Origin of the sequence: Azospirillum sp. TSH20 (assembly GCF_003115935.1) — a bacterium.
In the GTDB taxonomy this organism is placed as follows: Bacteria; Pseudomonadota; Alphaproteobacteria; order Azospirillales; family Azospirillaceae; genus Azospirillum.
The window spans coordinates 1-56748 of record NZ_LGQU01000016.1 but is presented as its reverse complement, the minus strand read 5'-3'; the positions used below and the strand labels follow the sequence as shown (position 1 = coordinate 56748).

Genomic DNA, 56748 nt, shown 5'->3' with positions numbered 1-56748 from the left:
AGGTGCGCGAGGCCATCGACTTCCTGCGCTATTACGGCGCCCGCGTCCGCGACGGCTTCGCCAACGACACCCACCTGCCGCTCGGTCCGGTGGTCTGCATCAGCCCGTGGAACTTCCCGCTCGCCATCTTCTCGGGCCAAGTCGCCGCGGCGCTGGCCGCCGGCAACCCGGTGCTCGCCAAGCCGGCGGAGGAAACCCCGCTGATCGCGGCGGAGGCCGTGCGTATCCTCCACGCCGCCGGCGTTCCCGCCGGTGCGGTCCAGCTTCTGCCCGGCGCGGGCGAGGTCGGCGCCGCCCTGGTCGGCCATGCCGGCACCCGCGCGGTGATGTTCACCGGTTCCACCGATGTCGCCCGCCTGATCCAGCGCCAGCTGGCCGGGCGCCTGTCGCCGGACGGCGCGCCGATCCCGCTGATCGCCGAAACCGGCGGCCAGAACGCCATGATCGTCGACAGCTCCGCCCTGGCGGAGCAGGTGGTCGGCGACGTCATCGCCTCGGCCTTCGACAGCGCTGGGCAGCGCTGCTCGGCCCTGCGCATCCTCTGCCTGCAGGAAGATGTGGCCGACCGCACCCTCACCATGCTGAAGGGCGCGATGCGCGAACTCCGCCTCGGCAGTCCCGACCGGCTCGCCATCGATGTCGGCCCGGTCATCACCGCCGAGGCGCGCGATGGCATCACCCGCCACATCGAGGCGATGCGGGCGAAGGGCCGCCGGGTGGAGTCGCTGCCGCTGCCGGCGGAGACCGCCAACGGCACCTTCGTCGCCCCGACGATCATCGAGATCGACGGCATCGCCGACCTGGAGCGCGAGGTCTTCGGCCCGATCCTGCATGTGCTGCGCTTCCGCCGCGATGATCTGGACCGGCTGGTCGATGCCATCAACGGCACCGGCTACGGCCTGACTTTCGGCCTGCACACCCGCATCGACGCCACCATCGACCGGGTGACCAGCCGGATCGAGGCCGGCAACCTGTACGTCAACCGCAATACCATCGGCGCGGTTGTCGGCGTACAGCCCTTCGGCGGCCATGGCCTGTCCGGCACCGGCCCGAAGGCCGGCGGCCCGCTGTACCTGTCCCGCCTGCTGTCCGTACGTCCGTCCCTGGAGCTGGGCATGCGCGGCAGCGACGCCGTACGTGCGCCGGCCCACGCCCTTGCCGACTGGCTGGCCGACCAGGGCAAGGCGGAGATCGCCACGAACGTCCGGACGCTGGCGAAGCGCTCCCCCGTCGGCGGCAGCTTCGAACTGGCTGGCCCGGTCGGTGAGCAGAACATCTACAGCCTGATTCCGCGCGGCCGCATCCTGCTGCTGCCGCAGACGGAGGAGGGCCTGTACCGCCTGCTGGGCGCGGCACTCGCCACCGGCAATGAGATAGTGGTGGATAGCGACGGGGGCGTCACCGCCGGCCTGAAGACCCTGCCGGCGGAGCTTGCCGCCCGTGTCCGCGTGAGCGCGAACTGGACCGGTTTCGGCCCGCTGGCCGGCGCGCTGGTGGAGGGTGACTCCGCCCGCCTGCTGGCCGCCAACCGCCGCATCGCCGAACTGCCCGGCCCCATCGTCCTGACCCAGGGCGTGCCCATGGGCGGCGAGGGGGTGGAGATCGCCTGGCTGATGAACGAGCGCTCCGTCAGCACCAACACCACCGCCGCCGGCGGCAACGCCAGCCTCGTGGCGATGAGCTGAGAGGGGGAACTTTAATGCCCTCTCCCGCCCCGGGAGAGGGAGGGACCCGCCGAAGGCGGGAGGGTGAGGGGTTATCCGGACATGGATTTCAATCCTTGGATCACCCCTCACCCTTCCCATGCTCCGCATGGGCCCCTTCCCTCTCCCGGGGCGGGAGAGGGAGTTGCATGCGCAGCCGCTCCGCCGTTTCGGCATCGGCCGGAAAGAACGCCTCGATCGCCAGTTCCGACAGCGTGACATCCACCGCCGTCCCGAAGACGGTGGTCGTGCTGAACAGGCACAGCAAACCAACGGACGTGTGCAGCCGCAGCGGCACCACCACGTCCGGATGATGCCCAGCCTCGCCACCGCCATCATCCAGAAACGAGGCCGGCGCCGGATACCCCTGCAACTCGCTGCGCAGAGCCACCAGCACCGGATCGGCGCTCGTCTCGATCTGGCGGGTCAGGCGTGACAGCACATGCTCCCGCCACTGCGCCCAGTTGCCGATGCGGCCGGCCAGCCCGTCGGGATGCAGGCTGAGGCGCAGCACATTGACCGGCCCCGCCAGCAGCTCCGCCGACACCCCCTCCAGCAGCGGCGCCACCGCCCGGTTCGCCGCCAGCAGATGCCAATGCCGGTCCACCGCCAGCGCCGGAAACGGTTCGTGCCCGGTCAGCACCAGATCCACCGCCTTGCGCGCCGCCTCCATCGCCGGGTTGTCCAGGCTGTGTTCGCTATAGACCGGGGCGAAGCCGGCGGCGACCAGCAGGGCGTTGCGGTCCCGCAGCGGCACGTCCAGCCGTTCCGCCAGATGGATCAGCATGCCGCGGCTCGGCTGCGACCGCCCGGTCTCCAGAAAACTGACATGCCGGGTGGAGATGTCCGCCTCGCAGGCGAGATCGAGCTGGCTGAGGCCGCGCCGCTGCCGCCAGGAGCGCAGCAGGGCGCCGACCGGCGGCCCGGCCGGTGCCCTGCCGTTGCGGCCGGTGGTCTGAGAGGTGCCATGGGGCATGGTGAGTGCTCCGAACCCTTACGGACTCAATATTTACGGCGGCCATGGTTGCCGTCATCCGCGGGCGAAGGCCAGCAGTTCCGCGTTGAACCGGTCGCGGTGGGTGATGAACAGGCCGTGTGGCGCCCCCTCATAGAAGGACAGCGTGGCGTTCGGCATCAGCGCCACCGTGCGTTCGGCGAGGGTCAGCGGCGTCGTCACGTCGCGGTCGCCATGCACCACCAGCGTCGGCACGGTGATGGCCGGCAGTTCCTTGCGAAAATCGGCCGAGGTGATGGCGCGGTTGCACTCCAGCAGGGCCAACAGCGAGGATTGCAGCGCCATCCCGGTGATCCAGCCCTTCATCTCCGCCGAGGTCTCCCCGTTCACGAAGGGGCCGATGTTGTCGCCGAGCCATTTCGGAAAGTCTCGCAGCAGCTGTTCCGTCCGGAACGCCTCGAACAGCGCCGGATCGACGCCATCGGGGTTGTCGTCGGTGCGCGCCATCAGCGGCGTGATGGTTCCCACCATCACCACGCCCGCCACCCGCCCGGAGCCATGCCGGGTCAGATAGCGCACGATCTCCCCCGTCGCTATCGAATGGCCGACCAGCGTCACGTCGCGCAGATCCAGCCCGTCGATCAGGGCGGCGATGTCGTCCGCCAGCCGGTCGAAGCCGTAGCCTGACGGCGACTCGTCCGATTTCCCATGGCCGCGGCGGTCGAAGGCGATGCAGCGGCAGCCCTGCTCGGACAGCGGCGCCATCTGATAAGCCCAGGCGTCGGAGGTCAGCGACCAGCTCGACACGAACAGGATCGGCCGGCTGCCCTCCTTCTTTCCCCAATCGCGGTAGAACAGGCGCACGCCGTCGTCGGTGTGGATGAAGCCCATGATCGATCTCCCTGCGAAAGAATTGCGGTTCAGGCCGTGGGCATCTGGTCGAGGAAGCCGGTCACGCTGCGCAGCCGTCCGTCCGCCGCCAGCAGGGCGAAATCGGTGCCGCGGGCGAGCGGCTCGCCGCCCTCCGGCCCCAGCGCCCAGGAGAAGCGCAGCCGGTCATTGTGCCCGTCCACAGCCCCGATCAGGCTGAAGCGCAGGCCCGGGAACTGCCGCTGCACGGCGTCGATCAGGGCGTCCAGCCCGTCATGGCCGCTGACCCCCGCCAGCGGGTCGAGATAGCTGGCATCCTCGCTCCAGCCTTCAGCGATCAGGGCGCGGCGCCGCTGCGGGTCGGTCTCGTTCCAGGCGGCGATGTAGAGGTCGGCGATTGCGGCGGGGGTGTGGGTTGCGTCGGTCATCGTCAGGTCCCTTTCTCGGTCCGTTGTCCTGGTCGCCGGATTGTCCCGGCGAAGCCAGAATTGCCCGATGGCGGGAGCTGAATCGATTACGTGCCAGGTAATGCCGTACACGAACGATCCCGCGGCGCGCGCATGCCTGCCATCACCGTCGCACTGCGGTACGCATGCCCGCGATCCGGCTAAGGTCCACAACCATCACCTTTGCCGTCACCGCCGCCGTTCGGATTCTCTATGCGCCTCATCTTCCTGCTCGGCCTCGCCGGGTTTGCCAGCGCCTTTTCCCTACGCACCACCGATCCGATGCTGACGCTGATCGCCGACGATCTCGGCGTGACGGTGCGGCAGGCGGCGCTTCTGGCCTCCGCCTACACGCTGCCTTATGCCCTGATGCAGATCGTGCTGGGGCCGGTCGGCGACGCCATCGGCAAGTCGCGGCTGGTCCGGCTGGCCCTGTCGGTCCTGACCGTCGGTCTGGTGCTGTCCACGATGGCGCCGAGCTACGGCACGGTGATGGCCGGGCGCATCCTTGCCGGCGCCTTCGCCGGCGGCATCATCCCGGCGTCCATGGCGCTGATCGGCGACCGAGTGCCCTATGAGGAGCGTCAGATCGCCATCAGTCGTTTCCTGCTGGCGGTGATCCTCGGGCAGATGTCCGGTTCCGCCGTGTCGGGCGCCCTGGCCGAGGCCTTCGGCTGGCGCATGGTGTTCGGCCTGTCTGCCGGGCTGACCGCGCTGATCTGCGTCGCCGCCCTGATCGGTCTGGCGCGGGAGGTGGAAACCCGCTCCCCCCTGTCGGTGGCGGACGCGCAGCGGCGCTATGCCACCGTGCTGACCAACCCGGCCTCGCTGTTCGTCTTCGCCACGGTGGCGGCGGAAGGGCTGCTGATCTTCGGCGTCTTCCCCTTCGTGGCGCCGGTGCTGATCGAACATGGCGCGGCCGGCGCCTTCCAGGCCGGGCTGACCATCGCCGCCTTCGCCATCGGCGGCGTCGCCTACAGCGCCGTGGTGCGGCGGCTGATCGCCTCGCTCGGCCAATGGGGCATGATGAAGGCCGGTGGTCTGGCGGCCGGTCTCGCCTATCTGGTCATAGCCTTCCCGGTGCCCTGGCCGGTGGTGAGCCTGTGTTTCCTGGTCGCCGGCTTCGGCTTCTACATGCTGCACAACACCATGCAGACCCAGGCGACGGAGCTGGCGCCGACCGCCCGCGGGTCGGCGCTGGCCCTGTTCGCGTCGAGCTTCTTCATCGGCCAGGGGATCGGCCCGGTTCTGTACGGAGCCATCTCCACCCACACCGGCTTCGGCCCGCTGTTCCTCGGCGTCGGCGCGCTGACCGCCGGGCTGGGCTTCGCCTCGGCCCGGCTGATCCGGCGGGGGCGTGCTTAAAGAGGGGGGATCTGCGTCACACCCTTTCCCATTCCCGGGCAACGCGATTAAAGTGCGGGCGTCCACAACCGGGGGCCACTGCCCGTGTTAGAAGCGTGCCTGCCGCCTTACGAGTTCCGGCTGCTTGAAGAGCCGCCCTATGCCATCTGCTTGACCGACATCACCATGGACTTCGAGCAGGAGCAGGTCATCTCGGCAGCGGCTGCTCTGAAGCATCTGGGCGGCGGCAGGTACGAGCTTCTGCATGGCATCCACGTTTACGACGCGGTGCTCGACAGGGGATGGATGCATTACAGGCGCGATGAGGCCAGGGGGGTCTATCACCCGGATGTGAAGCACCATGTGCTCGACCTCCTGCACGAGGGCACCCGGATTCTCCTCGACCGATATCGCCCGGCCGTTGTCGTCTGCCGTACCGAAGAGCAACTCCCGCTCGGCGAGTTTCCCCTGCGCTTCCGGAAGACCGTCGATTTCCTGACCAAGCTTGGCTACAGGACAGGGCCGATCCTACAGGATATTGATCGCCGCTGGAGTTGGGAGCACCGTACCGAGTGACCAACTATGAAATTTCGTAGTTGTGCATGTTACATTGTGTATGATCGCCATCAGACCGGTGCGAGGAGCGCGGGAGGATACGAGTATGGGCATTCCGAAGCGTAAGCCACAGGAGAACGGCAGCGGCGTCGATGGCGAAAGCCTGATGGCTCATCTGGATGCCAACGGTGGTCGCTTGCCCGAACCGATCGCCACTGCGGTGAACAAGTCCTGCCGTGACGCATTTCTTCGCGCCCGCGCTCTTCGTGCAGAGCCGAAGCAGTAACCGCTGGCCCATCTTCCCCGCCGAATGGCCGGTGAGCGACAGCGCTCCCGGCCGTTTTCATATCGGATCGGCCGACAGGCTCCTTACAAACACGCCCGGATATAGGGCCGGTTCGCCTCCCACAGCTCGTCCAGGATGGCGACGGCTGCCGTGCTGGAGTTGATGACGGGGTCGATCAGCAGGGCCTGCAGCGCCAGTTCCTTCGACCCGTGCAGCGCCGCCTCCACCGACAATTGCTGAACGTTGGCCTGGACCGACAGCAGCTTGACGATGCCGTCGGGCAGGCGGCCGAGCGAGATCGGATGGATGCCGGCGGCGTCCGCCACCAGCGGCACCTCCACCGCCAGCTCGTCGGGCAGGCCGGGGATGACGCCGCGGTTGATGACGATGCCCGATTCGATGAAGCGCTTCTGGTTGTGCAGTTGCCCGGCGATCACCGCCACCGCCCGCTCGCCCCAGGACGGCTTGGTCCAGTCGTCGGGGATCGGCTTGCTGCCGTCGATGACGCCGTCCATCAGGTCGCGCAGGATGACGCGGCCCTCTTCGTCATGCTTGAAGTCGAAGCCATGCTCCCCGGCCTCCCAGCCATAGGGCAGGAACTCGCCGGTGTGGTCGTCGCTGGGCGTCACCCACAGGCCGAAGGCGTGGAACAGGCGGCGCGCCAGCGGGGTGAAGGACGGGTCGTGCGTCGCCTCCTTCTCCCGCAACAGCGGGTAGAGGTCGCGCCCCGTCGCCTTCTCGCGGATCGCGGTCAGCCATTGGAAATGGTTCAGCCCGGCGCCCCAGACATCGACCTCCTTCTCCGCCATGCCCAGGATCTGGCAGATGAACCAGCGCGCCAGGAAGATGCCGTGGCAAAGCCCCAGCGTCCGCACGGAGGTGCAGCGCGACAGGCCCAGGACGATCCGGCTTTCCGGGTTCGACAGGTTGATGAACAGCGCGTCCGGGCAGATCGCCTCGACGTCGCGGACGATGTCGACGATCAGCGGCAGGGTGCGCAGGGTGAAGAACAGCCCGCCGGGACCGCCGTTCTCGCCCAGCGTGTGGCGGATGCCGTGCTTCTTCGGCACCTCGAAATCCAGCCGCCACAGCCGGTTGCGGTCGATGGCGATGGCGCACAGCACGAAGCCGGCGCCCTGCAGGGCCGCCTTGCGGTCGGTGGTCTTCTCGATGGTGATGCCGGCGTCGCCGTGGCGGTTCATCACCTCGGCCAGCGCCGCCATGCGGTCGAGCGCTTCCGCGTTGGTGTCGACCAGCGTCAGGGTGCTGCCGGCAAGCTCGGTGGTGGAAAACAAATCCTGGAACAGGCTGAGCCCGAAGGCGGCGCTGCCGGCGCCGATGAAGACGATCTTCGTGGTGTTGGGCATGTGGGGTTTCCTCCGTGGTCGGAGCGGCTGACCGCCGTCTTATCGGAACAGGCTACGCCTTTCGGAGGGGTCCGCACAGTCCCCGCGTGCAATCGTCCCAATCTGCGCCACCGCGTCGCGCCCGCGCAGGCCGCATGCTTGTCCCATGGCGAAGACGGTCCGGCTGCGGCATGCTGGGAAAAACGAACGTCCCCGTGGGAGGATAGCAATGGACAGCTTCAGCCAGCCCGTGTCCCAGGCCGCCGATGCCAGACCGCTGAGTTTCCCGCCCGATTTCCGCTGGGGCGCGTCCACCGCCTCCTACCAGATCGAAGGCGCGGTGGAGGCCGACGGGCGTGGGCCTTGCGTGTGGGACACCTTCACCGCGCAAGGCCGCATCATGGACGGCAGCAGCGCCGCCGTCGCCTGCGACCATTACCACCGCTATCCGGAAGACATCGCGCTGATGAAGGCGGCGGGCTTCGACAGCTACCGCTTCTCCATCGCCTGGCCGCGCATCCTGCCGACGGGGACGGGGGCGGTGGAGACCCGCGGCCTCGATTTCTACGACCGGCTGGTCGACGGGCTGCTGGAGGCCGGGATCACGCCGATGGCCTGCCTCTATCATTGGGACCTGCCGCAGCCGCTGGAGGATGCCGGCGGCTGGCAGGGGCGGGAGATCATCGGCCCCTTCGCCGACTACGCCCGCATCGTCACCGCCCGGCTTGCCGACCGGGTCAAGACCTGGATGATGCTGAACGAGCCGAACGTGGTCGCCATCTTCGGCTATGGCGTGGGGGAGCATGCGCCCGGCCACAAGCTGGGCGAACAGGGCATCCTGCGGGCTCTGCACCACCAGAATCTGGCGCAGGGCGCGGCGTTGCGCGCCATCGCAGCGGAGCATTCCGACCTGACGCTGGGCACCGTCCTGAACCTGCAGCCGAGCGTTCCCGACAGCGACCGGCCGGAGGATGTGGCCGCCGCCGCCCGCTGGGACGCGGTGTGGAACCGGGTGACGCTGGACGGGCTGATGCGCGGGCAAATTCCGGCGCTGCTGGCCGACAGGATGGCGGACTTCGTGCTGCCCGGCGACGAGGAGGCGATCCGCTATCCCATCGACCTGCTGGGCATCAACTACTACTCCCGCATGACGATGAAGCATGAGGAGGGCCGGCCCTTCGATGTCGGCTGGGGCGAGGCGCAGTGCCGGCGCTGGACCGGCATGGCCTGGCCGGTGCAGCCGGAGGGGCTTTACGACCTGCTGACCGAATTCCGCACCGACTACGGCAACCCCGCCGTCTTCATCGCGGAAAACGGCTGCGCCTATGACGACGTGGTGACGCCGGACGGCCAGATCCACGATGCCGAGCGGGTGCTGTACTACCGCGAGCATCTGGAATCGGTGGCGAAGGCGCTGGCCGACGGCTGCAACGTCAAAGGCTATCTGTGCTGGAGCCTGCTGGACAACTTCGAGTGGGCTTTCGGCCTGTCGAAGCGGTTCGGCATCGTGCGGGTCGATTATGATACGCTGGAACGCACCCCGAAGGACAGCTATCGCTTCCTTGCCGAGGTTGTGAGAACGGGGAGGCTTTAACCCTTCTTTCGCCCCTGACCCTGTACTTTTGGCGATAGGCGTCCTATTCGTTAGCCATACGGACGTTAAGGATTGAGGGCGGGAGCCCGGGATGGGCGACATGACCGACGACACAGACGGCAAGACGGGCGGCGGCAAAACCGGCGATGACCAATCCGCCGCCAGCAGGCCGGATAATGGCGCACCGGGCTTCACCCGCCGCTTCCTGATGCTGGCGGGCGGCTATTGGTTCGGACGGACCCGGGTGACCGTCTGGGCGATGACCGTGGCGCTGGTCGTGCTGACGATCGGGCAGGTGTCGATCCCGGTGCTGATCAATCTGTGGAGCGAGCGGCTGTTCGACGCGCTCGAACAGCGCTCCATGGACCGGTTGATGACCATGATCGGCCTGGTCGGGCTGATCATCGTCTACAACATCGTCATCGTCGTGCTGCATCTGCGGGTGAAGCGCCGGTTGCAGATGGGCTGGCGCGACTGGCTGACGCGCAAGCTGCTGGAGGACTGGCTGCGCCGCGGCCGCCACCACCAGATCGCCTATCTGCCGGGCGAGCACGACAACCCCGACGGCCGCATCGCCGAGGACATCCGCATCACGGCGGAGGTCGCCATCGACCTCGGCCATTCGCTGACCTACTGCGCGCTGCTGCTGGTCAGCTTCACCAACATCCTGTGGATGCTGTCCGGCACCCTGACCGTCACGGTTTTCGGGTCCGAGCTGTCGGTGCCGGGCCATCTGCTGTTTGTGGCGTTGATCTATGCCGTGGTGGGCACCAGCATCGCCATGCTGATCGGCCAGCCGCTGGTCAACGCCGTCAACCGCCGCCAGGGCTACGAGGCCGATTTCCGCTTCGCCCTGGCCCGCATCCGCGAGAACGGCCAGACCATCGCGCTGCTGCACGGGGAATCGGCCGAGCGCGGGCATCTCGCCGGCCTCTTCGCCGGGGTGACGCGGGGCTGGAACGGCCAGACCGGGGCGCTCGCCAATATGATGGTGTTCAGCGCCAGCTATTCCGTGCTATCGGCGGCCTTTCCGATCCTGGTCGCCGCCCCCCGCTACATCACCGGCGCCATCACGTTGGGCGTTCTGATGCAGACGGCGCAGGCCTTCCAGCAGACGGTGGGCGCCCTGTCCTGGCCGATCGACAACCTTCCGCGCGCCGCCGAATGGCGCGCGTCGGTGGAGCGCGTGCTGAACCTGCACGACGCGCTGGTGCGGCTCGACCGCGAAGTCTGCGACGTGCCGGACGGCCATATCCAGGTCGTGCGCGCGGACGAGCACAAGTCCCTGACCTTCGCCGGCGTCGCCATCGACGAGCCGAACGGCACGGCCGTGGTCCATTCCTTCGATCTGGAGGTGCGGCCGGGCGACCGCGTGCTGATCGGCGGCGACGCGACGGCGACCATCCGCCTGTTCCGCGCGGTGGCCGGCGTCTGGCCCTGGGGCCGCGGGCTGATCACCCTGCCGGCCCACACCCGCGTCTTCTTCATGCCCGAGCGTCCCTATCTGCCGCATGCCACCCTGCGCGCGGTGCTGGCCTATCCCGGCACGGCCTCGTCGTTGGCCGACGACAAGGCGGCCGACGCGCTGGTCAGCGTCGGGCTGCCCGACCTCGTCGACCGGCTCGACAGCCTCGACCGCTGGGACGAGGTGCTGTCGGTGCCCGAACGCCAACGCCTGGGCTTCGCCCGGCTGCTGATCCGCCGCCCCGACTGGATCTTCCTGGAGGACGCCACCGACAGCCTCGATCCCCCGGCGGAGGAAGAGCTGCTGACGCTGATGGAGCGGGAACTGCCGAACGCCACCCTGCTGACCATCGGTCACCACGCCGGGCTGGACGCCCACCACGGCCGCAAGCTGGTGCTGGAGCGCACCAACGGCGCCGTCACCCTGCGCGAGGAGGTGCGGGAGGTCCTGCCGGCGACGGAAAGCGCCGCCTGACTCTCCCCGCTCCCGAACCTTGGAACCGATCCAAAAAGCTGCCACACTGCGCGGCGGACACCGTTCGCACCCACAGCATCGCCGCCCCGCACAACCATGGACATGAGCGTGAAGAAGACCAGCATCAACGCGGCATGGCGGGGGCTGGCGAACTGCCGGGGGTGCGGCATCCGGGAGTCGGCGCTGTTCGCCGATCTGACCGAATCCGATTTCAACCTGATCCACCTGCCGATCGACGAGATGACGGTGGCGCCGGGGGCCGCGCTCTACCATGTCGGTGACGAGCCGGCGGCGCTCTTCACGGTGCGCGGCGGGCTGGTGAAGCTGGTGCAGTATCTGCCCAACGGCGGCCAGCGCATCGTCCGGCTTCTCCGCACCGGCGACACCGCCGGTCTTGAGGCGGCGCTGGGCGAGCCCTACCGCCACACCGCCATCGCCATCCACCCCGTCCTGACCTGCCGCATCCCCCGCGCGGTGATCCAGCGCCTGTCGGAGGAGACGCAGCACCTGCACCAGCAGCTGATGCGGCGCTGGCATCAGGCGGTGGAGCGGGCCGACGCCTTTCTGGTCGAACTCGGCACCGGCAGCGCCAGGGCGCGGGTCGCCCGGCTGTTCCTGACCCTGGTGGACGACCAGGGCGAATGCGACTTCTTCGGGCGGGAGGATGTCGGCGCCGTGCTGGGCATCACCACCGAGACCGCCAGCCGCGTCGTCGCCGAACTGAAGCGGCAGGGCCTGCTGGACGAGCTGCGGCCCAACCGCTTCCGCTGCGACGTGGACGCCCTGCGGGAACTGGCGGACGGGCCGTAAACCCGGCCCGTCTCCCCGCGATGGACCGGACTCAGGCCGCCCGCATTTCCCCGACCAGCCCGTCGACCTGACCGGCCAGCGTCCGCAGCTGTTCCTGCACGGTGGAGGAGGCCGACAGCACGCGGTTGGCCGACTCGCCCGACTCGCGCGCCGCGTCGGCGACGCTGTCGATGTTGCCGCGCACATGTTGGGTGCTGTCCGCCGCCTCGCCCACGTTGCGGGCGATCTCGCGGGTGGCGGCGCTCTGCTGCTCCACCGCGGCGGCGATGGTGGCGGCGATCTCATTGACCTCGCGGATGGTGCCGGCGATGGAGCGGATGGCGTCCACCGCCTCCTGCGTCACCGACTGCATGGCGGCGATCTGGGCGGAGATGTCCTCCGTCGCCTTGGCGGTCTGGGTGGCGAGGCCCTTCACCTCGCTGGCAACCACGGCGAAGCCCTTGCCGGCCTCGCCGGCGCGGGCCGCCTCGATGGTGGCGTTCAGCGCCAGCAGGTTGGTCTGGCCGGCGATCGACTGGATCAGACCGACCACCTCGCCGATGCGGCCGGCGGTCTGGGCCAGCCCCTCGACCGTGCGGTCGGTGCGCTCCGCCTCGTCCGCCGCCTTGCGGGCGATCTGGCTGGAGGCATGGACCTGGGTGCCGATCTCCTGGATCGAGGCCGACAGCTCCTCCGTCGCCGCGGCGACCGCCTTGACGTTGCCCTCCGCCTGCTGGGAGCTGCCGGCGGCGGTCGTCGCCTCTCCGGCGGTCAGGTCGGCGCTGCGGGTCATGCGTTCGGCCATGTCCTGCATCTCGCCGGCCGCCTGCGCGACGCGGTCCAGCACGCCGCGCACGCTGCTTTCGAAATTCTCCGCCATCTCGACCATGGCGCGGCGGCGTTCGCCGGCGGCCCGGCCGCGTTCAGCCTCCGCCCGCGCATTGGCGGCGTTCGCCTCATTGGCGGTGTCGCGGAAGACCATCAGGGCGCGGGTCATGTCGCCGATCTCGTCCGCCCCGGCGGCGGGGATCGGCGCATCCAGCCGGCCCTCGGCAATCTCCCGCATGGCGTCGGACAACGCGCTCAGCCGGGCGACGATGTGGCGTCCGACCACCAGCCACGCCAGCGCCGCGGCGCCGATCAGGCTGCCGACGGCGAACAGGATCAGCATCTTGCGGCCGGCTGCGATGGTGCCTTCGGTGCCGGCGACGGCAGCCTTCGCCTCGTCCCGCATGGCGGCGATTTCGCGATCGACGGTGGCGGCGAAGCGCTGGGCGAGCTGCCGGTTCTCGGCCAGCATCCGCTCGGTGTCGGCCGCCGCCGCCAGTTCGGCGCGGCGCAGGGCGATCACCCCTTCCTCGCCGCGGCCGAAGCCGATCAGCGCCTTCGCCAGCGCCGTCAGCACCTCGGTGCCGGCGGCATCGTCGCCGGCCTGCCCGTGCAGTGTGCCGACGCGCTCATAGAGCGACGAGGACGCGGCGGTGAAGCGCTTTTCCAGAAGATCCAGGCGGGCAGCGTCGGGGGCCTGCGCCGCCTCGTTCAGCGCGCCGGTCAGGGCGGTGCCGTAGGTCGACAGCTCCAGGTTGGTCCGGAAGCGCTCAAGCCCGCTGCCGAGCAGGTCCTGCACCGCCTCCTGCACCTGCGAGCGGATGTCGAAGTTGGCGCGCTTGATGTCGCTCTGCACCTTGCGCAGCGGCGCCTTCAGCCCGTCGAGCAGTTGGGCGGCCTGCGTCCTGGCGGCGGTCAGCCGCTCGGCCAGCCGGCGGTCGACCGCGCCGCTGCTGTTTTCGGTGCCGTCCAGCGCGGCGCGGCGCAGGTCGAAGACATTGTCCTTGCCATAGCCGAACAGGAACAGCGCGTCGATCTTGCCGGCGGTGTCGGGGGCCAAGCGGTCGCCCAGCGTGCCGAGCGTCCCCGTCACCTGCGACGACGCCTCCAGATAGGATTGCTGCAGCTCGCCGATGGTCCTGGCGTCCTGCGCCGTGCCGGAGCGGTTCATGGCGTCGAGCGCGCCGGCGATGCCGCTGCGCAGGTCATAGAGCGCGATCATCGACCGCACGGCGTCCGACAGCATCCCCATGTCGCGGTCGGTGCCGCCGTCGAGCGCCATCCCCTTCTGCTGCAAGGCCTCCCCGGCGCCATCGACCAGCGGCGCCAGCGTCTTGAGGAAGCCGTCATAGGTCTGGGCCAGCCGGGTGGACGCGGCCTCGCGCCGGTCATGCACGGACAGCCGCCGCGCCACGCCGTCGTTGATGCCGTCCAGCGTGGCGATCAGCGCGTTGCCGGTCTCGCGCACCTCCGTCAGCAGCGGGTCCTGCGGCCGGCGCCCGGCCAGCTCGTCGACCAGCGACAGGAAGCCGCGGGCGCGTTCCTTGGCCTCCGTCCGGATGCGTTCCCGCTCCTCCTGGCTGGCGGCGCCGTCCAGCGTCGGGGCGGCCGAGGCGATGGCGCCGCTTTCGCCGGCCAGCCGGGTCGCCAGCTCCATCTCCGGCAGGCTGGTGTCGGCGATCTGCGCCATCGGCCGCTCCACCGCGGAGAAGGACATGAGGCCGACGGCGCTGGCCGCCACCGTCATCGCCGCCATGCCGGCGAAGGACAGCATCAGCTTGGCCCGCACGCCGAGACGGCGCCCGGCTTTGGCTGCGCCGGACTGTGGGACGGCGGGTGCGGCAGTGGTCATGGCGTCGGTTTCCCCACAAAGCAGGTAAGGGGTGGGCAGGTAAGGGTGGGCAGGTAAGGGCGGATATGGCCGCTGCCGGCCGCAAGCCCGAATTGTGCACAATCACGGAACTGCAAGCTTCAAGACGTGCTTGCGACGATCGGCCACACCGGCCCTTGCATGATTTTCGAGACGGTGAGCAGCCGTCAATCTCTTTTCCGCTACCTCGAAAAGATAGTCCTATACCTTCCGATATGTGGAAAATCTGCCCATCGTCGGTGTGAAAATTTCTCCGATTGGAAAGTCCGTAACCCGCTTCCGAACTGCCAAGCCCAGGCCTATGCGCGTGGATCATGGCCATAGCGGGCAGCACGAAAGGCATCCCGGCCATCGACCGACCTTATCCGTGTGCTTACCCCCACCGGCGAAAAACCGATCACTTGGATAGCGGGACGGCCATACCGATGCCGAGTGGAAGCACCGGGGTGGCGTGGCTAGCTTGGGATCAGCACGTTACCCAAGGGATTTCGAGAATGCCGCAGGATGCCAGCCACCCTTTCGCCAGTTCGTCCTTTGAGGGCTCCATGACCGTTGGGACCACCGGGCTTCCCCCTTCAGCAGCCGGTGGTTCCGACGACGGGATGGTCGCCGGCATCCGCTCCGTCCTCGCGGAGTGCGGCGGGCTGGCGGTGGATGCCGGCACGCTCGCCATCGACGACGACCTCTATTCCGCCGGCCTCACCTCGCACGGCTGCGTCGGCCTGATGCTGGGGCTGGAGGAGCAGTTCGACGTCGAGTTTCCGGAAAAGCTGCTGAACCGCCGCACCTTCGAGAGCATCGCCGCGATCCGCGACGCGGTGCGCGGTCTGGTCGACGGGGGCGAGGCGTGAACGCCGCCCCGGCCGCCCTGGCCGAGCTGGCGCCAAGCCTGGCTCAGGTCAATGTCGCGGCCCGTGCGCGCGCCGTCGGTGCCGAGATCGCCGCGCGCCATGCCGATGCCGTCGACCGCGACGGCCGCTTCCCCACCGAGGCCTTCGACGCCCTGCGCGAGCAAGGGCTGCTGGGCGTCATGGTCCCGGCGGACCTCGGCGGCGCCGGCGCCTCGCTGTTCGACGTGGCGGCGGCCTGCCATGCGCTGGCCCGCGGCTGCGCCGCCACCGGCATGATCTATGCCATGCACCAGATCCAGGTCGCCTGTCTGGTCAACCACGGCACCAACGACTGGCACCGCGCGCTGATGGCGCGCATCGCCGCCGAACAGCTCCTCCTCGGCTCCGCCACGACGGAGAAGGAGACCGGGGGCGACATCCGCAACAGCGTCTGCGCCGTCCAGGCTGAAGGCGAACGCTTCACCCTGGCGAAGAACGCCTCGGTCATCTCCTACGGCGACCAGTCCGACGTGATCCTGGTCACCGCGCGGCGCAACCCCGACGCGCCGTCGTCCGATCAGGCGCTGGTGGTGGTGACCAAGGACGATTACCGGCTGGAGAAGACATCGCTCTGGGACGCGATGGGCATGCGCGGCACCTGCTCCGACGGCTACCGGCTGGAGGCGGCGGGCATCATCGACCAGATCCTGCCCTTGCCCTATGCCGACCTGTCGGCCCAGACCATGCTGCCGGTGACCCACATCCTGTGGAGCAGCACCTGGCTAGGCATCGCCGCCGACGCGGTCAGCCGCGCCCGCGCCTTCGTCCGCTCGGAGGCCAAGCGCAAGCCCGGCACCACCCCGGCGTCCGCCGTGCGGCTGGCGGAGGCGACGGCCAAGCTGCAGCAGATGAAGGCCGTCATCCTCGCCGCGATCCGCCAGTACGAGATGGCCTGCGGCTCGCCGGAGCAGCTGACCAGCCTGTCCTTCGCCACGGCGATGAGCACGCTGAAGGTCACCACGTCGGAACTGGTGCGCGAGGTGGTGGAGGCGGCGATCCGCACCTGCGGACTGGCCGGCTACCGCAACGACACCCCCTACAGCCTGGGTCGCCACCTGCGCGACGCCCATTCCGCCGCGCTCATGATCGGCAACGACCGCATCATGTCGCATGTCGCCACTCAGCTTCTCGTCCAGCGGGACGGGTTGGGGCCCTTCGAATGAACATGGTCGACATCACCGCGGCCCAGGCCGCCTATCGCGACGCGTTGGTCGAAGCGGGCCTGCTGATTCCCACGGGCGTGGACGGCCTCTATGGCCGCAGCGGCGTCTTCGAGGATGTGGTGGAGCGTTTCGATGCCCTGGTCACCCGCTGGGGCGGCCAGGACGGGGCGGAGGTCATGCGCTTCCCGCCGGCCCTGAACCGCCAGTATTTCGAGGAAAGCGAATATCTGAAGAGCTTTCCCCATCTGGCCGGCACCATCCACAGCTTCGGCGGCGACGAGAAGGCGCACCGCACCCTGCTGCGCCGGCTGGAGGAGGGGCAGGACTGGACCGAGGATCAGGTCGCGACCGACGTGGTGATGACCCCGGCCGCCTGCTACCCGGTCTACCCCACCATCGCCCGGCGCGGCGCGCTGTCCGATGACGGCAAGCTGATCGACGTCTTCTCCTACTGCTTCCGGCACGAACCGTCGATCGACCCCGCCCGCATGCAGCTGTTTCGCATGCGCGAATACATCCGCATCGGCACCCCCGATCAGGTCGTGGAATTCCGCGAGCTGTGGCTGGAGCGCGGGCGCGAGATGATGGGCTCGCTGGAGGTGCCGCTGGACGTCGACGTCGCCAACGATCCCTTCTTCGGCCGGGCCGGCGCCATGCTGTCGAGCAGCCAGCGCGAGCAGAAGCTGAAGTTCGAGCTGCTGATCCCGATCACCAGCACTGAGAAGCCGACCGCCTGCCTCAGCTTCAACTATCACCAGGACCATTTCGGCCATCTGTGGGACATCCACACCGCCGACGGCGGCGTCGCCCACACCGCCTGCGTCGGCTTCGGCATGGAGCGCGTGGCGCTGGCGCTGTTCCGCCACCACGGCTTCGACACCGCGCAGTGGCCGGCCTCGGTCCGCAAGGTCCTGTGGGGGTGACCGCCAGCATGTGGACTCCGCACCGGCCCGACGGCTACGACCGCCATCCCCTGCACCAGGGTGAGCGGATTTGGCCGGAGACCAACTGCTACGTCGATTTGTGGATCGAGGCGCTGCACGCCCGCGGGTTGGAACCGCGGGCGATGCTGGGCTTCACCGTCACCCATGATTTCGAAGGCGACCAGTTCACCTTCTTCAAGGTGCCGCTGGAGGACCTGGAGACGCTCTACGGCCTGCGCGTGCAGGAGCTGGCGATCTACGACAGCGTCGAAACCCATGTGGCGGAGCAGTTGAAGCGCAGCCCGGCCAATAATCCTGGGGGCGGCGGTCTGGTGCTGGTGGAGGTCGACGGCTTCCACCTGCCGGACACCCGCGGCACCTCCTACGGCACCACCCATGTGAAGACGACGGTCGGCATCGTCCGCATCGATCCGGCCGCCCGGACGATGGATTACTTCCACAATGCCGGCTTCTACCGGCTGGAGGGCACCGATTACGAGGGCGTCGCCGCCGCGGCGGCCGGTCCGCTCTTCCCCTATGTCGAGTTCGTGAAGCCCGGCACCCCGCCGCTGGAAGGGAGCGCGCTGGTCACAGCGTCACTCGACCTGCTGCGCCGCCATCTCGCCCGCCGGCCGGCCGGCAATCCGGTGACCGCCTACCGGGCCGCCTTCCCGGAGCATCTCGACCGGCTGCTGGGCCGGCCGATGGAGTATTTCCACCTCTACGCCTTCAACCTGCTGCGTCAGCTCGGCGCCAATTTCGAACTGCTGGGCGCTTATGTCCGCTGGCTCGACGGCCCGGCGGAGGCGGTGGAGGCCTGCCAGTCCATCGCCGAGGGCGCCAAGGCGATGCAGTTCCAGCTGGCTCGCACCGTGGCCCGGCGCAAGGCTCCCGACCTGACCGACAGCTTCGACCGGCTGGAACGGGGCTACGACACCGTCCTGGGCAGTCTGGCCCGGCGATACGGGTGAGTGGCGATGGCCAGAATCCGAGCGGTCACGGGACAGCGGCGGACCCTTCTGGACCAGGGATGGACTCTGACCGTAGCGACGCCCGGCGGATCTGATGACGGGGAGGGCAGTGGTGTCGCGTCTGGCGATAATCGCCCTCTCCCGCCCCGGGAGAGGGAGGGGACCCACGAAGTGGGGAGGGTGAGGGGTGATCCAAGCATCCCGAACCGCATGGCCCCGAACCACATGGCTTCATGCCTGACCCCTCACCCTTCCCATGCTGCGCATGGGCCCCTTCCCTCTCCCGGGGCGGGAGAGGGAGGTATTGGAGAGGGCATCCCCGCCCCGGTGCCCGGTACCGCTGCGCAGGCGCTTCAGGCCGCCGGCCTGTGGTCGGCGGAGGACCCCGCTCCGCTCCATGACAGGGATGTCGTCTACCGCACCCGCCTGACCGGCCATGGCCCGCGCATCTTGCGTTTCCACGGCCTCGCCACCATCGCCGAGGTCCGGCTGGACGGTGAGCGCATCCTGACTTCCGACAGCATGTATCTGGCCCATGAGGTGCCGGTGACGCTGAAGGGCGAGGCGGAGCTGTCCATCCGCTTCCACGCCCTGCATCCGGTGCTGGCGGCGAAGAAGGGCCGCGCCCGCTGGCGGCCCAAGCTGGCCGAGCCGGCGGGCTTGCGCTTCGTCCGCACCACCTTGCTGGGCCATATGCCGGGCTGGTGCCCGCCGATCCACGCCGTCGGTCCCTTCCGCCCGGTGGAGCTGGTGGAGGAGACCGGGCCTTGTCGTGTGCTCGGCGCCGATCTGCGCAGCGGTTATGACGGGCGGGACGGCCATCTGTCGCTGCGCCTGACGGTGGAGGGGGCGGCGGCCGGCGCCACCGGATCGGTGGAGGTCGCCGGTCGGACGACACCGCTCGTCTTCGACGGCGTTGGCAATGGTGTTGGCGGCTTCCATGCCGACCTGACCCTGCCGGGCGTCGAGCCCTGGTGGCCGCACACCCATGGCGAGCCGGTCCTGCACGGCGTGGTTGTGCGGATTGGATCGGTTGAAGTCGATCTCGGCCGCGTCGGCTTCCGCTCGCTGGAGGTCGACCGTGGTCCGGATGGCAACGGCTTCGCCCTGCTGGTGAATGGCGTCCGCGTGTTCTGCCGTGGCGGCTGCTGGGTGCCGGTCGATCTGGTCGGGCTGTCGTCCGACCGCGCGGCCTGCGAACCCGAACTGCGGCGGATGAGGGAGGCCGGCGTCAACATGGTCCGCGTCGGCGGTACCATGCTGTATGAGGGCGACGCTTTCTTCGAACTGTGCGACGAGCTGGGCATCCTGGTCTGGCAGGACGCCATGTTCGCCAACTTCGATTATCCCACCGACGCCGCCTTCCTCGACAGCGTGCGGGCGGAAATCGCGCAGCTGCTCGACCGCACCCAGGCGTCGCCCTCGCTGGCGGTGCTGTGCGGCGGCAGCGAGATGGAGCAGCAGGCGGCCATGCTCGGCCTGCCCCGCGCCTCCTGGAGCCAGCCGGCCCTGACCGCGGTGATCGCGGAGGAAGCGGCGGCCCGGCGGCCCGACCTGATCCGCGTCGCCAACTCCCCCAGCGGTGGGGCGCTGCCCTTCATCGCCAATGCCGGGGTGACCCATTATTACGGCGTCGGCGCCTACATGAAGCCGCTGGAGGATGCCCGGCGTGCCGGCGTCCGTTTCGCCAGCGAATGCCTCGCCTTCGCCAATCTGCCGGAGGACGATCCGCTGGGCGTCCCGGCGCTCCACCATCCCCGCTGGAAGGAACGGGTGCCGCGCGACCCCGGCGCTTCCTGGGACTTCGAGGATGTGCGGGAGCATTATCTGGAAACGCTCTACGCCGTCGATCCGCGCCGCCTGCGCTACGAGGACCCCGACCGCTACCGCCGCCTGTCGCGCGCCGTGACCGGGGAGGTGATGCAGGCGGTGTTCGACGAGTGGCGCCGCCCCGGTTCGACCTGCGCCGGCGGGTTGGTCTGGCAGTGGCGCGATCCCTGGCCCAGTGGCGGTTGGGGCGGCGGTTGGGGCGCAGGCTGGGGTGTCGTCGCCGCCGACGGCACGCCGAAACCGGCCTGGCACGCCCTGAAGCGCGCCTTCCGCCCGCTGCGTGTGATCCTCACCGACGAAGGTGTCAACGGGCTGGCGGTGCATCTGGTCAACGACACCGCCCAACCGGTGGAGGCGTTGCTGCGGCTCACCGCATGGCGGGACGGGGCGGTTCCGGTGCTGAAGGCGGAGCGGCCGGTGACGCTGCCGGCGAGGGGTGCGATATCACTGCCCGCCGCCGAATTGTCCGACCGCTTTTTTGACACGACTTACGCCTACAGGTTTGGGCCTATTCCACACGATGTGGTGACGGCGCAATTGCTGTCGGCCGAAAGGGAAGCGGAACCAATTGACGAGTCTCATTATTTCCCCAAGGGACGCTCGCTGCCACGGTCCGATCTCGGTTTGACCGCGGTGGTGGGGGGCCAGGAAGGGGACTGGGCGTTGCGGCTCGCCACGGCGCGGTTCGCCTGTTCGGTGCATGTGGAGGACGAGCGGTTCCAGGCGGAAGACGCCTGGTTCCATCTTCCGCCCGGCGTCGAGCGGGTCGTCCGCCTGCGGCCGCGGGCAGGTCCGGGGGTTACGGACGGGACGGCATCGGCCGGACGATTGGTGCCGAACGGCGAGGTCCATGCGCTGAACGCGCTGGCGCCCGTCCGCTACAGGGGGAACGCATGAAGCCGACACCGGTGGTGTTCGATGGTTGTTTCGGATGGCTGCATCCGGCGCAGGGCCTGCGCGGGGTGGTCCTGTGCGGTGCCTACGGCTATGAAGAGCTGTGCGCGCACCGCGCCTGGAGAAGCTTCGCCGAAGGGCTGGCCGCGGCCGGGTTGCCGACATTGCGTTTCGATTATCCCGGATCCGGCGATTCGGCCGGGGAAGACAGCGACCCCGACCGGGTGCGCGCCTGGCTGGACGGCGTCAAGGCGGCGGTCCGCCGCCTGCGCGAGGACACCGGCGTCACCGAACTGACCCTGGTCGGCTACCGCATGGGCTCGCTGCTCGCCACGGCGGCGGCGCAGGAACTGGCGGAAGAGGGGCAGGGCGTCGACACGCTGGCTCTGGTGTCGCCGATCACCTCGGGCCGCAAGGCACTGCGTGAACTCCAGACCCTGGCGACCATCGTGCTGCGTCCGGTCTGCAATCCGGAGCCGCCGGAACGCGCCTCCTGGCTGAACGTGATCGGCATGCCGGTGACGCCCGAAACGGCGCTGGCGCTGGGTGCCCTCAACCCGTTCGACCGGCCGGCGCTGCCCGCGCCGCGCATCCTGATCGCCGACCGTCCGGAGGGGAAGACGCCGGTGAAGCTCGCCACCCGTTGGCGCGCCATGGGGGCGGTGGCGGAGCCGATGGGCGTCAGCGGCGTGATGGAACTGGTCCAGCAGCCCCAGGGCGCCCAGGCCGCCGCGGTGCTGGACCCGGTCCTGCGCTGGATCGCCGCCGGCCCGATCGCCAGCGGCGCCACCCCGCCGCCAGACCGCCCGGCCGGCCTGATGATGCCGACCGCGGTCGAACGTCCGGTCTTCTTCGGGTCGGCGCCGGAGCTGTTCGGCATCTATTGCACCCCGGTCCTGGCCGATCCCGCCGGCAACCGGCCCGCCATCCTGTTCCTCAACAGCGGCGCCACCCACCATGTCGGCTCCGGCCGCGCCACCGTGGTCCAGGCGCGGCGGCTGGCGGCGCGCGGCTATGCCTCGCTCAGGATCGATGCGGCCGGCATCGGCGACAGCCCCGACCGGCCCGGTTTCCCGGACAATCTGCTCTACAACAAGGAGGTTATCACCGACGTCCGCGCCGCGCTGAACTGGCTGGAGGGGCAGGGGCACGAGCGCGTCGTCGTCATCGGCCTGTGCGCCGGCGGCACGCCGGCCCTGCATGCCGGCCTGGGCGACGACCGCGTGGTCGGGCAGATCGTGCTGAATCCCGGCCGGTTCGAGCTGGGCGGCGGCATCGCCGTCATGGATCTGATGCGGTCGGTGGCCTTCCGCTCCACCAAGGAATATCTGCTGGAGGCGCTGAAGCCGGCCCGGCTGCGCGCCAGCATCCGCAAGCCCGCCCGGACGATCGGGCTGGCCAAGCGTCTGACCGGCCGCTTCGTCCGCAAGCTGCTTCTCCGCACCGGCCTGACCCGCCACGCCCTGCGCATGTTCCGCCGCCTGTCGGCGGAAGGCCGGCGGGTGCTGGTGGTCTACAGCAGCGGCGACATGACGCTGGCCGAATTCTACCTGCATCTCGGCGAGGGCGGCCGCGCCCTGGACGGCCTGCCCGGCATCGAGGTGGTCTATCTCGACCGCTCCGACCACAGCCTGACGGTGTGGGAAGCGCGCGACCGTTTGGACCGCCTGATCGATCGCCATCTGACCTGCCTGGAAACCGCCGCCCACTCAGATCCCGCCGCCTGCGGCCTCGCCGGCTGGAGCCTTGGCCTGCCATCGGGGGGCCTGCCGTCCGGCGAGCGGGTGGGGTAGGGGCGGGACGACGTGATGCGATAAATCAGATTTGCAGCGAGCCAATACATCTCAAGGGTTGATTGCTTGCCGCCACTGGCTGTCATCTCGATTGTAGGATATTCTGCCTTGGCCGAAAAAGCGAAACCCCAGGAGAGGCGCGGCACGCCTGTCCTGGGGCTCTATCTGTGTCGTGGGCGCGTACCTTGCGGCAGAGGGGCTTCACGACTTACAGGAAAACAATGGTGTTCAGGTGGAAGAAAGTCAACTCATTTTTGATTACAAAGATAATGTGGTTGATGCACTGGAAGCGACGATATCCAGCGATCGGTTTGCGACTTATCTAAAACCCGCAGGCTTCGACAAACGGTATGCCATACAGCTATATGTCTGGAATTCGAGATTATCTGAGGCGCTACATCTGCCACTTCAAACGGCGGAAGTAACATTGCGCAACTCTGTGAATGAACGTCTTTGTTATTTATACGGTGCAGAGTGGCCGACGAGTGAACGATTCCGTTCGGTGCTCGGCGAAGAGAGCGGCGCGAACTTAGATCGTGTCAGGGGACGTATTGTCAAGGCAAAATATGCCCCAGTGACGGGTCGCATCGTGGCCGGTCTGTCGTTCGACTTTTGGGCGTCACTGTTCAAGGGGCAATATGATCGCCCGATCTGGCAAACCGGGCTTCATGCGACCTTCCCTCTGCTTCCTGCCGGCACACGGCGTGGCGATGTCGCTGACTTGGTGAACAGGATCCGATGGCTGCGGAACCGAGTGGCTCACTATGAGCCAATCTTCAAGGAAGACTTGTCATATCTGCATACAATAATCATTCGGCTCATTTCCTTCCGATGCAGCCATACGGCTGACTGGGTACGGCATCACAGCATTTTGCCTGTTGTGATGCGCTCTCGCCCTGCCCCTGGACAGCGGGAGTCTGCCTTGGTGCCGGGGGAGTAAAGCTGCTGAGGAGCGGGTTACTTCCGACAGCAATGCTGATTCCCGTGAAATCCCATGTCCTCGGACCCCGGCTGTTTTGCTCCGATTCCGCTGCAAGGCTTCCTTTTACCCCAGCAGCTCCGCCAGCGACCGCGCCACCACCTGGGTCGCCCGGCGCAGGTCTTCCAGCACCAGCTTCTCGTCGGCGCGGTGGCCGTTGGCCTCCAGCAGGTCGCGCGGGCCGGCGCCGTAGAGGATGGTGGGGATGCCGGCCTCCGAATAATGGCGGGCGTCGGTGTAGAGCGGAATGCCGTTCTGGCCGACCGGCACGCCCAGCACCTCCTGCGCGTGCGCCGCGAACAGCGCCGCCAGACGCGGCGCGTCGCCGACCGAGCGGAAGGGGCGGGCCAGCAGGATGCGGCGGATGGTGACGCGGATGCCGTCCCGGCCGGCGGCGGCGCGCTCGATCAGGCCGCGCAGTTCGGCCTCCACCTCCGCCGGGTTCTCCTCCGGGATCATGCGGCGGTCGAGGCGGAAGGTGACGCGGTCGGGCACCACGTTGGTGTTGATGCCGCCCTGGATCAGCCCGACCGTCAGCGACGGATGGCTGATGCCGGTGACGGCGGAGCGGCGCGTCGCCAGCTCCGGCCGGTGGGCGTAGAGCGCCGTCAGGATGCCGGTCGCCGCCTCCAGCGCGTCATGGCCGGTGTCGGGGCGGGCGGCGTGGGCGGACTTGCCGTCGACCTGCACCTCCAGATGCAGGCAGCCATTGTGCCCGGTCACCACCGAATAGGCGAAGCTGGCCGACACCGCATAGTCCGGCTTGGAAATCCCCTGGTCGAGCAGCCATTTCGGCCCGATCTCGCCGCCGGCCTCCTCGTCATAGGTCAGGTGCAGCTCGACCGTTCCCTTCAGCGGGGCTTCGCTCGCCATCAGCGCCTGCAGCGCGAAGGCGTAGGTGGCGAAGTCCGACTTCGACACCGCCACGCCGCGGCCATACATCACGCCGTCGCGGATCTCGGCGCCATACGGATCGCTCGACCAGCCCTCGCCGGGTGGCACCACGTCGCCATGGGCGTTCAGCGCCACCGTCGGGCCATCGCCAAAGCGGTGGCGGATCACCAGATTGGTGGCGCTGATCATGCCGTTGGCCCGCACCAGCTCGGCCGGCACCGGATGGCGTTCCACCGTGAAGCCCATCGCCTCCAGCAGCTCGGCGGTGCGGACGGCATGGGGGGCGCAGTCGCCGGGCGGATTGTCGGACGGCACCTTCACCAGCTCCGCCAGGAAACGGACCTCGTCGTCGAAGCGGGCATTCACCGCCTCGTCCAAGGTGGCGGCGAGGGAGGGGGACAGGTCGGTCATGGCAGGCGGTCCGTCACGGGATGGAGGGGGAGGTTGCGGGCTGGAAATGGTCGACGAAGCGGGCGAGCACACGGACGCCGGCCTCGGCATCGGCGGCGGTGATGCGTTCGGCCGGGTTGTGCGATATGCCGCGTTCGCAGCGCACGAACAGCATGGCGATGTCGGTCAGCGCGGCCATCGCCATGGCGTCGTGGCCGGCGCCGCTCGGCAGCTCCGGCGCGTCCACTCCTTCGGCTGCGGCCGCGTCGGCGAACTGCGCCATCAGCGCAGGGTGACAGGCCACCGCCGGGCTTTCATGCAGCGTCTCGAAGCCGATGGCGACGCCGCGCGCATCGGCGATGGCCTCCAACCGGGCGCGGACGGCGCCGACCCGCTCCAGCCGCAGTCCATCGCGGTCGGCGCGCAGGTCGATGGTGAAGCGGACCTTGCCGGGAATGACGTTGGTGGCGCCGGGCGACGCCTCGATCCGGCCGACGGTGCCGACCAGCCGCTCCTGCCCGGAGCAGAGCTGCTCCACCGCCAGGATCATCTCGGCGGCTGCCGCCAGCGCATCGCGCCGCAGGGTCATCGGCACGGTGCCGGCATGGCCGGCCATCCCCTCCACCGTCACCGCCAGCCGGGTGGCGCCGGCGATGGCGGTGACGATTCCGACCGGCCGGCCCAGCGCCTCCAGCACCGGCCCTTGCTCGATGTGCAGTTCGACATAGGCCAGCACGGCGTGCGCCTCGTAGGCGGCACTCGCCCAGGCGGCGGGGTCGAGCCCGAAGGCGGCCATGGCGTCGGCCAGCCGCGTGCCGGCCGCATCGCGCGTCTCCAGCACCACGGGATCGAAGGTGCCGGCGATGGCGCGGCTGCCGATCAGGGTCGATTGGAAGCGCGTGCCCTCCTCGTCGCCGAAGCCGATCACCTCGACGGCGAAGGGCAGGCGCCGGCGGCGGGCGTTCAGGTCGGCGACCACGGCGATGCCGCTCAGCACGCCCAGCATGCCGTCATAGCGCCCGGCATCGCGTACGGTGTCGAGATGGGAGCCGATCAGCAGGGCCGGCAGTCCCGGCTGATCGCCCTCATAGCGGCCGATGACGTTGCCGACCGCATCCTCGCGCACGCTCATCCCCGCCTCGCGCATCCAGCCGGCGACGAGGTCGTTGGCGCGTCGGTGTTCCGGCGTCAGGTAGAGGCGCGACAGCCGGTCTTCCTCGGCGCTGACCGCCGCCAGCGCGTCGATGCGGTCGAGAAGGGCCGGTCCAGAGAGCGGGGATTCGGGCATCGGCGGGTCCGGACTGCGCTGGGGAAACGGGACGATGCCTCCGGTTATACGCCGAAGCCACCGCTCCGCCCTAGCCCCCGGCCGGTGAAGACAGTTTCAAAGAATCCCGGAAAGGGGGGCATCCGGCGCCTTCCGATCATGCCGCAGCGCAAAAAGACAGGAGAAAGATCGTTGGGGGTGCCGAATATTGCCTACCACCCTCTGGAAGGCCGGTGGCAGACTTCATAAATGAAGCGGAACAAAATCTGCCGATATCCCTGTGATTTTGCTGCGAGTGCGAAAGAAACTGCTGAGGGGAGGTGCGTCCATGACGTCGTTCGATCCCGATATGCCTTTCGAAAACGCAACGCCGATTGGTCGCCCAATCGACCGATCTCTGGCTGGCCGAAAAGGTGGCGGCCTTTGGTTCAACGACCGGACCGAACTGGCCCAAGCCCGCACGCTGGCGGGATGGATCATGATTCTGGCGGAAGACCGCGGGCTGGACGACCGCCAACTGGCTGTCGCGACCGGGCTCGACCTTGAGGATGTGCGGGCGGTGCGGGAGGGGGCGGTGGCGATGCTGCCGCCCCGGCTGCTGAACGGCGCGCTGGCAAGGCTGGAGGGCCGGAACGACGAAGGGCGGCTGCAATAGCTGCAGGCCGCCCTTCCCAACGCTGAAAAACCCAAACCGGAAATGCTGAGGCGTCGCGTCAGGCGACGGCCAGCACGTCCACATACATGTTGGCCGGGGCCGACAGGTGGATGCGGTACAGCATGCCGGACTGGTCGACGATGATGTCGGCGACCGGGTTCTTGGTCGACAGGTCGGTCACCGCGGCGCGGACGTTGCGCGGCAGTTGGTCCAGCGCGACATCGCGGTAGCCGGACTTGTCGGAAAGCTTGATGGTCTTGTTGCCCATGATGGCAGCTGCTCTGTTCCAGAAGGCTTGAGAGGGGATACTCGATTGGCCGCGGGACAATGGTCCCAGCCGGTTAACCAACGGTTAAGTATCCCCTCCGGCCTTCCGGTCCTTCGCGCAGGGCAGCAGCGCTTCCGGTGCAGGAGGGGCGGGCGCCCCTCCCAAGCCGTTGAGTCAGCGCCGGTCGCGCCGGTCGCTGCCGGCCATGGCGTCACTGCGCTGCAGGGTGTCGTCTTCCGGCAGCGGCTGCTTGCCCAGCACCATGGAGCTGTTGTCGAGCGCGGCCACCATGGCGTCCCGCGCCGGGGCGCCGGGGCCGGTCACGCTGCCCTCGCCCTGTGGGGCTGCCGGCTCCACCCGCTCGCCCATTCCGACGCTGGTGGTCTGGCCCGGCGCAGTGCGCCCGGCGACCCGCAAATCGTTCTGCACATGGCCGACGCCCGACACGCTTTCGGCGATGTCCTCCGCCCGGCGGCGGGCGGCGCGGTCCTCCACGGTGCCGGACAGCGTCACCTCGCCGCCCTCCACCTTCACGCCGATGTCCGAGGCATCGATGTGGTGGTCGTCGGTCAGGCGTTCGTTGATGTCCTCCAGGATGCGTTCGTCGGAGCGGCGGTAGTTGCGCGGGCCGACGCCGCGATAGCGGGCCTGCGGGCTCATCTTGACGAACTCTTCGCTCCAGGGATGGCGGTGCATGGCGGCCTCCGTTTCATGGTTTGGGGATCGTTGGCCGTTCAACAGCCGGCGCGCGCGGCCCGTTCCGAAACCTTGCCGGAAGACGGCAGCGCGCCGCGCATGACGGCTACCGCTCAAAAAAGCCGCAACCAAGTCAACGGTCGGGAGTTGGGTTCGAAAAGGGCTTTGGCTGAGGACGTGCCATGACACATTCAAAACGAAGCGTCGCCCTCTGGGCGATGGTCATCCTGCTGGCGTTGCTTGGGCTCGGCTCGCTGGGCGGCGGGCTGTGGCTGATCCTGCTGGGCGGGTCCTGGTACTACGCCATCGCCGGCGTGCTGTTTCTGGCAACCGCCGTGCTTCTGGCGAAGTGCTCGCCGGCGGCGCTGTCGATCTATGCGCTGCTGGTGATCGGCACGCTGATCTGGGCGCTGTGGGAGGTCGGGCTGGATTGGTGGCCGCTGTCGGCGCGCGGCGACGTGGTCGCGGTGATCGGCTTCCTGCTTCTGCTGCCCTGGGTCACCCGCCGCCTGGGCGAGCGTGAACCGATGGCCGGCGAACGGGCGCCGGGCGCCTATCCCGTCGGCGTCTTCCGCGGCACCGGCATCCCGCTGACCGCCTCGCTGGTGATCGTGCTGCTGGTCGGCGTCGCCTCCTGGTTCACCGATCCGCACCGCATCGACGGAACGATCCCGACGCGGCAGCAGACCGCTTCAGCCTCGGATGCAGGCGCCGGCTCCGGCCCCGCGATCCCGGACGGGGAGTGGCAGGCTTACGGCCGGACCGGCTACGGCCAGCGCTATTCGCCGCTGACCGGCATCACGCCGGAGAATGCCGACAAGCTCCAGGTCGCCTGGACCTATGAGACCGGCGACCTGCGCGGCCAGCCCGGCGATCCCAAGGAAACCACCTTCGAGGTGACGCCGCTGAAGATCGGGAACCGCCTGTTCCTGTGCTCGCCGCACCAGCATGTGATCGCGCTGGATGCGACCACCGGCACGGAGGTGTGGCGCCGCGATCTGAAGATCGACCAGAAGCAGCTGGCGCTGCAGCACCTGACCTGCCGTGGCCTGTCCTACCATCCGGCCCAGCAGGCGGCCCAGCAGACCGCCGGTTCCGGCTCTCCGCCTTCCGCTTCGGCGGCGGGCGGCGCCTGTGCCGCCAAGCTGTTCATGCCGACCGCCGATGGCCGTCTGGTCGCGCTGAACCCGGAAGACGGGTCGATCTGCACCGGCTTCGGCCAGGACGGCCAGATCAACCTGTGGGCCAACATGCCGAATGTCCGGCCCGGCGCCTATTATTCGACCTCCCCGCCGGTGGTGACGGCGAATCTCGTCATCGTCGGCGGCACGGTGCTGGACAATGTGTCGGTCCACGAGCAGTCGGGCGTGATCCGCGCCTTCGACGTTAATGATGGCCATCTGGTGTGGAACTGGGATTCGGCGAAACCGGACCAGACCGCGCCGATCCCCGACGGCCAGACCTACACCGCCAACTCGCCCAACAGCTGGTCGATCTCCAGCGTCGACGAGGCGTTGGGCATGGTCTATGTGCCGCTGGGCAACCAGCCGCCCGACCAGTTCGGCGGCAACCGCAGCCCGGCGGTGGAGCGCTTCTCCTCCTCCGTCGTGGCGCTCGATCTGGCGACGGGGCAGGTGCGCTGGGTCTTCCAGACCGTGCATCACGATCTGTGGGACTATGACGTGCCGGCGCAGCCCAGCCTGATCGACCTGACCGTCGACGGACAGACCGTTCCGGCCCTGGTCCAGCCAACCAAGCAGGGCGAGCTGTTCGTGCTGGACCGCCGCACCGGCAAGCCGATCCTGCCGGTGACCGAGAAGCCGGCGCCGCAGGGAGCCGCCGAGGGCGATCATGCCGCCCCGACCCAGCCGGTCTCCGCCCTGTCCTACGACCCGCCGCCGCTGACCGGGGCGGACATGTGGGGGGCGACGATGTTCGACCAGCTCGCGTGCCGCATCGCGCTGAAGCGCCTGCGCTATGACGGCCGCTTCACCCCGCCGTCGCTGCAGGGCTCGCTGGTCTATCCCGGTAATTTCGGCGTGTTCAACTGGGGCAGCGTCGCCGTCGACCCCAAGCGCCAGATCGCCTTCACCACGCCGGCCTATCTGGCCTTCGTTTCGCAGCTGGTGCCGCGCCAGAACGACACCGAGCTGTATGTCCAGGGCGGCGAGCGGCCGAAATTCAGCCTGCCGGCGCTGAACGAGAATTTCGGCGCCCCCTATGCGGTGAAGCTCGCCCCCTTCGTCTCGGTCCTGGGCCTGCCCTGTCAGGCGCCGCCCTGGGGCTATGTCGCCGCGGCCGACCTGACGACCGGCAAGATCGTCTGGAAGCACAAGAACGGCACCACCCGCGACGCTTCGCCGGTGCCGCTGCCCTTCCGCATGGGCGTGCCCAACCTGGGCGGCCCGATCATGACCGCGGGCGGCGTGGCCTTCCTGTCCGGCACCATCGACTATTATGTCCGGGCCTACGACGTTTCCACCGGCAAGCAGCTGTGGGAAAGCCGCCTTCCGGCCGGCGGTCAGGCCACCCCGATGACCTACCAGGGCGAGGACGGCCGGCAATATGTGCTGGTGGTGGCCGGCGGGCACGGTTCGCTGGGGACCAAGGCGGGCGATTCGGTGATCGCCTATGCATTGCCGAAGTGAGGGGGTGTCGGCTTCGATTGCCCCCACCTAACCTCCCCCGCTGGGCGGGGGAGGGACTGCCGCCGCTCTCCCGCATCAGCACTTGCTCCCTCCCCCGCCCAGCGGGGGAGGGTTGGGGTGGGGGCAAGTGCTGTTGGGGCAATCGAAGCCAACCCCTCCCCAACAATGCCAACAAAAAAGCCCGCCCCGGTTCCCCAGGGCGGGCCTTCAAACAAACCCAGCAAATCCTCAGCGCGTCGGCACCGGCGGCGTCTGCGAGTAGTCGTAAAATCCGCGGCCGTACTTCTTGCCGATCCAGCCGGCCTCGACATACTTCACCAGCAGCGGGCAGGGGCGGTACTTGCTGTCGGCCAGCCCTTCATACAGAACCTGCATCACCGCCAGACAGGTATCCAGGCCGATGAAGTCGGCCAGTTCCAGCGGGCCCATCGGGTGGTTGGCGCCCAGCTTCAGCGCGGTGTCGATGGCCTCGACGCCGCCGACGCCCTCATAGAGGGTATAGACGGCTTCGTTGATCATCGGCAGCAGGATGCGGTTGACGATGAAGGCCGGGAAATCCTCGGCCACCGCGGCGGTCTTGCCGATGGCGAGCGTCAGTTCCTTGATGGCGTTGAAGGTCGGCTCGTCGGTTGCGATGCCGCGGATCAGCTCGACCAGCTGCATCACCGGCACCGGGTTCATGAAGTGCATGCCCATGAACTTGGCCGGACGGTCGGTCGCCGCCGCCAGACGGGTGATCGAGATCGACGAGGTGTTCGTCGCGATCAGCGCCTCCGGCTTCAGGTGCGGGACCAGCTTCTTCAGCAGGTCGCGCTTCAGCGCCTCGTTCTCGGTCGCGGCTTCGATCACCAGATCGGACTCGCCGAACACAGACAGGTCGGTGCCGGTCACGATCCGGCCGAGGGCGGCGGTCTTCGCCTGCTCCTCCATCTTGCCCTTCTGGATCTGCCGGTCGTAATTCCGGCCGATGGAGGCGAGCGCCTTTTCCAGGACCGCGTCGCTGATGTCGGACAGGACGACATCATAGCCGGCCTGGGCGCAGACCTGGGCAATACCGCTGCCCATCTGGCCGGCGCCGATGATGCCAATCTTCTTGATCGTGGTCATGGAGGCTGTCCCGCGAAGGATGTGGGTAAAATGGTCCACCGCGGCGGGCACCGGGTCATGCCGGTGACCGCCGCGGCGGTCCGGATCAGCGCGCCTTATCCAAGCTTTTCCGTCAGCTCCGGCACGGCCTTGAACAGGTCCGCGACGAGGCCGTAATCGGCGACCTGGAAGATGGGCGCTTCCTCATCCTTGTTGATCGCGACGATGACCTTGCTGTCCTTCATGCCGGCGAGGTGCTGGATCGCACCCGAGATGCCGACGGCGATGTACAGCTCCGGCGCCACGATCTTGCCGGTTTGCCCGACTTGGTAGTCATTCGGCACGAAACCCGCGTCGACGGCGGCGCGCGAGGCACCCACCGCGGCACCCAGCTTGTCGGCCAGGGCCTCCAGCATCGGGAAATTGTCGCCCGACTGCATGCCGCGGCCACCCGACACCACCACGCGGGCGGCGGTCAGCTCCGGACGCTCCGACTTGGTCAGCTCGGCCGAGACGAAGCTCGACAGGCCGGCCGCACCGGCGCCCGACACCGCTTCGACAGCGGCCGAACCGCCTTCGGATGCTGCGGTCTCGAAGGCGGTGGTGCGGACGGTGACGACCTTCACCGGGTCGGCCGACTGCACGGTGGCAATCGCGTTGCCGGCGTAGATCGGCCGCTCGAAAGTATCGGCCGACACCACGGCGGTGATGTCGGAGATGGCGGCGACGTCCAGCAAGGCGGCGACGCGCGGCAGAAGGTTCTTGCCGACCGAGGTGGCGCCGGCCAGCACATGGCCGTAACCTCCCTTGGCGACGGAAACCACCAGCGGGGCGACGTCTTCCGGCAGCTGGTGCTCGTAAGCGGCATCGTCGGCCAGCAGCACCTTGGCGACGCCGGCGACCTTGGCGGCCGCATCGGCGGCGGCCTGCGCGCCCTTGCCGGCGACCAGGATGTGGATGTCGCCACCGATCTTGGAAGCGGCGGTAACGGCGTTCAGCGTAGCGGGCTTCAGCGAGGCGCCGTCGTGTTCCGCGATGACGAGAATGTTGGCCATGGTCAGTTCATCCCCCTCAGATCACGCGCGCATCGTTCTTGAGCTTGTCGACCAGCGTGGCGACGTCCGGCACCTTGATGCCGGCCTGACGCTTCGCCGGCTCGGTGACCTTCAGCGTGGTCAGGCGCGGAGCGACATCGACGCCCAACGCATCCGGGGCGACGGTCTCCAGCGGCTTCTTCTTCGCCTTCATGATGTTCGGCAGCGAGGCATAGCGCGGCTCGTTGAGGCGCAGGTCGGCGGTGACCACCGCCGGCAGCTTCAGCTCGACCGTCTCCAGACCGCCGTCGATCTCGCGGGTCACCGCGACCTTGCCGTCGCCGGCAACGATCTTGGAGGCGAAGGTGCCCTGACCCCAGCCCAGCAGCGCGGCCAGCATCTGGCCGGTCTGGTTGCAGTCGTCGTCGATCGCCTGCTTGCCGAGGATGACGAGGCCGGGGGCCTCCTTCTCGACCAGGGCCTTCAGCACCTTGGCGACGGCGAGCGGCTCGGTCGTCACGTCGGTCTGCACCAGGATGGCGCGGTCGGCACCCATGGCGAGAGCGGTGCGCAGGGTCTCCTGGGCCTGGGTCGGGCCGACGGACACGACGACGATCTCGGTCGCCTTGCCGGCTTCCTTCAGGCGCACGGCTTCTTCGACGGCGATCTCGTCGAAGGGGTTCATGCTCATCTTCACGTTGGCGGTCTCGACGCCGCTGCCATCCGCCTTGACGCGGATCTTCACGTTGTAGTCGACCACTCGCTTAACGGGGACGAGGACTTTCATAACTCACCCTGGCTGCTGAGCGCGCGCCTGTTACGGCGAACACCGCGAAAATTGCTGTGGTTGCGAACGGACCATAGGATCTGGCATTACCACTGTCAATGACGCGCCGGATGCGCGGGCCGCGTCGTGTCGTGGCCTCTTTGTCGCGGTCCGGACGTGTGGGCACCGCAACAGCTCAGCGGTTGGCGCCGGGCACCCACAGCACGTCGTCCGCCCCGTTGCGGTTCACCACCCGGCTCAGCACGAACAGATGGTCCGACAGCCGGTTGACGTATTTCAGCGCCGCCGGCGTCACCGGCTCGTGCCGCGCCAGATCGGTCATCAGCCGTTCCGCCCGGCGCACGACGGTGCGCGCCAGATGCAGATGCGCCGCCGCCGGAGAGCCGCCGGGCAGGATGAAGGAGGTCAGCGGCGCCAGATCGGCGTTCATCGCGTCGATCTCCGCCTCCAGCCGGTCGACCTGGGCCTGGACGATGCGCAGCGGCGGGTATTTCGGCTCCTCCTCCTCCGGCGTGCAGAGGTCGGCGCCCAGATCGAACAGGTCGTTCTGGATGCGGCCCAGCATGGTGTCGGCTTGCGTCAGGCCGGCGGTGTGCAGGCGCGCCATGCCGATGACGGCGTTCGCCTCGTCCACCGTGCCATAGGCGGCGACGCGGCGGTCATGCTTCGGCACCCGGCTGCCGTCGCCGAGCGAGGTTTCGCCGGCGTCGCCGCCGCGCGTGTAGATCTTGGTCAGCTTCACCATGGGGAACCGTCAGCCTTTGGTCAGGATGGCGAGAACGAACAGCAGCAGCGCCGCACCCTGCAGCATCACGCGCAGCCGCATCGCCTTGTTGGAGCGGCGGGGATCGCCCCGGCCGCCGCGGGCCATGAAGAAGAGGCCGACGAACAGCGAGCCGACCACCGCCAGCATCGCCATGACCATCAGGATGGGGAAAAGATTTTGCATGGCCCCACTATATCCCAGCATCCGGCCCGCGCCTATGGCGACGCGGGCCCTTGAAATCGGTGTTCCGGGTAATCCCCCGGTTGCCAACGCCGCCGGACCGCATAGAGTGCGCGGCGTCGGGATCGGCGGATAGAGTGGAGATGCAGGCGATGCGGCGGCGGACTTTCCTGAAGACGGCCCTGAAGGCGACCGCGGTCGCCGCGGCCGGCACCGGCGCCTTCACGGCGCTGAGCCGCAAGTCCGTCCAGGCGGCCCCCGGAACCGCGGCGCCGTCGATGTCCTTCCCCGATGATTTCCTGTGGGGTGTCTCCACCTCCAGCTACCAGATCGAAGGCGCCGTCGCCGAGGATGGGCGCGGCGCAAGCGTCTGGGACACCTACAGCCATTCCTACGGGCGAATCGCCAACGGCGACACCGGCGACGTGGCTTGCGACCATTACCACCGCTATGCCGAGGATGTGGAGCTGATGGCGCGGGCCGGGATGAAGGCCTACCGCTTCTCCATCGCCTGGCCGCGGGTGATGCCGCAGGGCACCGGTGCGGTGAATGCCAAGGGGCTGGACTTCTACGACCGGCTGACCGACACGCTGCTGGCGAAGGGCATCCAGCCCTGGCCCTGCCTGTTCCACTGGGACCTGCCGCAGGCCCTGCAGGACCGCGGCGGCTGGACCAACCGTGACATCGCCGGCTGGTTCACCGATTACGCGCTGGCGGCGACCGCCCGGCTGGGCGACCGCGCCAAGCACTGGGTGATGCTGAACGAGCCGTCGGTGGTCGCCATCTTCGGCCACGGCACCGGCGGGCATGCGCCGGGGCTGACCGGCCGCGAGAATTGCCTGAAGGCGATCCACCACCAGAATCTCGCCCAGGGCACCGCGCTGGCGGCGCTCCGCAAGGCGGGCGGCAGGAACTGGCAGCTCGGCACCGTGCTGTCGCTGCAGCCGTCCTGGCCGGTCGGCGGACTCGACTCGAACTATCCGGCCTCGCTGATGTGGGATGCGGTGTGGAACCGCTCTTGCCTCGACCCGCTGTTCAAGGGCCGCTTCCCGGAGTTGCTGGAGGCCGATTTCGCCCGCATCGCCCGGCCCGACGATCTGGCGCGCATCAAGCAGCCGGTCGACTTCCTCGGCGTCAATTACTACAGCCGCATGCACCAGCAGCCCGATCCGCAGGGGCTGTTCGGCACCGGCTACGGCTCGGCGCCGGAGGGCACGCGCAAGACCGGCATGGACTGGCCGGTGGAGCCGGACGGGCTGAGCGAGATCCTGGCCGAACTGCAGGAAAACTACGGCAATCCGCCGGTCTATGTGACGGAGAACGGCGCCGACTATCCCGACAGCATCGGCCCGAGCGGCCGTGTCGAGGACCGCGACCGCATCGCCTATCTGCGCGATCATCTTCTGGCCGCCGGCAAGTCGATCGACGAGGGCTGCAACCTCAAGGGCTATATGACCTGGACGCTGCTGGACAATTTCGAATGGTCGGAGGGCTACCGCCGCCATTTCGGTCTGGTCCAGGTCGACCGCAAGACGATGGCCCGCACCCCCAAGGCCAGCTACGACTGGTACGCGTCGGTCATCCGCAACAACGCCGTTCCACTGGCCTGAGGGCGGCGCTAGACTGCGGCCATGCCGTCCCCCCGCCCGCCCCAGCCGACCCGATTCGCCATCCAGAAGGCGCGTGGCAAGGGGTGGAAGACTCTGGAGGTCGGGGAGGAGCTGGCCCAAGCCAAGGCGCGCTTCGACCGGATGGTCGGCGTCAACCCGCGGGCCTATTTCCGGCTGATCCAGCTCGATTACAACGCCGATTCCGCCTATGAGGGGATGGAGTTCAACTGGACGCTGATCGAGCTGTACGACCCCTCCAAGGGCGGAAGCGTCCGGCCTCCACCGAAGCCCGCTCCCTCGACGGCGGGCAAGCCGAAGGGCAAGCGCAAGTCCGCTGAACCGGTCGCCCTGCCGCTGCGCATCTATCTGACGGTGATCCTGATCGGCACGCTGGCGGGCGCCCTGGCCTACCTGCATTTCGCCGGCGGGAAATAACGGCCGGGCGGCAAGGCGTCACTCCGCCGTATAGCCCTTGCGGCGCATGCACAGCGCGAACATCTCCCTGCGATAGCCGAACTGCGGCGTTTCCGGCAGCGGGCGCAGGGGATAGCCGCGCAGGCGCATGGTGTTGTCAACCTGCTCGGTGCATTCGTCATAGGCGACGGTCGGCACCTCCGGGCTGGCGGTCCACTCGCGGTAGGATGGCGGGCTGCTGCAGCCGGACAAGAGGGCCATGGCGGACAGGGCCGCAAACAGGCAGGTCACCCCCGGCAAAACCGGCAGGAGTCGCGGGCGTGCGGTGTCGGTCCCGGTCATGGCTTGCGTCTCGCTCCTTTTTCGCCCCCGATTTGACGCTACCACGGCCGGGGCTTTCCGATCCATTTTCGCGCACCATTTCCGGGAACGCGCCTTTTCGGCAACGCTGCGCGGCGGACAACGCAGACGCACCAAAATCGCCGCCGGAAATGCGACGCAATCTGGTAACACGATCCAGTTTCCCCGATTCGGGGGGAGTGTCGTGGCTCTGAAGTCGGTCTGGCGTCACGGACGGAGGGAGAGGCAATGTCTGGGATTTCGCGGCGGGTGCATGGTGGCGCCGCGGTGGCGGCTGTCGCGGTGGTGGTATCGGCTCTGACCATGGGAACGCCCGCTCCGGCTAGGGCGGAGGCATCGGTCGCCGACATCCAGTGGGCGCAGACCATCCTGAAGGAAAAGGGCTTCAACATCGGCGGCCGGGCCAAGGGCCAGATGACGCCGGAAACCCGCTCCGCCCTCAGCGCCTATCAGAAGTCGGTCGGCCTGCCCGCCACCGGCAACCTCGACCAGGCTACCATCGCCAAGATGATGGGCGAGCGCGAGAAGAAGGCCTCGCCGACCATGGGCAGCCTGTCCAAGAGCCAGGTCGGCCAGACCCGCCACGAGAAGGAGGTGACTCCGCGCGCCGCCCCGACCGGCCGGGTCGAGTCGGGCAACGAGAGCGTCGGCGGCATGGCCCAGTTCGGCGGCGCCCCGGTGTCGTCCTCGTCGTCCTCTTCCTCTTCGGCCAGCCACAGCGCGCCCACCACCGCCCCGGCGGCGCGCCCGTCGGCGAGCGCCCCGGCGTCCGCTGCGGCGCCTTCCGTCCCGACGCCCCAGAGCGCGTCGCGCCCGTCGGCCAGCGCATCGGCCAGCGCGTCCGAGGGGCCGGTCCCGCAAGCCGCGCCGCGCGGGGCGGTGTCGGCGACCACGCCCGACGGCAAGCCCGCCCCGCTGGAGGAGCCGGTTGCGGTCGGCGCGGCCCCCTCGGTCTGGCAGTCCAACGCGGCGCGCGCCGGTGTCGCCGGTCTGATCGCCGCGACGCTGGGCGGGATCGGCTTCGCATGGTGGCGCAGCGGCCGGGGCGTCAATCCGCTCAGCCGCACACCGGCCGGCGACGACCGCCCGCGCGACACCCGCGTCGAGCCGAGCTTCGGCAGCCCGCGCCGCCGGGAGGAACTGACACCGGGTCCGCGGCTGACGGCAGAGGCGCGGCGGCGCTGAGCTTCGGCCCCCTCCCTCCCGCTTCGCGGGTCCCTCCCTCCCCCGCCTTCGGCGGTAGAGGGCAAGTATGCGGTGCGGCGGCAGTCCCCTCTCCCACCGAAGGTGGGGGAGGGTTAGGGAGGGGGCAAAATGCCTCCCGCCCCCCTCACATCATCATCGGGCAGCCGCCCCCGCCGCAGCCGCCCGGCGCGCAGGCGGGGGCGGGCGCCGGCTTCGACTTGCCGACGCGCGGTGCCATGATGGCCTTGGCGACCTCGGTGCCGCCGCAGGACGGGCAGGGAATGCCGGCGGCCTTCTTGGCGTCGTAATCGGCCATGTTGTCGAACCACTGGTCGAAATCATGGCCGCAGGCGCAGTGCAGGGCGTAGACGATCATGGTGAAGCCTCGGAAAGCGGAAACCCGGCCGTCTTCTAGCCAAGCCTCCGGCGCCCCGCCAGGATCTGCATCAATCGACCATCACCGTGACTCGGTCACGCCCACCCGCGCGCACATCGACAGCAGCGGGCAGCTGGAGCAGCGCGGCCGCTCTCCGGTGCAGACCCATTTGCCGAAGGGCACCAGCCGCTCGTTGATCTCCACCCAATAGCGCTTCGGCAGCACCGCCAGCAGCGCCGCCATCGTCTTCTCCGGCGTGCGCGCCGACACATAGCCCCAGCGGTTGGTGACGCGGTGGACATGGATGTCGACCGCCAGCGCCGGAATGTCGAAGCCGACCGCCAGCGTCAGCGCCGCGATCTTCGGCCCCACCCCGCGGAAGCGCATCAGCCCGTCCGGCGTGTCCGGCACCTCGCCGCCATGCTCCTCGACGATGCGGCGGGACAGGTCGCGGATGTCGCGGGCCTTCGGCTCGGGGAAGGTGGCGCCGTGCAGCAGTTCCACCAGCCGGTCCTCCGGCAGGGCGGCCATGGCGGCGGGGGTGGCGGCCACCGCGAACAGCCGCTCGGAAACCACCAATGTCGTCTCATCCCGCGTCCGGGCGGAGATCAGGCTGGCGACCAGCTGCTCGAACGGGGAGGCATGGCCGCGGTCGCGCAGCTCGAACATCGCCGCCTTGGGATAGGGGGCGACGGCGATCCGCAGGCGGCGGAACGCCTCGTCGATGTCGAAGGTCTGGGACGCCGCGGACTGCAAACTCACGGGAGCCGTCTCCGGGAACGGGCTGAACGGACCGGGCGTCACGCAGGACCCCCATCCGACAACTCGCGACTCCCGGCGATGTTCCGGTCAGAGCGCCTTGATCTGCATCTTGATCGGCCCGTCCGCCCGGCCATGGACGAACTGGTCGACATAGGCGTTGCCCGAATTGTCGATGTCGCGGGCGTGGCCGGTCCAGATGATGCGGCCCTGATAGATCATGGCGACGCGGTCGGCGATCTTGCGCGCCGACGCCATGTCGTGGGTGATGGTGACGGCGGTGGCGCCGAGATCCTTCACGCACTGCACGATCAACTCGTTGATGACGTCGGCCATGATCGGGTCGAGGCCGGTCGTCGGCTCGTCGAAGAAGATGATTTCCGGCTCGTCGGCGATGGCGCGGGCAAGGCCGACGCGCTTCTGCATGCCGCCCGACAGCTCCGCCGGCGACAACTCCGCCACGTCGGGGGTGAGGCCGACCGCGCCCAGCTTGGCGATGGCGATCTCCTTGGCCTGGGCACGCGGCATATGCTCGCCCTGGATCAGGCCGAAGGCGACGTTTTCCCAGACCGGCAGGCTGTCGAACAGCGCGGCGCCCTGGAACAGCATGCCGAACTTGTGCAGCATCTTCTCCCGCTCGCGCGAGCGCAGCCGGGTCGTCTCGACGCCGTCGACCTGGATCGAGCCGGCATCCGGCGTCAGCAGGCCGAGGATGCTCTTCAGCATCACCGACTTGCCGGTGCCCGACCCGCCGATGACGACCAGCGACTCGCCCTTCGCCACCTCCAGATCGATGCCGTTCAGCACCTTCTTCGGGCCGAAATGCTTGGTAACGCCCTTGAGCGCGATCTTGGGGACAGTGGTCATGAACTGGCGCTCACTTGGTCGAGAAGAAGAGGCCGGTGATGAGATAGTTCCACACCAGGATCATGATCGACGCCGACACCACCGCGTTGGTGGTCGCAGCACCGACGCCCTGGGCGCCGCCCTTGGAGTGGTAGCCGTGGTAGCAGCCCATCAGCGCGATCAGGAAGCCGAAGATCGCCGCCTTGACCAGACCGGAGATCACGTCCAGCGGTTCCAGGAATTCCCAGGTGCGGTTGATGTAGCTGGCGGCGTTGAAGTCCAGCCGGTAGACGCCGACCAGGAAGCCGCCGAACACGCCGATGATGTCGGCGACCACAACCAGCAGCGGCACCATGGTCAGGCCGGCGATCAGCCGCGGCGCCACCAGATACTTGTGCGGGTTGGTCGACAGGGTCGACAGCGCGTCGATCTGCTCGGTCACCCGCATGGTGCCGATCTCCGCCGCCATGGCGGCGCCGATGCGGCCCGCGACCATCAGGCCGGCCAGCACCGGACCCAGCTCCCGCGTGATCGACAGCACCACCACGGTGGCGATGGCCCCCTCCGCCTGGAAGCGGGAGAAGCCGCTATAGCTCTGCAGGGCCAGCACCATGCCGGTGAACAGCGCCGTCAGCCCGACCACCGGCAGCGAGTAATAGCCGATGTCGATCATCTGCCGCAGGATCTGCCGTGGATAGAGCGGCGGACGCACGCAGTGCGACAGGGCGGATCCGGTAAACAGGGCAAGGCGTCCGGTCGCTTCCAGGAAGATCAGGAAGGCCCGGCCGGTAGCGGCGAGGAAACCCATCAGTCGGCCCGCATCCTTGGTTAGAGACTCGTTTGGGCGATGCGGTCATAGCACCGATGAGCGCCTAGGTCATCCTTGGACTTTGCAGGGGAGGGGAGACGGGCTGTAGCGGTGATCTCGCCCTCTCTCCCCCGGGGAGAGGGAGGGGACCCGCGCCGCAGGCGTGGGGAGGGTGAGGGGGGTGCACAGGGTGGATTAGGTGGAGAGCGGAGAGTGCGCGATTCTTGAGGATCCTCGCCACGCATCCCCCTCACCCTGACCCTCTCCCCGGGGGGGAGAGGGGACTGGGGGATTACCCACCCATATAAACCCGGTGATAGCGTCGGCCGAGCGAGGTCAGGATCTCGTAGCCGATGGTCCCGCCCTCCGCCGCCACGGTGTCGACCGGGCGGTTCGGCCCGATCAGCTCGACCAGCCGGCCGGCATGGGCCACCGACTCCGGCAGGCCGGTGACGTCGATGGTGATGAGGTCCATCGAGATGCGGCCGACGATGGGGGCGGCGACGTCGTCGACGAAGATGTGCCCCTTGCCGCCGAGCGAGCGCATGTAGCCGTCGGCATAGCCGACGCCGATGGTGGCGATCCGCGCCGGGCCGGTGACCTTGTGGGCGGCGCCATAGCCGACCGTCATCGGGGCATCGCAGTTGCGCACCTGCAGCAGCTTGGCATCCAGCCGCACGGTGCCCCGCATCGGATTCGGCAGATGCGGCGTCGGGTTGACGCCGTAGAGCGCGCAGCCCGGCCGGGCGAGGTCGAAATGGTGATCCTTGCCGTGGAAGATGCCGGACGAGTTGGCGAAGCTCGCCTTCGCCTTCGGCAACTGCACCAGCGCCGCGCGAAAGCGGTCGAGCTGCTCGCCGGTCATCGGGCTGTCGAACTCGTCGGCGCAGGCGAGGTGGGTCATCCAATAGCGGACGTCGATCCCCTCAAGCCGGCCCTGCTCCGCCGCCAGCGTGTCCAGCTCGTCGGGGCCGAGGCCCAGCCGGTTCATGCCGGTGTCGATGTGGATCACCGCCGGCAGAACCTCCCCGCGCGACGCGGCGAAGGCCCGCCACGCCGCGATCTCGCCCAGGTGGTTCAGCACCGGCAGGATGCGGTTGGCGATGAACTCCCCCTCGCACCCCGCCGGCAGCCCGCCGAGCGAGAAGACCTGAGCCTCCGGCGCCACCGGTTCCAGCGCGCGGCGGACGGCCAGCGCCTCCTCGAACTGGGCGACGACGAAGGTCCGGCAGCCGGCGGCGGCCAGCGCCGGCACGACGCGCGCCACCCCCAGCCCATAGGCGTCGGCCTTGACCACGGCGGAACACTCCGCCGGCGCCACGCGGTCGCGCAGCTGGGTCCAGTTGGCGACGACGGCGCCGAGATCCACGGTCAGGATGGCGCCGGCGCGCGGGTTCAGGTCGCTCGTCACTCTGGTCACTCGTCGGTCTGGTGGTGCTGGTCGAGATCGCCGAACTTGGTGAACTGGCCGTCGAAGTAGAGGCGGACGGTGCCGATCGGACCGTGACGCTGCTTGGCGATGATCACCTCGGCGGTGTTGTGCACCTCGCCCAGGCGCTGCTGCCAGCGCTGATAGCGGTCGTTGAACTTGTCGTCGCTCTCGTCGGGCCGGCGCGAGGGCTCGGCGCGCTCAAGATAATACTGTTCGCGGAAGACGAACATCACGACGTCGGCGTCCTGCTCGATCGAGCCCGACTCGCGAAGGTCGGCCAGCTGCGGGCGCTTGTCCTCGCGAAGCTCCACCGCGCGGCTCAGCTGCGACAGCGCCACCACCGGCACGTCCAGCTCCTTGGCGATGGCCTTCAGGCCGCGGGTGATCTCCGAGATTTCCTGCACCCGGTTCTCCGACCCGCGCGATGACGACCCGCGCAGCAGCTGGAGATAGTCGACCACCACCATGCTGAGGCCGGACGTCCGCTTCAGCCGGCGGCAGCGCGTGCGCACCGCGGCGACCGACAGGGCCGGCGTGTCGTCGACATAGAAGGGGCAGCGGGCGAGGTCCTGGCTGGCCTGGACGAATTTGGGGAAATCGGTGTCGCGGATCTCGCCGCGGCGGATCTTGTCGCCGGGCACCTGCACCTCGTCGGCGAGGATACGGGTGGCGAGCTGTTCCGCCGACATTTCCAGCGAGAAGAAGCCGACGACGCCGCCTTCCTGCCCGCTGGAGCGCATGTGCGCCTTGGCGGCGTTGAAGGCGATGTTGGTGGCCAGCGCCGTCTTGCCCATCGACGGACGCCCGGCGAGGATGATCAGGTCCGACGGGTGCAGGCCGCCCAGCTTGCGGTCGATGTCGATCAGGCCGGTGGTGACGCCGGTGACGTGGCTGGAGCGGCGGAAGGCCGCCTCCGCCGTCGTGATGGCGTGCTTCACCGACTCGCCGAACGCCACGAATCCGCCCTGCACGTCGCCGGTCGAGGCAAGGTCGAACAGCTGCTTTTCCGCCTCGCCGATCTGGTCGAGCGCGGTGATGTCGAGGTCGTGGCGGTACGCCTCGTTCACCATGTCGGTGCCGACCTCGATCAGCTGCCGGCGGATGAACAGGTCGTGGATGGTCTTGCCGTAATCGCCGGCATTGACCACCGTCACCACGTTGGCGGCCAGCTCCGCCAGATAGGCGCTGCCGCCTTCGACCGCCAGTTCGGGATCGTTGTCGAACAGGGCCTTCAGCGTGACCGGGTTCGCGATCTGGCCGCGGTCGACCATCTTGGTGATGGCGGCGAAGATGCGCTGGTGGGCCGGATCGTAGAAATGCTCCGGCCGCAGGAACTCGCCGACCTTCTCATAGGCCTTGTTGTTGACCAGGATCGCGCCCAGCAGCGCCTGCTCCGCCTCCTCGTTGTTGGGGGGCGTGCGGTATTCCGCCGTCGGCTTGACCGCAGCGGAGGGGCGAGGATCGAACAGCGATGAGGTCTGGTTGCTCATGGAGGACACAATATCAGAAACAGAACGCGAACGCTCGGTGAAGGGCGGGGAACCCTCCACAAAAGCTGTGCACAGAAGTTATCCACAGGTTGGGAAGTCTGGGGATAACCGGCGGAAGGGCCAATAGGGCCTCAGAGCTTCCGAGGCTGGACCGGCTGCACGGCGTCCGGCATCCCCTCCAGCGCCTCGAACACCCCGTCGATCTGGTCGGCGACGCGGTAGAGGGCGGAGCGGTCGATGCGGGCGAAGCCCTGGGCCACCATGTGGTCGATCAGGCCGAGCAGCGGGCGCCAGTAGCCGTCGACGTCGGCGATGACGATCGGCTTGTCGTGCAGCTGCAACTGCTTCCAGGTCAGGATCTCGAAGGCCTCGTCCAGCGTGCCCAGCCCGCCGGGCAGGATGACGAAGGCGTCCGACCGCTCCACCATCATGCGCTTGCGGGTGTGCATGCTGTCGACGACATGCAGTTCGGTCAGGCCGGTGTGCTCCACCTCGGCCGACTGGATGTGTTCCGGGATGATGCCGACCACCTCGCCGCCGGCGGCGATCGCGGCGTCGGCGGCGATTCCCATCAGCCCGACCCGGCCGCCGCCATAGACCATGCGGATGCCGCGGCGGGCCAGCCCGTCGCCCAGCGCGTGGGCGGCTTCCTTGTGAACATCGGCGACGCGGCTCGACGCACCGCAATAGACGCAGACGGACGACAGGCTCTTCATCGCGGGTCAACCTTTCTCGCCACCGTCACCCATCGGGGTCGGGGCCGTAAAAAATCTGGCGAATGCCATGGAATATCGGGCGAGGGCGGCGCGTCAACAGCGGCACAGGCACCGTTTAGAACCACGGCATCATCGGGAGGGACCACATGAGCAACCGGGTCGTCAATGTCCTTGCGGCGGCATCCGTCGCCGGTCTGATGTTCGCGCTGTTCGGCATGTCGGCACAGAGCGCCGGCGCCGCCGATCCGGCGGAGCAGGTGAAGGACCGGCAGCAGACCATGAAGAAGATGGGCGGCGGCATGGGCGCGGTCGCCAAGTTCGTGAAGAACGAGGGCGCCACCGCCGAGGACGCGGCCAAGGGGGCGGAAGCCGTGCTGGCGGTGTCCAAGATGGACCCGAAGAAGATCTTCCCCGAAGGCACCGCCGTCGGCGTCGCCGACAGCGCCGCCAAGCCGGAGCTGTGGAAGAGCTGGGACGAGGCGCAGAAATACTGGAGCGCCGTCCAGCCGGCGGCCGAGAAGCTGAACGTCGCCCTGAAGAGCGGCGACCGCGCCCAGATCGCCCAGGCGCTCGGCGCCACCTCCAAGACCTGCGGGAGCTGCCACGAGGACTTCCGCGTCAAGAAGAACTGACCGGTGCGGCGCCTCCTGACCGCCGCGTCCGTGCTGCTGCCGCTCGCCCTCGCGGGCGGCACTGCGCGTGCCGCCGGCGAGGCTCCCGCCAACGATTCCGGCAGCGATGCCGTCCAGCGGGGCGCCTACATCTTCAACGCCGCCGGCTGCCTCGGCTGCCACACCGATGAAAAGGGCGGTGGTCAGCCCTTGGCCGGCGGCCGGGCGCTGGCGACGCCCTTCGGCACCTTCCACACCCCCAACATCACGCCGGACCCGGTCAACGGCATCGGACGCTGGAGCGATGCCGACTTCATCCGCGCGCTGCGCGAGGGTGTGCGGCCGGACGGCGCCGCCCTGTTTCCGGCCTTCCCCTACGCCAGCTACACGCGGATGACCGACCGCGACCTGCTGGATCTGAAGGCCTATCTGTTCAGCCGCCCGGCGGTCGCGGCGCCCAACAAGCCGCACGACCTGACGCCGCCCTTCTCCTGGCGTTTCCTGCTGCCGGTCTGGCAGTGGATGTACCTGACCCCCGGACCGCCGCCCGACGACCCGGCCAAGCCGCCGGCCTGGAACCGCGGGCGTTATCTGGTCGATGCGCTGGGCCATTGCGCCGAATGCCACAGCCCGCGCACCCTGCTGGGCGGGCTCGACTCCGACCGCTACCTGGCCGGCAATCCGGACGGGCCGGACGGCGACAAGGTTCCGGGCATCACCGGCGCCAAGGGCAAGGGCGGGATCGGGGCCTGGTCGGACGGCGACCTGACGCTGCTCCTGGAGACCGGCCTGACCCCGGACGGCGACGTCGTCGGCGGCGCCATGGGCGAGGTCGTGCGCAACACCACCTCAAAGCTGACGGCCGACGACCGCGCCGCCATCGCCGCCTATCTGAAGACGGTTCCGGCGAAGGAGTGAGTCTTCGGCGCAACAGGCGCCGGATTGCCGTGGACTCATGATCCTATGGGGCAATCGAGCCCGTTTGGCGGATGGTTCCGCTCCAACGTCGCGATTCTTTTGTGACCTATCCTTCTGCTATAGTCAGTCATCCTGCCATTGTGGCGGGCCGCCGGATGGGTGCTCAGGTGAAACGAAACGCGTTGTTCGCAGCTTTGGGCGTGGCTCTGATGGGGGGAGCGGCGGCGGTCGCCCTTTGGCCGGGGGCCAAGCCGGTCGAGGCGCCGGTGGCTCCAGCGTCCGTTCCGGCTCCCACCGCATCGGTCCAGACCGCCGCATCGGCGAAGCCCGCCCCCCCGGCGAAGCCCGCCCAAGCCCCGGAACAGACCAAACCTGCGGCTCCCAGCTTCGACGTGGTGCGGGTGGCGCCGGACGGGGCGACGGTGATGGCCGGCCGCGCCGCGCCTGGGTCTGAGGTGACGGTGACCGACGGCGGCACCGCGGTCGCTTCGGCCAAGGCCGACCAGCGCGGCGAATGGGTGATGCTGCCCGACAAGCCGCTGGCGCCGGGAACCCGCGAACTCAACCTGACAGAGACCCGCCCCGGCGCCGAAACCCCGGTCCCCGCCGACAAGGTGGTCGTGGTGACGGTGCCCGACCCGGCGGCGAAGCCTGCCGCCGATTCGGCAGCCCCGACCGCGCCGGTCGCGGTGGCGGTTCCGCGCGACGGGCTGGCCGGCGCGCCGCCGACCATGGGCGGCAGTTCGGTGCTGCAGGCTCCGCCGGTGCCGGACAACGGCGCGCCGGCCCCGCCGGGCGGCGTATCGGTGGAGACGATGGATTACGATCCGGCCGGCCGGGTGGCGCTCGGCGGACGGGCGGCGCCCAACAGTGCGGTTCAGCTCTATCTCGACAACATCCTCGTCGGCAGCGCCCACACCGACCCGAAGGGCAATTGGCGCCTGACCCCGGAAAAGCTGATCGACCCCGGCGTCTACACCCTGCGCGCCGATCAGGTCACCCAGGGCGGCAAGGTGGTGGCGCGGGCCGAACTGCCGGTGCAGGTTTCCGCCATGCCGGCGGCCTCCACCGACGGCCGCAACGTCGTCGTCCAGCCCGGCAACAGCCTGTGGCGGCTGGCCCGCCGCACCTATGGCGACGGCATGCTCTATACCACCATCTACACCGCCAACCGCGACCAGATCCGCAACCCGGACCTGATCTATCCCGGCCAGATCTTCGCGCTGCCGCAGGTGAACTGAGGGGGCGCCACGGCACCGGCCGTGAGTTTTCGGAGCTTCTATCGGCCGTCATTCCCGCGAATATCTGCTGAGGGACGCGCGTGACTGAGACCGGGTCCGAACCGGTTCAAATCCCAAGCGTCTCCCGGCAGGGCTCATAAGAAACTGCGAACTCTCAGTCTTCCGGCATCCGGCCGATGGCGGCCCAGCCGAGCGGGGTGAGGCGCAGCATCTCCGGCCCCTCGCCGGCCGGGTTCGGGTCCAGCGCCACCAGTTCGCGATTCTCGAACCACGCCCAGCGCGCCACCTCGGCGGTGGTGCCGGGCCAGCCGTCGGCCAGACGCTTCAGAACCTCCAGGTCGGCCGACGCGATGGGGAAGCGCGGCTTGGGCATGATCGCCTTCTTGGCGGGCGCGGGGGCCTCCGGTGCTTTCGCCGGCAGCGGCGGGGCGTCGGCCCCGGCGCGGGCGCGGATCCAATCGGTCTGATAGCTGCGGAGCGCCTGTTCCAGCTCTGCGCGCGCCGACTCCACCGGGCAGCGCAGATAAGCGTCCAGCAGGGCGTGCAGCGTGTTCGTCGCGTCGGTCATGTCCGTCACCAAATCCCCACCCGAAAACCCCGGCCCAAAATCTCGGCCCAAAATCCCGTCCGTCACAGCCATCCCATCCGCCGGAAGCGGACATACAGCACGGCGCAGACCGCAATGATCACCGCCAGCACCGCCGGGTAGCCGTAGCGCCAGTGAAGCTCCGGCATATGCTCGAAGTTCATGCCGTACAGGCCGGCGACGGCCGTCGGCACGGCGAGGATGGCGGCCCAGGCGGCCAGCTTGCGCGTCACGTCGTTCTGCCGCGCCGACGCCAGGATCATACTGGTTTCGAAGGCGAAGGACAGCACCTCGCGCAGCGAGCCGATCTGCTCGTTGACGCGGATCACATGGTCCTGCACGTCGCGGTAATAGGGGCGGATCGCCGGGTCGATCATCGGCAAATCGAAGCGCTCCAGCCGCGAGCAGACCTCCAGCAGGGGCGAGGCGTTGCGGCGCAGCCGCTCCAGGTCGCGGCGCAGCTGGTGGATGCACTCGATCTCCGCCATGCTGGGCGGGCGGGCGATCAGCAGGGCGTCCAGCTCGTCCGCCGTGGCGGCCATCTGGTCCACCACCGGGAAGTAACAGTCCACCACATAATCCATGATGGTGTAGACGATGAAGTCCTCGCCATGCTTCAGCAGATGCGGCGCGCTTTCCGCCCGCGCCCGCACCGGCGAATAGCTGGTCGAGGCGCCGTGCCGCACGGTGACGACATAGCCGCGGCCGGCGAAGACATGGGTCTCGCCCAGCACCAGCTCGCCCTTTTCCAGCCGGGCGGTGCGCAGGACCATGAACAGGCTTTCGCCATAGATGTCCACCTTCGGCCGCTGGTGGGCGTGCAGCGCGTCCTCCACCGCCAGTTCATGCAGGCCGAACTGCTGCTTCACCTCCATCAGCAGCGCCTCGTCCGGCTCCCACAAGCCGATCCAGACGAAGTGGCCTTCTTTCGCGGCCCAGGCGCCGGCCTCGGCGATGGGCACGTCGGCGATGCGCCGGCCCTGGCAATAGGCGGCGCTCGCCACCACCGCATTGTGGGGGGCGTTGTGGGCGGGGGTGGGTTCAGGCGGCAGCGTCATGGAAATGAAAACCGGGTGGGAGGCGGCAGGTCGGCGTCACTCTAAAGAGGTTCCCCGGCAGCGTCGACGGATCCGGCGGCATCGCCGGGGCTGACCGGCCGCCTGAAGCGTTGTTGCTGCCAAGGACCAGCTTCGGAAGTGGGGGAAAGGGCGATGTTCCAGTCGGCGGCGCGCGGGATGTATCTTCTGGCGGCGGTGACGCTCAGCCTGTTCTCCCTGCTGTTCATCGGCCTGTCCGCCCTGACGGTGTTCGAAGGGATGGTGGCGCTGGACAGTGCCGCCCTGACCTCCGCCATGCTCGACGGGGTGGGGATGATCGTGCTGGCCATCGCCGTGTTCGAGATCGCCAAATACCTCTACGAGGAGGAGATCGTCCGCGAACGCGAGCTGCGCCGCGCCGACGAGGCCCGCCGCACCCTGACCAAGTTCCTGACCACCATCATCATCGCCGCCAGTCTGGAAGGGCTGGTCCTGGTGTTCGAGGCGCGCACCAGCGAGATTTCCGCCATCGTCTATCCGGTGATGCTGCTGGGGGTGGTCACGCTGCTGGTGGTCGGGCTGGGCGCCTTCCAATGGCTGGCGCGCCGGGCCGAGAGCATCCATGTCGACCCCCGAGTCTCCGAAGCCGACGAGGCGGAGGAGGACAAGCGGCCGGAGGCGTAGGCGCGAGAAGGGGCCTTCAACAGCCCCGGGTTCCCGCCTGTCCGCCTATGGCCATGCCGCCTTTTGCCACAATTGACCCGCCCATACTGCCTGCGCCAAGCTTGCCGCCGTCCAAAGTGGTGAGGGAGAAGGGGCATGGCCCGCGATACGGGCAACTACACGGCCGTCTACGGCTTTCCGGAATCGGCCGATGCCGCGCGCCGTCTTGCCGGGGTGCTGGACATCCCCTGCCACATTGCCGAGCTGCACCGCTTCCCCGACGGCGAGAGCCTCGTCCGCCTGCCGGAGCCGGTGGAGCGCGCCATCGTCTACCGCTCGCTCGACCGGCCGAACGACAAGCTGGTGGAGTTGACGCTGGCCGCCTCGGTCCTGCGGCGCCAGGGGGCGACCGACCTCTGTCTGGTGGCGCCCTACATGGCCTACATGCGCCAGGACGCCGTCTTCAAAACGGGCGAGCCGGTCAGCCAGGCGGTGGTCGGCGAGTGGTTGGGCCGCTGCTTCGACCGTTTCGTCTGCGTCGAGCCGCATCTGCACCGCACCCACACGCTGGACGAGGTGTTCGTCGGCCGCCCCTCCGTTGCCCTGAGCGGCGCCGCGCCCATCGCCGCGCATCTGCGGGCCGCCGGCGTGGCCCCCGGCACCGTCGTCATCGGTCCTGACGAGGAATCCGCCCCGCTGGTGGAGGCGGTGGCCGGGCCGCTCGGCCTCACCGGCATCGTCGGCCGCAAGGAGCGGCGCGGCGACCGCGACGTGACTGTGGCGCTTCCCCCCGATGCGCCGATCCATGGCCGGCCGGTGGTGATCGTCGACGATGTGATCAGCTCCGGCGAGACGATCTTCTCCTGCGCCCGCGCGGCGCGGGTGTTGGGGGCGGAGCGGGTGCAGGTCTACGGCGTCCATGCCCTGTTCAGCGACATCGTCGCCGAACGCTTCGCCGCGGAAGGACTCGGCCGCCCGCTGTCCTGTGACGGCGTGCCGCATCCGTCCAACGCCCTGTCCCTCGGCAGCCTGATCGCAGACGCCATCAAGTCTTTCGCAATCCAATGAGAAAGAAGGCGGGTGCGACCATTGTGCCCGCCCTTTCGCCGCCATTCGTCGGATTCTATGACCATGGTGGGTTGCGCTTTATGACAATTTTTATATAACTGTCGCAAATTCAGTGCGGCGTCATGCTGATTGTGCGCCGCGTCATCTGTATGGGTGGGCGACATGGCGGGCGATGGGCGGACGGGTGGCCGGACGGACGGGCGGATGGGGGCCGATGCGGGCTTCTTCGGGCTCGAGGCTGAGGAGCGCGGGCTTCTGGCCAGCATGGGGCGGCTGATCGACCGCAGCCTGCCGGACCTGTCGGAGCGTTTCTATGCCCACCTGTCCCGCTGGCCGGAAACCCGTGCCCTGCTGGACGCCCACGGCGATCTGTCCGGGCTGAAGCGCCGGCAGGCCGATCACTGGCGCCTGATGTTCCAGGATGCCGGCTCGCCCGAGCATGAGGCGCGCTGCCGTGCCGCCGGGGAGGCGCACAGCCGCATCGGTCTCGACTCCTCCTGGTATATCGGCGCCTATGGCGTGGTGCTCAGCGACCTGTTGGCCCTGGTCCAGGGGGCGCTGCGCTGGCGCCCGGCCATGGCGCGGCGCGCGGTGGCGGCGGTGGCCCGCGCCGTTTCCTTCGACATGGACCGGACGCTTGCCGGTTATGGCCTGCCGGCGGCGGGTGCGGGCGGGCAGGGTTGCGGCCGCGCGCTGGGTGACTTCGCGTCGTCGCTGATGGACCGGACCATCGAGGTGGCGATGGCGATCAACGACGCGGCGGTCGCCAATGCCCAGATGGTCGGGCAACTGCGCGCGGTCGATCACGAATCCCAGGGCATCGCCGCCGCGACCGAGGAGACGGTCACCGGCATCCAGGAGATCTGGGCGCGCAGTCGCGACGTCGCCGCCCTGGCGGGGGAGGCGCAGGCGGTGACCGACGACGGTGGCCGTACCGTGCACGAGGCGGTCGTCCGCATGGAACAGATCGCCGGCGCGGTGGAAGGCGCGGCGATGCGGGTCGGTGAGTTGTCGGTCGCCTCCGAACGCATCGCGGAAATCGTCTCCACCATCGAGGCGATCGCCAAGCAGACCAACCTTCTCGCCCTCAACGCCACCATCGAGGCGGCCCGCGCCGGGGAGGCCGGAAAAGGCTTTGCAGTCGTGGCGAGCGAGGTGAAGAGCCTGTCCAACCAGACCGCCCGCGCGACCGAGGACATCCGCCTGCGCATCGACTCCCTGAAGGCGGAGATGGGCGCCATCGTCGCCTCGATGGAGGACGGCACCCGCGCCGTCGCCGCCGGGCAGGCGGCGATCCGTGCGGTCAGCGACCGCATGAGCGACATCGGCGACCATATCGGCCGCACCGAACAGCGCATGTCCGACATCGCCAGCATCCTGACCCAGCAGTCGGCCGCCGCCAACCAGGTGGCCTCCGGCACCTCCCGCATCGCCGAGAGCAGCGCGTCGAACAGCGCCGCCATCCTGCGCAGCGTGCAGGCGACGCGCGGCGTCGAGACCCTGCTGGGCAACCAGCTGAAACAGCTGATGGAGCAGGACATTCCCGGCAAGATCGTCAAGATCGCCAAGGTCGACCACGTCATCTGGAAGAAGCGGCTGGCCGACATGCTGGTCGGGCTGGAGACCCTGCGCCCCGACGAGCTGGCGAGCCACGAGGCCTGCCGGCTGGGCAAGTGGTATTACGGCCCGTCGTCGATGGCCTACCGCGCCCATTCGGCCTTCGTCCGGCTGGAGGCCCCGCACCGCCGGGTTCACGACCATGGCAAGGCCGCCGCCCGCGCCTTCGCCGACGGCGACATGGACCGCGCGCTGGCCGAGGTGGCGGAGGTGGAGCGCGCCTCCCAGGAGGTGATCGCCCTGCTCGACGAGCTCGACAAGGCCGGGCTGGCGGGCGGTGCGACGCCGGCTGCGGCGGTGGGCTTCTGACCCGGCCGCCGGTAACACTAACGATCGGGGGAGGAACTGGTGTAGTCTGGCGGGGCAGCCGCCACGGGAGGCGGTCCGGTGTTGGCGAAGCGGTGATGGCGATGCGCGGGGGCGGTCCGTTGAGCGGAGGCGTGTGATGTCGAAGGTGACGGACGTCGTGCTTCGGATGTCCCGCAAGCTGACCGAGGACATCGCCGCCCTGGGCCGCCAGCGCGCCGCCGGAAAGCCGAAGACCTTTCCGCGATTCCGCGAGATCCGGGCGGCCTATCTGGACATCCAGGGGCTGATCTTCTCGATCCAGGAAAGGCTGGAGGCTGCCGGGAAGGAGCTGCCGCCGAACTTCCCGCAATGGGTCATCCGGCAGAAGCTGAGCGCCATCGCCATCTTCACCGACATCAGCCACTCCTTCGTCAGCGACCCGCCGCTGGCGCTGACCGCCTCGCTGGGCGCCTTCGACGTGCTGGTGGCGGAGCAGAAGGCCTTCAACGAAACGCTGCACACCTTCGACACCATGCTGATGGAAGCCGGCATTGACGACAGGATGGCCGACGAACTGGACGCCACCCGCACCAAGATCGAGCAGATCCTGGGCATGATCGAACAGCTCCTTCTGACCAGCCCGAAGATCCTAGAGGAGTTCTGATGCCGGAGCCGGCAGCCGAGTCCAAGGCCGATCCTGGGCGGGATCCTGGGCGGGATCCCCTTGCGGAAAGCCCGCCGGCCGCTGCTCCGGAACCCTCCTTTCGCCGCTTCCTTCGCAATCTGAACTTGCCGGTGGCCGTTCCCGTTCTGGCTTTGATTGCCGGTGCGGGCCTGTCCGTGGTGGCCATGCTCCACTCCGGCCGCCTGCTGCGCCTGGAGGAGGAGCATCGCTTCGCCGCAAGGGTCGAGGAAATCCACGGCCAGCTTGCCGACCGACTGCGGGTGTACGAACAGGTGGCGCGCAGCGCCGCCTCGCTGGCGATGACCTTCCCCGACCTGCACTGGACGCAGTGGAACCGCTTCGTCGAGGCGCTGGACATGCCGCGGCGCTATCCCGGCATCATCTCCATCGCCTATGCCCGCGCGGTCGCGGCCGACCGGGCCGGCGATCTGGTGGCGTCGATGCGGGCGGCCGGTCTGCCGGACTTCCGCATCTGGCCGGAGACGGCGGGGGCGGAGCGCGTGGTCAACATCTTCGCCGCCCCGGTCAACGAAGGCAACGCGCGGGCCATCGGCTTCGACATGATGTCGGAGGCCCTCCGGCGCTCCGCCATCGAACGGGCGCGCGACAGCGGCGAGCCCGCCGCCACCCGCGCCATCACGCTGAAGATCGACCAGGCGGCCGGGGGTGGGCCTTCCTTCATCCTCTATCAGGCGACCTACCGCGGCGACCCGCTGCCGCCGTCGCTGGAGGCGCGGCGTGCGTCCTTCACCGGCGTGGTGCTGACCCCGGTCAGGATCGGCCCGCTGGTGAACGGGCTGATCGACGCAACCCGCCAGGACGCCGGCATCGAGATCTACGACGTGCCGCCGGCGGATGCCGAGTTTCCGCTGTACCGCAGCCGCCGCCCGCTGGACGCCACGCCCGCCATCAGCCTGACGCGGGAACTGCCGGTCGGCGGCCGGGTGTGGACCGTACGGTACGACAGCCTGCCCGACGGCCTGTTCACCGCGCAGCACTGGGTGCCCGGCGCGCTGCTGGCCGGCGGGCTGGCGCTCAGCATCGCGCTGTCGCTGGTCCTGCGCATGGCGCTGGTGACCCATTCCCGCGCGGTGGTGCTGGCCGGGGAGATGACGGCCTCGCTCCGCCTGCAGGAGGCGGAACGGCAGCAGCTGTTCACCCAGGCGCCGCTGGGGATCGCGCTGGTCGGCACCGACGGGCTGGTGATGGACTGCAACCCGGCCTTCGCCGCCGCCGCCGGCCTGCCCCGGCAGGAGCTGCTCGGCACCGACCTGCGGCTGCGCTTCGGCGATCAGGCGTCGGTCTTCGCGCTGGAGGCGGCGCTGCAGGGGGAGAGCGGCAAGCTCGAATCCGACCAGCCCCTGCTGCTGGGCGGCCGGCGCAGCCATTTCAGCCTGCATTTCCAGCCGGTCACCGCCGACGGCGCGCTGAAATTCGTCCTGGCCTTCGCCGAGGACATCGGCGAGAAGCGCCGGGCCGAGCAGCACATCCAGTATCTGGCGCATTTCGACGCGCTGACCGGCCTGCCCAACCGCGTCCTGCTGTACGACCGCATCGCCCAGGCCCTGCGCGAGGGGCGGCGCGACGGCACAAAGGTGGCGGTTCTGTTCATCGACCTCGACCGCTTCAAGGTCATCAACGACAGCCTCGGCCACAGCTTCGGCGACGAGGTGCTGCGGTCGGTGGCGCGCCGGCTGCAGGCGGGCCTGCGCGAATCCGACACCGTCGGCCGGCTGGGCGGCGACGAGTTCCTGATCGTCGTCCGCCGGGTGACGGAGCCGAACGACGCGGCCCGCGTCGCCGAAAAGGTGGTGGCGCATCTGGCCAGCCCCTTTGCGGTCGGCGGCCAGAATTTCGTGGTGACGCCCAGCATCGGCATCAGCCTCTACCCAGACGACGCCGAGGATGCCGAAGGTCTGATCCGCTGCGCCGACATCGCCATGTACCATGCCAAGGAGCAGGGCCGGAACGGCTTCCGCTTCGTCACCAGGGAGATGGGCGCCCGATCGCGCGAGCGCATGGATCTGGAGGGCAGCCTGCGCCAGGCGATCCGCGACGGCCAGCTGTTCCTGGTCTACCAGCCGCAGGTCGACACCCTGACCGGCCGCATCGTCGGTCTGGAGGCGCTGATCCGCTGGCGCCATCCCGACGAGGGGCTGATCCTGCCCGGCCGTTTCCTGCCGGTGGCGGAGGAGACCGGTCTGGTCCTGGCGATGGGCGACTGGGTGCTGTTCGAGGCCTGCGCCCAGATCCGGCGCTGGCGCGCGCGGTACGACCTGTCGATTCCGGTTGCGGTCAACGTTTCCGGCGCCCAGTTCCGCGACGGCCAGCTGCCGGCCAAGGTCGCCCGCGCGCTGGACGCCAACGGCCTGAGCGGCCCGGAGCTGGAGATCGAGGTGACGGAAAGCACGCTGATCGACGACGTCGAATCGGCGGCGGCGACCCTTGCGGCCTTGAAGCAGCGCGGAGTTCTGATCGCGCTGGACGATTTCGGCACCGGCTATTCCAGCCTCAGCTATCTGCACCGTCTGCCGATCGACAAGCTGAAGATCGACCGTTCCTTCATCCACGACCTGTCGACCGGCGCCAGCGACTCCTCCGTCCCCCGCGCCATCGTCGGTTTGGGCCGCAGCCTGGGCCTGTCGGTGATCGCCGAGGGGGTGGAGACGCAGGAGCAGCTTCAACTGCTGCGCGATCTCGCCTGCGAAAGCTACCAGGGCTTCCTGTTCAGCCGCCCCATTCCGGTCGAGGAGGTGGAGCGGCTGCTGGAGAGGATGACCGTGGCGCAGACGGTTTCGGTGGGCTGACGGCCGTCGCCGGGAGCGACGGCGTCGGGGGCGTCCCATGCGACGGTGAGGCGCCGGTTGGCGGTGCCCCGCAAGGACCGGCGCGGCGGCGCGCCTTCCAGCCCATGGACGTGGAGACCGGGCAAGTTTTCGCGACAGCCGTTCAGTGGCGTACCAGCAGGTCCAGCGGCACCCGGAGCGCGCCGGCAATGCGGGCCATCGCGTCGAAGCTGCCGGGCTTTTTCCCGTTCTCAATCTCGGACAGGTAGGACGGAGCCACGCCTGCGGCGTCCGCCAACCCGCGGGCGGTGAAGCCGCGATGCTCGCGGAGCACTGTGACCGGATGCTCCCCATCAAGGATGCGCTCCGCCACCTCGAACGGAAATGCCTCCGTCTCCCCCGCAGCGAGCCGTGCCTTCACGGCTTCGGCGTCGGCCAAGTCCCGGGCGTCCGTCACCAGATCGGCCAGAGCCTCGAAGTCGGCCCGGCTGAGGGTGACGCTGTCGGCCGTCTCGGCGATCGGCATGATGGGCAGAGCGTTCATCGATAGACCTCCTTGCGGTTCCCGACCTTCAGCACCGTGACCAACAGCGCATCGCCGTCGATCTGGTAG

General features: G+C 68.8%; 52 protein-coding genes (1 of these 52 only partly in view). 27 read left to right on the top strand and 25 right to left on the bottom strand.

Annotation, left to right across the window (positions count from 1 at the left end):
- Nucleotides 1-1685, top strand: the 3' end of a protein-coding gene (putA, locus tag TSH20_RS04515; protein ID WP_247874419.1) for a trifunctional transcriptional regulator/proline dehydrogenase/L-glutamate gamma-semialdehyde dehydrogenase. 2053 nt of this gene lie to the left of the window's left edge; the window shows 1685 of its 3738 coding nt (coding positions 2054-3738); its start codon lies beyond the left edge, outside the window; its stop codon occupies nt 1683-1685.
- 100 nt (nt 1686-1785) lie between these two features.
- On the opposite strand, the gene TSH20_RS04510 is transcribed toward putA, so the two are convergent.
- The 3 genes from TSH20_RS04510 to TSH20_RS04500 are packed head-to-tail and all read right to left on the bottom strand — an operon-like array spanning nt 1786 to nt 3956.
- Nucleotides 1786-2679, bottom strand: coding sequence for a helix-turn-helix transcriptional regulator (locus TSH20_RS04510; RefSeq protein WP_109073608.1), 894 nt, complete (start codon nt 2677-2679; stop codon nt 1786-1788).
- Between the two features lie 54 nt (nt 2680-2733).
- The gene (locus TSH20_RS04505; protein WP_109073607.1) at nt 2734-3549 is read right to left on the bottom strand and encodes an alpha/beta hydrolase; all 816 of its coding nucleotides are present in this window, start codon (nt 3547-3549) and stop codon (nt 2734-2736) included.
- A gap of 29 nt (nt 3550-3578) precedes the next feature.
- Nucleotides 3579-3956: a nuclear transport factor 2 family protein gene (locus TSH20_RS04500; protein ID WP_109073606.1), complete on the bottom strand. Its 378-nt coding sequence runs from the start codon at nt 3954-3956 to the stop codon at nt 3579-3581.
- Between the two features lie 231 nt (nt 3957-4187).
- Between TSH20_RS04500 and TSH20_RS04495 the strand changes: the two genes are divergently transcribed.
- From TSH20_RS04495 to TSH20_RS04485, 3 genes are all read left to right on the top strand, one after another.
- On the top strand, nt 4188-5339 hold the full coding sequence (locus TSH20_RS04495; RefSeq protein ID WP_109073605.1) for an MFS transporter: 1152 nt from the start codon (nt 4188-4190) through the stop codon (nt 5337-5339).
- Between the two features lie 150 nt (nt 5340-5489).
- Complete coding sequence (locus TSH20_RS04490) at nt 5490-5894, top strand: hypothetical protein (protein ID WP_146205328.1); 405 nt, start codon at nt 5490-5492, stop codon at nt 5892-5894.
- 85 nt (nt 5895-5979) lie between these two features.
- A complete protein-coding gene (locus TSH20_RS04485) occupies nt 5980-6159 on the top strand; it encodes a hypothetical protein (protein WP_109073603.1) in 180 nt (59 codons plus the stop codon).
- Nucleotides 6160-6242: 83 nt separating this feature from the next.
- Here the strand turns inward: TSH20_RS04485 and TSH20_RS04480 are convergent, their stop codons facing one another.
- Nucleotides 6243-7526, bottom strand: coding sequence for an alpha-glucosidase/alpha-galactosidase (locus tag TSH20_RS04480; protein WP_109073602.1), 1284 nt, complete (start codon nt 7524-7526; stop codon nt 6243-6245).
- Nucleotides 7527-7734: 208 nt separating this feature from the next.
- Between TSH20_RS04480 and TSH20_RS04475 the strand changes: the two genes are divergently transcribed.
- The 3 genes from TSH20_RS04475 to TSH20_RS04465 all read left to right on the top strand — a co-directional run bounded on the left by TSH20_RS04475 (nt 7735) and on the right by TSH20_RS04465 (nt 11848).
- Nucleotides 7735-9099, top strand: coding sequence for a GH1 family beta-glucosidase (locus TSH20_RS04475; RefSeq protein WP_109073601.1), 1365 nt, complete (start codon nt 7735-7737; stop codon nt 9097-9099).
- A 100-nt stretch (nt 9100-9199) separates the two neighbouring features.
- On the top strand, nt 9200-11038 hold the full coding sequence (locus TSH20_RS04470) for an ABC transporter ATP-binding protein/permease (protein ID WP_247871124.1): 1839 nt from the start codon (nt 9200-9202) through the stop codon (nt 11036-11038).
- 102 nt (nt 11039-11140) lie between these two features.
- Complete coding sequence (locus tag TSH20_RS04465; protein WP_246457956.1) at nt 11141-11848, top strand: Crp/Fnr family transcriptional regulator; 708 nt, start codon at nt 11141-11143, stop codon at nt 11846-11848.
- A gap of 31 nt (nt 11849-11879) precedes the next feature.
- Here the strand turns inward: TSH20_RS04465 and TSH20_RS04460 are convergent, their stop codons facing one another.
- Nucleotides 11880-14507: a methyl-accepting chemotaxis protein gene (locus TSH20_RS04460; RefSeq protein ID WP_109073598.1), complete on the bottom strand. Its 2628-nt coding sequence runs from the start codon at nt 14505-14507 to the stop codon at nt 11880-11882.
- Nucleotides 14508-15070: 563 nt separating this feature from the next.
- Here TSH20_RS04460 and TSH20_RS04455 point away from each other — a divergent pair.
- The 7 genes from TSH20_RS04455 to TSH20_RS34565 all read left to right on the top strand — a co-directional run bounded on the left by TSH20_RS04455 (nt 15071) and on the right by TSH20_RS34565 (nt 23929).
- A complete protein-coding gene (locus TSH20_RS04455) occupies nt 15071-15376 on the top strand; it encodes an acyl carrier protein (RefSeq protein ID WP_282183564.1) in 306 nt (101 codons plus the stop codon).
- Complete coding sequence (locus TSH20_RS04450; protein ID WP_109073597.1) at nt 15373-16578, top strand: acyl-CoA dehydrogenase family protein; 1206 nt, start codon at nt 15373-15375, stop codon at nt 16576-16578. The genes TSH20_RS04455 and TSH20_RS04450 overlap by 4 nt, the downstream gene beginning before the upstream one ends.
- Nucleotides 16575-17501: an amino acid--[acyl-carrier-protein] ligase gene (locus TSH20_RS04445; RefSeq protein ID WP_109073596.1), complete on the top strand. Its 927-nt coding sequence runs from the start codon at nt 16575-16577 to the stop codon at nt 17499-17501. The genes TSH20_RS04450 and TSH20_RS04445 overlap by 4 nt, the downstream gene beginning before the upstream one ends.
- Before the next feature lie 8 nt (nt 17502-17509).
- Nucleotides 17510-18472 (top strand): DUF1839 family protein, encoded by a 963-nt coding sequence (locus TSH20_RS04440; RefSeq protein WP_109073638.1) that lies wholly within the window; start codon nt 17510-17512, stop codon nt 18470-18472.
- A gap of 327 nt (nt 18473-18799) precedes the next feature.
- A complete protein-coding gene (locus TSH20_RS04435; RefSeq protein WP_247871126.1) occupies nt 18800-21199 on the top strand; it encodes a glycoside hydrolase family 2 protein in 2400 nt (799 codons plus the stop codon).
- On the top strand, nt 21196-22989 hold the full coding sequence (locus TSH20_RS04430; protein WP_109073595.1) for an alpha/beta fold hydrolase: 1794 nt from the start codon (nt 21196-21198) through the stop codon (nt 22987-22989). Before TSH20_RS04435 ends, TSH20_RS04430 begins: the two co-directional genes overlap by 4 nt.
- Nucleotides 22990-23161: 172 nt before the next feature.
- Entirely contained in the window at nt 23162-23929 is a 768-nt protein-coding gene (locus tag TSH20_RS34565) for a hypothetical protein (protein ID WP_146205329.1), read from the top strand.
- A gap of 105 nt (nt 23930-24034) precedes the next feature.
- Here TSH20_RS34565 and TSH20_RS04425 read toward each other — a convergent pair whose 3' ends face one another.
- Together TSH20_RS04425 and TSH20_RS04420 are read right to left on the bottom strand one after the other, a co-directional pair.
- Nucleotides 24035-25273, bottom strand: a complete 1239-nt coding sequence (locus TSH20_RS04425) for a M20/M25/M40 family metallo-hydrolase (protein ID WP_109073594.1) — start codon at nt 25271-25273, stop codon at nt 24035-24037.
- A 13-nt stretch (nt 25274-25286) separates the two neighbouring features.
- Nucleotides 25287-26540 carry an allantoate amidohydrolase gene (locus TSH20_RS04420; protein WP_109073593.1) on the bottom strand — a complete coding sequence of 418 codons (1254 nt, stop codon included), beginning with the start codon at nt 26538-26540 and terminating at the stop codon, nt 25287-25289.
- 457 nt (nt 26541-26997) lie between these two features.
- Between TSH20_RS04420 and TSH20_RS35600 the strand changes: the two genes are divergently transcribed.
- Nucleotides 26998-27174: a hypothetical protein gene (locus TSH20_RS35600; protein WP_247871127.1), complete on the top strand. Its 177-nt coding sequence runs from the start codon at nt 26998-27000 to the stop codon at nt 27172-27174.
- Between the two features lie 58 nt (nt 27175-27232).
- On the opposite strand, the gene TSH20_RS04410 is transcribed toward TSH20_RS35600, so the two are convergent.
- Both TSH20_RS04410 and TSH20_RS04405 read right to left on the bottom strand, forming a co-directional pair.
- Entirely contained in the window at nt 27233-27442 is a 210-nt protein-coding gene (locus tag TSH20_RS04410) for a hypothetical protein (RefSeq protein WP_109073591.1), read from the bottom strand.
- A 174-nt stretch (nt 27443-27616) separates the two neighbouring features.
- The gene (locus tag TSH20_RS04405; RefSeq protein ID WP_109073590.1) at nt 27617-28138 is read right to left on the bottom strand and encodes a BON domain-containing protein; all 522 of its coding nucleotides are present in this window, start codon (nt 28136-28138) and stop codon (nt 27617-27619) included.
- A gap of 182 nt (nt 28139-28320) precedes the next feature.
- On the opposite strand from TSH20_RS04405, the gene TSH20_RS04400 reads away from it, so the two are divergent.
- Nucleotides 28321-30786, top strand: a complete 2466-nt coding sequence (locus TSH20_RS04400) for a glucose/quinate/shikimate family membrane-bound PQQ-dependent dehydrogenase (RefSeq protein ID WP_109073589.1) — start codon at nt 28321-28323, stop codon at nt 30784-30786.
- Between the two features lie 228 nt (nt 30787-31014).
- On the opposite strand, the gene TSH20_RS04395 is transcribed toward TSH20_RS04400, so the two are convergent.
- The 5 genes from TSH20_RS04395 to TSH20_RS04375 form a co-directional block, all read right to left on the bottom strand.
- Nucleotides 31015-31893: a 3-hydroxybutyryl-CoA dehydrogenase gene (locus TSH20_RS04395; protein WP_109073588.1), complete on the bottom strand. Its 879-nt coding sequence runs from the start codon at nt 31891-31893 to the stop codon at nt 31015-31017.
- A 95-nt stretch (nt 31894-31988) separates the two neighbouring features.
- Nucleotides 31989-32927, bottom strand: coding sequence for an FAD-binding protein (locus tag TSH20_RS04390; protein ID WP_109073587.1), 939 nt, complete (start codon nt 32925-32927; stop codon nt 31989-31991).
- Between the two features lie 16 nt (nt 32928-32943).
- A complete protein-coding gene (locus tag TSH20_RS04385; protein ID WP_109073586.1) occupies nt 32944-33693 on the bottom strand; it encodes an electron transfer flavoprotein subunit beta/FixA family protein in 750 nt (249 codons plus the stop codon).
- A 175-nt stretch (nt 33694-33868) separates the two neighbouring features.
- The gene (locus TSH20_RS04380) at nt 33869-34438 is read right to left on the bottom strand and encodes a cob(I)yrinic acid a,c-diamide adenosyltransferase (protein WP_109073585.1); all 570 of its coding nucleotides are present in this window, start codon (nt 34436-34438) and stop codon (nt 33869-33871) included.
- Nucleotides 34439-34447: 9 nt separating this feature from the next.
- Nucleotides 34448-34642, bottom strand: coding sequence for a twin transmembrane helix small protein (locus tag TSH20_RS04375; protein ID WP_109073584.1), 195 nt, complete (start codon nt 34640-34642; stop codon nt 34448-34450).
- A gap of 149 nt (nt 34643-34791) precedes the next feature.
- Between TSH20_RS04375 and TSH20_RS04370 the strand changes: the two genes are divergently transcribed.
- Entirely contained in the window at nt 34792-36249 is a 1458-nt protein-coding gene (locus TSH20_RS04370; RefSeq protein WP_109073636.1) for a GH1 family beta-glucosidase, read from the top strand.
- A 21-nt stretch (nt 36250-36270) separates the two neighbouring features.
- Entirely contained in the window at nt 36271-36684 is a 414-nt protein-coding gene (locus TSH20_RS04365) for a hypothetical protein (protein ID WP_109073583.1), read from the top strand.
- 18 nt (nt 36685-36702) lie between these two features.
- Here TSH20_RS04365 and TSH20_RS04360 read toward each other — a convergent pair whose 3' ends face one another.
- On the bottom strand, nt 36703-37005 hold the full coding sequence (locus TSH20_RS04360; protein ID WP_109073582.1) for a hypothetical protein: 303 nt from the start codon (nt 37003-37005) through the stop codon (nt 36703-36705).
- Between the two features lie 246 nt (nt 37006-37251).
- Here TSH20_RS04360 and TSH20_RS04355 point away from each other — a divergent pair, with 246 nt between their 5' ends.
- Nucleotides 37252-38208, top strand: coding sequence for a peptidoglycan-binding domain-containing protein (locus TSH20_RS04355; protein WP_109073581.1), 957 nt, complete (start codon nt 37252-37254; stop codon nt 38206-38208).
- Nucleotides 38209-38353: 145 nt separating this feature from the next.
- Here the strand turns inward: TSH20_RS04355 and TSH20_RS04350 are convergent, their stop codons facing one another.
- The 7 genes from TSH20_RS04350 to TSH20_RS04320 all read right to left on the bottom strand — a co-directional run bounded on the left by TSH20_RS04350 (nt 38354) and on the right by TSH20_RS04320 (nt 44635).
- A complete protein-coding gene (locus tag TSH20_RS04350) occupies nt 38354-38584 on the bottom strand; it encodes a DUF1178 family protein (RefSeq protein ID WP_109073580.1) in 231 nt (76 codons plus the stop codon).
- Nucleotides 38585-38665: 81 nt separating this feature from the next.
- Nucleotides 38666-39346, bottom strand: coding sequence for an endonuclease III (gene nth / locus TSH20_RS04345; RefSeq protein WP_247871443.1), 681 nt, complete (start codon nt 39344-39346; stop codon nt 38666-38668).
- Nucleotides 39347-39433: 87 nt separating this feature from the next.
- Complete coding sequence (locus tag TSH20_RS04340) at nt 39434-40210, bottom strand: ATP-binding cassette domain-containing protein (protein WP_109073579.1); 777 nt, start codon at nt 40208-40210, stop codon at nt 39434-39436.
- A gap of 10 nt (nt 40211-40220) precedes the next feature.
- On the bottom strand, nt 40221-40997 hold the full coding sequence (locus TSH20_RS04335) for an ABC transporter permease (protein ID WP_109073578.1): 777 nt from the start codon (nt 40995-40997) through the stop codon (nt 40221-40223).
- Nucleotides 40998-41289: 292 nt separating this feature from the next.
- The gene (gene alr, locus TSH20_RS04330; RefSeq protein ID WP_109073577.1) at nt 41290-42408 is read right to left on the bottom strand and encodes an alanine racemase; all 1119 of its coding nucleotides are present in this window, start codon (nt 42406-42408) and stop codon (nt 41290-41292) included.
- 5 nt (nt 42409-42413) lie between these two features.
- Entirely contained in the window at nt 42414-43919 is a 1506-nt protein-coding gene (locus TSH20_RS04325; RefSeq protein WP_109073576.1) for a replicative DNA helicase, read from the bottom strand.
- A gap of 131 nt (nt 43920-44050) precedes the next feature.
- Nucleotides 44051-44635, bottom strand: coding sequence for a TIGR00730 family Rossman fold protein (locus tag TSH20_RS04320; RefSeq protein ID WP_109073575.1), 585 nt, complete (start codon nt 44633-44635; stop codon nt 44051-44053).
- 146 nt (nt 44636-44781) lie between these two features.
- Between TSH20_RS04320 and TSH20_RS04315 the strand changes: the two genes are divergently transcribed.
- From TSH20_RS04315 to TSH20_RS04305, 3 genes are all read left to right on the top strand, one after another.
- A complete protein-coding gene (locus TSH20_RS04315; protein ID WP_109073574.1) occupies nt 44782-45267 on the top strand; it encodes a cytochrome c in 486 nt (161 codons plus the stop codon).
- A gap of 3 nt (nt 45268-45270) precedes the next feature.
- Nucleotides 45271-46164 (top strand): cytochrome c, encoded by an 894-nt coding sequence (locus TSH20_RS04310; RefSeq protein WP_109073573.1) that lies wholly within the window; start codon nt 45271-45273, stop codon nt 46162-46164.
- A gap of 182 nt (nt 46165-46346) precedes the next feature.
- Complete coding sequence (locus TSH20_RS04305; protein ID WP_247871442.1) at nt 46347-47405, top strand: LysM peptidoglycan-binding domain-containing protein; 1059 nt, start codon at nt 46347-46349, stop codon at nt 47403-47405.
- 154 nt (nt 47406-47559) lie between these two features.
- Here the strand turns inward: TSH20_RS04305 and TSH20_RS04300 are convergent, their stop codons facing one another.
- Nucleotides 47560-47973 carry a hypothetical protein gene (locus tag TSH20_RS04300; RefSeq protein WP_109073634.1) on the bottom strand — a complete coding sequence of 138 codons (414 nt, stop codon included), beginning with the start codon at nt 47971-47973 and terminating at the stop codon, nt 47560-47562.
- 62 nt (nt 47974-48035) lie between these two features.
- Entirely contained in the window at nt 48036-49049 is a 1014-nt protein-coding gene (corA, locus tag TSH20_RS04295) for a magnesium/cobalt transporter CorA (RefSeq protein WP_109073571.1), read from the bottom strand.
- Between the two features lie 153 nt (nt 49050-49202).
- Between corA and TSH20_RS04290 the strand changes: the two genes are divergently transcribed.
- From TSH20_RS04290 to TSH20_RS04270, 5 genes are all read left to right on the top strand, one after another.
- A complete protein-coding gene (locus TSH20_RS04290; RefSeq protein ID WP_109073570.1) occupies nt 49203-49712 on the top strand; it encodes a hypothetical protein in 510 nt (169 codons plus the stop codon).
- Between the two features lie 135 nt (nt 49713-49847).
- Nucleotides 49848-50759: a ribose-phosphate diphosphokinase gene (gene prs, locus TSH20_RS04285; protein ID WP_109073569.1), complete on the top strand. Its 912-nt coding sequence runs from the start codon at nt 49848-49850 to the stop codon at nt 50757-50759.
- A gap of 162 nt (nt 50760-50921) precedes the next feature.
- Nucleotides 50922-52685 (top strand): methyl-accepting chemotaxis protein, encoded by a 1764-nt coding sequence (locus tag TSH20_RS04280; protein ID WP_247871441.1) that lies wholly within the window; start codon nt 50922-50924, stop codon nt 52683-52685.
- A 136-nt stretch (nt 52686-52821) separates the two neighbouring features.
- The gene (locus TSH20_RS04275; RefSeq protein ID WP_109073567.1) at nt 52822-53328 is read left to right on the top strand and encodes a hypothetical protein; all 507 of its coding nucleotides are present in this window, start codon (nt 52822-52824) and stop codon (nt 53326-53328) included.
- Nucleotides 53329-53459: 131 nt separating this feature from the next.
- Nucleotides 53460-56156: an EAL domain-containing protein gene (locus TSH20_RS04270; RefSeq protein ID WP_247871440.1), complete on the top strand. Its 2697-nt coding sequence runs from the start codon at nt 53460-53462 to the stop codon at nt 56154-56156.
- 142 nt (nt 56157-56298) lie between these two features.
- On the opposite strand, the gene TSH20_RS04265 is transcribed toward TSH20_RS04270, so the two are convergent.
- On the bottom strand, nt 56299-56679 hold the full coding sequence (locus tag TSH20_RS04265) for a helix-turn-helix transcriptional regulator (RefSeq protein WP_109073565.1): 381 nt from the start codon (nt 56677-56679) through the stop codon (nt 56299-56301).
- Nucleotides 56680-56748 lie beyond the last annotated feature (69 nt).

Excerpts from the sequence above, each read along its gene's own strand:
- TSH20_RS04495 (WP_109073605.1), top strand. The coding sequence starts at position 4,188 with ATGCGCCTCATCTTCCTGCTCGGCCTCGCCGGGTTTGCCAGCGCCTTT.
- TSH20_RS04400 (WP_109073589.1), top strand. The coding sequence starts at position 28,321 with ATGACACATTCAAAACGAAGCGTCGCCCTCTGGGCGATGGTCATCCTG.
- TSH20_RS04440 (WP_109073638.1), top strand. The coding sequence starts at position 17,510 with ATGTGGACTCCGCACCGGCCCGACGGCTACGACCGCCATCCCCTGCAC.
- TSH20_RS04315 (WP_109073574.1), top strand. The coding sequence starts at position 44,782 with ATGAGCAACCGGGTCGTCAATGTCCTTGCGGCGGCATCCGTCGCCGGT.
- TSH20_RS04410 (WP_109073591.1), bottom strand. The coding sequence starts at position 27,442 with ATGGGCAACAAGACCATCAAGCTTTCCGACAAGTCCGGCTACCGCGAT.
- TSH20_RS04325 (WP_109073576.1), bottom strand. The coding sequence starts at position 43,919 with ATGAGCAACCAGACCTCATCGCTGTTCGATCCTCGCCCCTCCGCTGCG.
- TSH20_RS04445 (WP_109073596.1), top strand. The coding sequence starts at position 16,575 with ATGAACATGGTCGACATCACCGCGGCCCAGGCCGCCTATCGCGACGCG.
- prs (WP_109073569.1), top strand. The coding sequence starts at position 49,848 with ATGGCCCGCGATACGGGCAACTACACGGCCGTCTACGGCTTTCCGGAA.
- TSH20_RS04365 (WP_109073583.1), top strand. The coding sequence starts at position 36,271 with ATGCCGTCCCCCCGCCCGCCCCAGCCGACCCGATTCGCCATCCAGAAG.
- TSH20_RS04510 (WP_109073608.1), bottom strand. The coding sequence starts at position 2,679 with ATGCCCCATGGCACCTCTCAGACCACCGGCCGCAACGGCAGGGCACCG.
- TSH20_RS04505 (WP_109073607.1), bottom strand. The coding sequence starts at position 3,549 with ATGGGCTTCATCCACACCGACGACGGCGTGCGCCTGTTCTACCGCGAT.
- TSH20_RS04455 (WP_282183564.1), top strand. The coding sequence starts at position 15,071 with ATGACCGTTGGGACCACCGGGCTTCCCCCTTCAGCAGCCGGTGGTTCC.
- TSH20_RS04375 (WP_109073584.1), bottom strand. The coding sequence starts at position 34,642 with ATGCAAAATCTTTTCCCCATCCTGATGGTCATGGCGATGCTGGCGGTG.
- TSH20_RS04500 (WP_109073606.1), bottom strand. The coding sequence starts at position 3,956 with ATGACCGACGCAACCCACACCCCCGCCGCAATCGCCGACCTCTACATC.
- TSH20_RS35600 (WP_247871127.1), top strand. The coding sequence starts at position 26,998 with ATGATTCTGGCGGAAGACCGCGGGCTGGACGACCGCCAACTGGCTGTC.
- TSH20_RS04275 (WP_109073567.1), top strand. The coding sequence starts at position 52,822 with ATGTCGAAGGTGACGGACGTCGTGCTTCGGATGTCCCGCAAGCTGACC.
- TSH20_RS04485 (WP_109073603.1), top strand. The coding sequence starts at position 5,980 with ATGGGCATTCCGAAGCGTAAGCCACAGGAGAACGGCAGCGGCGTCGAT.
- TSH20_RS04320 (WP_109073575.1), bottom strand. The coding sequence starts at position 44,635 with ATGAAGAGCCTGTCGTCCGTCTGCGTCTATTGCGGTGCGTCGAGCCGC.
- TSH20_RS04480 (WP_109073602.1), bottom strand. The coding sequence starts at position 7,526 with ATGCCCAACACCACGAAGATCGTCTTCATCGGCGCCGGCAGCGCCGCC.
- TSH20_RS04290 (WP_109073570.1), top strand. The coding sequence starts at position 49,203 with ATGTTCCAGTCGGCGGCGCGCGGGATGTATCTTCTGGCGGCGGTGACG.
- TSH20_RS04360 (WP_109073582.1), bottom strand. The coding sequence starts at position 37,005 with ATGACCGGGACCGACACCGCACGCCCGCGACTCCTGCCGGTTTTGCCG.
- TSH20_RS04420 (WP_109073593.1), bottom strand. The coding sequence starts at position 26,540 with ATGCCCGAATCCCCGCTCTCTGGACCGGCCCTTCTCGACCGCATCGAC.
- TSH20_RS04350 (WP_109073580.1), bottom strand. The coding sequence starts at position 38,584 with ATGATCGTCTACGCCCTGCACTGCGCCTGCGGCCATGATTTCGACCAG.
- TSH20_RS04265 (WP_109073565.1), bottom strand. The coding sequence starts at position 56,679 with ATGAACGCTCTGCCCATCATGCCGATCGCCGAGACGGCCGACAGCGTC.
- TSH20_RS04470 (WP_247871124.1), top strand. The coding sequence starts at position 9,200 with ATGACCGACGACACAGACGGCAAGACGGGCGGCGGCAAAACCGGCGAT.
- TSH20_RS04465 (WP_246457956.1), top strand. The coding sequence starts at position 11,141 with ATGAGCGTGAAGAAGACCAGCATCAACGCGGCATGGCGGGGGCTGGCG.
- TSH20_RS04405 (WP_109073590.1), bottom strand. The coding sequence starts at position 28,138 with ATGCACCGCCATCCCTGGAGCGAAGAGTTCGTCAAGATGAGCCCGCAG.
- TSH20_RS04425 (WP_109073594.1), bottom strand. The coding sequence starts at position 25,273 with ATGACCGACCTGTCCCCCTCCCTCGCCGCCACCTTGGACGAGGCGGTG.
- TSH20_RS04335 (WP_109073578.1), bottom strand. The coding sequence starts at position 40,997 with ATGGGTTTCCTCGCCGCTACCGGCCGGGCCTTCCTGATCTTCCTGGAA.
- TSH20_RS04280 (WP_247871441.1), top strand. The coding sequence starts at position 50,922 with ATGGCGGGCGATGGGCGGACGGGTGGCCGGACGGACGGGCGGATGGGG.
- TSH20_RS04385 (WP_109073586.1), bottom strand. The coding sequence starts at position 33,693 with ATGAAAGTCCTCGTCCCCGTTAAGCGAGTGGTCGACTACAACGTGAAG.
- TSH20_RS04355 (WP_109073581.1), top strand. The coding sequence starts at position 37,252 with ATGTCTGGGATTTCGCGGCGGGTGCATGGTGGCGCCGCGGTGGCGGCT.
- TSH20_RS04370 (WP_109073636.1), top strand. The coding sequence starts at position 34,792 with ATGCGGCGGCGGACTTTCCTGAAGACGGCCCTGAAGGCGACCGCGGTC.
- TSH20_RS04395 (WP_109073588.1), bottom strand. The coding sequence starts at position 31,893 with ATGACCACGATCAAGAAGATTGGCATCATCGGCGCCGGCCAGATGGGC.
- TSH20_RS04475 (WP_109073601.1), top strand. The coding sequence starts at position 7,735 with ATGGACAGCTTCAGCCAGCCCGTGTCCCAGGCCGCCGATGCCAGACCG.
- corA (WP_109073571.1), bottom strand. The coding sequence starts at position 49,049 with ATGACGCTGCCGCCTGAACCCACCCCCGCCCACAACGCCCCCCACAAT.
- TSH20_RS04430 (WP_109073595.1), top strand. The coding sequence starts at position 21,196 with ATGAAGCCGACACCGGTGGTGTTCGATGGTTGTTTCGGATGGCTGCAT.
- TSH20_RS04340 (WP_109073579.1), bottom strand. The coding sequence starts at position 40,210 with ATGACCACTGTCCCCAAGATCGCGCTCAAGGGCGTTACCAAGCATTTC.
- TSH20_RS04390 (WP_109073587.1), bottom strand. The coding sequence starts at position 32,927 with ATGGCCAACATTCTCGTCATCGCGGAACACGACGGCGCCTCGCTGAAG.
- TSH20_RS04460 (WP_109073598.1), bottom strand. The coding sequence starts at position 14,507 with ATGACCACTGCCGCACCCGCCGTCCCACAGTCCGGCGCAGCCAAAGCC.
- TSH20_RS04300 (WP_109073634.1), bottom strand. The coding sequence starts at position 47,973 with ATGACCGACGCGACGAACACGCTGCACGCCCTGCTGGACGCTTATCTG.
- TSH20_RS04380 (WP_109073585.1), bottom strand. The coding sequence starts at position 34,438 with ATGGTGAAGCTGACCAAGATCTACACGCGCGGCGGCGACGCCGGCGAA.